The 57,671-nt window shown below is 43.9% G+C and carries 56 protein-coding genes (2 of these 56 cut by a window edge); 36 read left to right on the top strand and 20 right to left on the bottom strand.

The window, feature by feature from the left end:
* Nucleotides 1-371, bottom strand: the start of a protein-coding gene (locus C9J47_RS16340) for an AbgT family transporter (protein WP_107254467.1). 1,228 nt of this gene lie to the left of the window's left edge; 371 of the gene's 1,599 nt are visible here — the first part of the coding sequence; its start codon is at nt 369-371; its stop codon lies beyond the left edge, outside the window.
* 526 nt (nt 372-897) lie between these two features.
* Between C9J47_RS16340 and C9J47_RS16345 the strand changes: the two genes are divergently transcribed.
* Together C9J47_RS16345 and C9J47_RS16350 are read left to right on the top strand one after the other, a co-directional pair.
* Nucleotides 898-1,620, top strand: coding sequence for an SDR family oxidoreductase (locus C9J47_RS16345; RefSeq protein ID WP_107254468.1), 723 nt, complete (start codon nt 898-900; stop codon nt 1,618-1,620).
* A gap of 156 nt (nt 1,621-1,776) precedes the next feature.
* A complete protein-coding gene (locus C9J47_RS16350; protein ID WP_107254469.1) occupies nt 1,777-2,781 on the top strand; it encodes an acyltransferase in 1,005 nt (334 codons plus the stop codon).
* Between the two features lie 81 nt (nt 2,782-2,862).
* Here the strand turns inward: C9J47_RS16350 and C9J47_RS16355 are convergent, their stop codons facing one another.
* Nucleotides 2,863-3,195, bottom strand: coding sequence for a DUF2500 domain-containing protein (locus tag C9J47_RS16355; RefSeq protein WP_107254470.1), 333 nt, complete (start codon nt 3,193-3,195; stop codon nt 2,863-2,865).
* A 355-nt stretch (nt 3,196-3,550) separates the two neighbouring features.
* Between C9J47_RS16355 and C9J47_RS16360 the strand changes: the two genes are divergently transcribed.
* The 5 genes from C9J47_RS16360 to C9J47_RS16385 all read left to right on the top strand — a co-directional run bounded on the left by C9J47_RS16360 (nt 3,551) and on the right by C9J47_RS16385 (nt 7,396).
* A complete protein-coding gene (locus C9J47_RS16360) occupies nt 3,551-3,916 on the top strand; it encodes a DUF4145 domain-containing protein (RefSeq protein ID WP_107254471.1) in 366 nt (121 codons plus the stop codon).
* Between the two features lie 1,304 nt (nt 3,917-5,220).
* Nucleotides 5,221-5,844, top strand: a complete 624-nt coding sequence (locus C9J47_RS16370) for a lysoplasmalogenase (RefSeq protein WP_107254472.1) — start codon at nt 5,221-5,223, stop codon at nt 5,842-5,844.
* Between the two features lie 116 nt (nt 5,845-5,960).
* Complete coding sequence (locus C9J47_RS16375; RefSeq protein ID WP_107254473.1) at nt 5,961-6,272, top strand: putative signal transducing protein; 312 nt, start codon at nt 5,961-5,963, stop codon at nt 6,270-6,272.
* A 121-nt stretch (nt 6,273-6,393) separates the two neighbouring features.
* The gene (locus C9J47_RS16380) at nt 6,394-6,636 is read left to right on the top strand and encodes a YecH family metal-binding protein (RefSeq protein WP_011216966.1); all 243 of its coding nucleotides are present in this window, start codon (nt 6,394-6,396) and stop codon (nt 6,634-6,636) included.
* A gap of 166 nt (nt 6,637-6,802) precedes the next feature.
* Entirely contained in the window at nt 6,803-7,396 is a 594-nt protein-coding gene (locus tag C9J47_RS16385; protein ID WP_036804254.1) for a YhgN family NAAT transporter, read from the top strand.
* A 104-nt stretch (nt 7,397-7,500) separates the two neighbouring features.
* Here C9J47_RS16385 and C9J47_RS16390 read toward each other — a convergent pair whose 3' ends face one another.
* Both C9J47_RS16390 and rsmD read right to left on the bottom strand, forming a co-directional pair.
* Nucleotides 7,501-7,767: a DUF1145 domain-containing protein gene (locus tag C9J47_RS16390; protein WP_107254474.1), complete on the bottom strand. Its 267-nt coding sequence runs from the start codon at nt 7,765-7,767 to the stop codon at nt 7,501-7,503.
* Nucleotides 7,764-8,369, bottom strand: a complete 606-nt coding sequence (gene rsmD / locus C9J47_RS16395) for a 16S rRNA (guanine(966)-N(2))-methyltransferase RsmD (protein ID WP_107254475.1) — start codon at nt 8,367-8,369, stop codon at nt 7,764-7,766. Before rsmD ends, C9J47_RS16390 begins: the two co-directional genes overlap by 4 nt.
* A gap of 84 nt (nt 8,370-8,453) precedes the next feature.
* Between rsmD and ftsY the strand changes: the two genes are divergently transcribed.
* From ftsY to glpD, 9 genes are all read left to right on the top strand, one after another.
* Entirely contained in the window at nt 8,454-9,767 is a 1,314-nt protein-coding gene (gene ftsY, locus C9J47_RS16400; RefSeq protein ID WP_107254476.1) for a signal recognition particle-docking protein FtsY, read from the top strand.
* Nucleotides 9,768-9,770: 3 nt separating this feature from the next.
* Nucleotides 9,771-10,439, top strand: a complete 669-nt coding sequence (gene ftsE / locus C9J47_RS16405; protein WP_006233266.1) for a cell division ATP-binding protein FtsE — start codon at nt 9,771-9,773, stop codon at nt 10,437-10,439.
* The gene (gene ftsX, locus C9J47_RS16410) at nt 10,429-11,355 is read left to right on the top strand and encodes a permease-like cell division protein FtsX (RefSeq protein ID WP_107254477.1); all 927 of its coding nucleotides are present in this window, start codon (nt 10,429-10,431) and stop codon (nt 11,353-11,355) included. The genes ftsE and ftsX overlap by 11 nt, the downstream gene beginning before the upstream one ends.
* A 143-nt stretch (nt 11,356-11,498) precedes the next feature.
* Entirely contained in the window at nt 11,499-12,359 is an 861-nt protein-coding gene (rpoH, locus tag C9J47_RS16415; protein WP_107241985.1) for an RNA polymerase sigma factor RpoH, read from the top strand.
* 619 nt (nt 12,360-12,978) lie between these two features.
* Complete coding sequence (glpE, locus tag C9J47_RS16425) at nt 12,979-13,311, top strand: thiosulfate sulfurtransferase GlpE (RefSeq protein WP_107254479.1); 333 nt, start codon at nt 12,979-12,981, stop codon at nt 13,309-13,311.
* A 41-nt stretch (nt 13,312-13,352) separates the two neighbouring features.
* Entirely contained in the window at nt 13,353-14,192 is an 840-nt protein-coding gene (gene glpG, locus C9J47_RS16430; protein ID WP_107254480.1) for a rhomboid family intramembrane serine protease GlpG, read from the top strand.
* 347 nt (nt 14,193-14,539) lie between these two features.
* Complete coding sequence (gene glpT / locus C9J47_RS16435; protein WP_107254481.1) at nt 14,540-15,910, top strand: glycerol-3-phosphate transporter; 1,371 nt, start codon at nt 14,540-14,542, stop codon at nt 15,908-15,910.
* Nucleotides 15,911-16,007: 97 nt separating this feature from the next.
* Complete coding sequence (locus C9J47_RS16440; RefSeq protein ID WP_107254482.1) at nt 16,008-16,787, top strand: DeoR/GlpR family transcriptional regulator; 780 nt, start codon at nt 16,008-16,010, stop codon at nt 16,785-16,787.
* A 266-nt stretch (nt 16,788-17,053) separates the two neighbouring features.
* Entirely contained in the window at nt 17,054-18,592 is a 1,539-nt protein-coding gene (gene glpD / locus C9J47_RS16445) for a glycerol-3-phosphate dehydrogenase (protein ID WP_107254483.1), read from the top strand.
* A 110-nt stretch (nt 18,593-18,702) separates the two neighbouring features.
* On the opposite strand, the gene C9J47_RS16450 is transcribed toward glpD, so the two are convergent.
* Entirely contained in the window at nt 18,703-19,119 is a 417-nt protein-coding gene (locus C9J47_RS16450) for a flagellar basal body-associated protein FliL (RefSeq protein WP_107254484.1), read from the bottom strand.
* 168 nt (nt 19,120-19,287) lie between these two features.
* Between C9J47_RS16450 and C9J47_RS16455 the strand changes: the two genes are divergently transcribed.
* Together C9J47_RS16455 and ubiA are read left to right on the top strand one after the other, a co-directional pair.
* Nucleotides 19,288-19,830 (top strand): chorismate--pyruvate lyase family protein, encoded by a 543-nt coding sequence (locus C9J47_RS16455; protein ID WP_107254485.1) that lies wholly within the window; start codon nt 19,288-19,290, stop codon nt 19,828-19,830.
* The gene (gene ubiA / locus C9J47_RS16460) at nt 19,824-20,687 is read left to right on the top strand and encodes a 4-hydroxybenzoate octaprenyltransferase (RefSeq protein WP_107254486.1); all 864 of its coding nucleotides are present in this window, start codon (nt 19,824-19,826) and stop codon (nt 20,685-20,687) included. The genes C9J47_RS16455 and ubiA overlap by 7 nt, the downstream gene beginning before the upstream one ends.
* 482 nt (nt 20,688-21,169) lie before the next feature.
* Here the strand turns inward: ubiA and plsB are convergent, their stop codons facing one another.
* Complete coding sequence (gene plsB, locus C9J47_RS16465; protein ID WP_107254487.1) at nt 21,170-23,599, bottom strand: glycerol-3-phosphate 1-O-acyltransferase PlsB; 2,430 nt, start codon at nt 23,597-23,599, stop codon at nt 21,170-21,172.
* A gap of 323 nt (nt 23,600-23,922) precedes the next feature.
* On the opposite strand from plsB, the gene lexA reads away from it, so the two are divergent.
* The 6 genes from lexA to C9J47_RS16495 all read left to right on the top strand — a co-directional run bounded on the left by lexA (nt 23,923) and on the right by C9J47_RS16495 (nt 30,109).
* Nucleotides 23,923-24,540: a transcriptional repressor LexA gene (gene lexA / locus C9J47_RS16470; RefSeq protein WP_107254488.1), complete on the top strand. Its 618-nt coding sequence runs from the start codon at nt 23,923-23,925 to the stop codon at nt 24,538-24,540.
* Nucleotides 24,541-24,651: 111 nt separating this feature from the next.
* A complete protein-coding gene (locus C9J47_RS16475; protein ID WP_107254489.1) occupies nt 24,652-25,449 on the top strand; it encodes a class I SAM-dependent methyltransferase in 798 nt (265 codons plus the stop codon).
* Nucleotides 25,450-25,698: 249 nt separating this feature from the next.
* On the top strand, nt 25,699-26,847 hold the full coding sequence (gene coxB / locus C9J47_RS16480; protein WP_107254490.1) for a cytochrome c oxidase subunit II: 1,149 nt from the start codon (nt 25,699-25,701) through the stop codon (nt 26,845-26,847).
* 14 nt (nt 26,848-26,861) lie between these two features.
* Complete coding sequence (gene ctaD / locus C9J47_RS16485) at nt 26,862-28,526, top strand: cytochrome c oxidase subunit I (RefSeq protein WP_107254491.1); 1,665 nt, start codon at nt 26,862-26,864, stop codon at nt 28,524-28,526.
* Between the two features lie 55 nt (nt 28,527-28,581).
* Nucleotides 28,582-29,172, top strand: coding sequence for a cytochrome c oxidase assembly protein (locus C9J47_RS16490; RefSeq protein WP_107254492.1), 591 nt, complete (start codon nt 28,582-28,584; stop codon nt 29,170-29,172).
* Nucleotides 29,173-29,191: 19 nt separating this feature from the next.
* Nucleotides 29,192-30,109, top strand: a complete 918-nt coding sequence (locus C9J47_RS16495) for a cytochrome c oxidase subunit 3 (RefSeq protein WP_107254493.1) — start codon at nt 29,192-29,194, stop codon at nt 30,107-30,109.
* 104 nt (nt 30,110-30,213) lie between these two features.
* Here C9J47_RS16495 and C9J47_RS16500 read toward each other — a convergent pair whose 3' ends face one another.
* Nucleotides 30,214-30,435, bottom strand: coding sequence for a DUF2909 domain-containing protein (locus C9J47_RS16500; RefSeq protein WP_036804262.1), 222 nt, complete (start codon nt 30,433-30,435; stop codon nt 30,214-30,216).
* Between the two features lie 26 nt (nt 30,436-30,461).
* Between C9J47_RS16500 and C9J47_RS16505 the strand changes: the two genes are divergently transcribed.
* The 6 genes from C9J47_RS16505 to C9J47_RS16530 all read left to right on the top strand — a co-directional run bounded on the left by C9J47_RS16505 (nt 30,462) and on the right by C9J47_RS16530 (nt 35,748).
* Nucleotides 30,462-31,154 (top strand): SURF1 family protein, encoded by a 693-nt coding sequence (locus tag C9J47_RS16505; protein WP_107254494.1) that lies wholly within the window; start codon nt 30,462-30,464, stop codon nt 31,152-31,154.
* Nucleotides 31,155-31,187: 33 nt separating this feature from the next.
* A complete protein-coding gene (locus tag C9J47_RS16510; RefSeq protein ID WP_107254495.1) occupies nt 31,188-31,751 on the top strand; it encodes a cytochrome oxidase in 564 nt (187 codons plus the stop codon).
* 57 nt (nt 31,752-31,808) lie between these two features.
* Nucleotides 31,809-32,870: a COX15/CtaA family protein gene (locus C9J47_RS16515; protein WP_107254496.1), complete on the top strand. Its 1,062-nt coding sequence runs from the start codon at nt 31,809-31,811 to the stop codon at nt 32,868-32,870.
* The gene (cyoE, locus tag C9J47_RS16520) at nt 32,863-33,813 is read left to right on the top strand and encodes a heme o synthase (RefSeq protein ID WP_107254497.1); all 951 of its coding nucleotides are present in this window, start codon (nt 32,863-32,865) and stop codon (nt 33,811-33,813) included. Before C9J47_RS16515 ends, cyoE begins: the two co-directional genes overlap by 8 nt.
* A 97-nt stretch (nt 33,814-33,910) precedes the next feature.
* Nucleotides 33,911-35,260 carry an MATE family efflux transporter DinF gene (gene dinF / locus C9J47_RS16525; RefSeq protein WP_107254498.1) on the top strand — a complete coding sequence of 450 codons (1,350 nt, stop codon included), beginning with the start codon at nt 33,911-33,913 and terminating at the stop codon, nt 35,258-35,260.
* A gap of 140 nt (nt 35,261-35,400) precedes the next feature.
* On the top strand, nt 35,401-35,748 hold the full coding sequence (locus C9J47_RS16530; protein WP_425440604.1) for a 3D domain-containing protein: 348 nt from the start codon (nt 35,401-35,403) through the stop codon (nt 35,746-35,748).
* A 144-nt stretch (nt 35,749-35,892) separates the two neighbouring features.
* On the opposite strand, the gene nfuA is transcribed toward C9J47_RS16530, so the two are convergent.
* Nucleotides 35,893-36,477 (bottom strand): Fe-S biogenesis protein NfuA, encoded by a 585-nt coding sequence (gene nfuA, locus C9J47_RS16535; protein WP_107254500.1) that lies wholly within the window; start codon nt 36,475-36,477, stop codon nt 35,893-35,895.
* Between the two features lie 117 nt (nt 36,478-36,594).
* Nucleotides 36,595-37,308 carry a ComF family protein gene (locus tag C9J47_RS16540; protein ID WP_107254501.1) on the bottom strand — a complete coding sequence of 238 codons (714 nt, stop codon included), beginning with the start codon at nt 37,306-37,308 and terminating at the stop codon, nt 36,595-36,597.
* Between the two features lie 59 nt (nt 37,309-37,367).
* On the opposite strand from C9J47_RS16540, the gene bioH reads away from it, so the two are divergent.
* The 3 genes from bioH to C9J47_RS16555 all read left to right on the top strand — a co-directional run bounded on the left by bioH (nt 37,368) and on the right by C9J47_RS16555 (nt 39,160).
* Nucleotides 37,368-38,132, top strand: coding sequence for a pimeloyl-ACP methyl ester esterase BioH (bioH, locus tag C9J47_RS16545; RefSeq protein WP_107254502.1), 765 nt, complete (start codon nt 37,368-37,370; stop codon nt 38,130-38,132).
* Between the two features lie 106 nt (nt 38,133-38,238).
* Nucleotides 38,239-38,619, top strand: a complete 381-nt coding sequence (locus tag C9J47_RS16550; RefSeq protein ID WP_107254503.1) for a hypothetical protein — start codon at nt 38,239-38,241, stop codon at nt 38,617-38,619.
* A 76-nt stretch (nt 38,620-38,695) separates the two neighbouring features.
* Nucleotides 38,696-39,160, top strand: coding sequence for an ATP-dependent Lon protease (locus C9J47_RS16555; RefSeq protein ID WP_107242013.1), 465 nt, complete (start codon nt 38,696-38,698; stop codon nt 39,158-39,160).
* Between the two features lie 155 nt (nt 39,161-39,315).
* Here the strand turns inward: C9J47_RS16555 and C9J47_RS16560 are convergent, their stop codons facing one another.
* The 7 genes from C9J47_RS16560 to C9J47_RS16590 form a co-directional block, all read right to left on the bottom strand.
* On the bottom strand, nt 39,316-41,670 hold the full coding sequence (locus tag C9J47_RS16560) for a Tex family protein (protein WP_107254504.1): 2,355 nt from the start codon (nt 41,668-41,670) through the stop codon (nt 39,316-39,318).
* 197 nt (nt 41,671-41,867) lie between these two features.
* Entirely contained in the window at nt 41,868-42,602 is a 735-nt protein-coding gene (locus C9J47_RS16565) for a DUF3726 domain-containing protein (RefSeq protein WP_107254505.1), read from the bottom strand.
* Complete coding sequence (locus C9J47_RS16570; RefSeq protein ID WP_107254506.1) at nt 42,599-44,299, bottom strand: hypothetical protein; 1,701 nt, start codon at nt 44,297-44,299, stop codon at nt 42,599-42,601. The genes C9J47_RS16565 and C9J47_RS16570 overlap by 4 nt, the downstream gene beginning before the upstream one ends.
* Nucleotides 44,300-44,394: 95 nt before the next feature.
* Complete coding sequence (locus tag C9J47_RS16575; protein ID WP_107254507.1) at nt 44,395-45,957, bottom strand: BCCT family transporter; 1,563 nt, start codon at nt 45,955-45,957, stop codon at nt 44,395-44,397.
* A 95-nt stretch (nt 45,958-46,052) separates the two neighbouring features.
* Nucleotides 46,053-47,042: a membrane dipeptidase gene (locus C9J47_RS16580; protein ID WP_107254508.1), complete on the bottom strand. Its 990-nt coding sequence runs from the start codon at nt 47,040-47,042 to the stop codon at nt 46,053-46,055.
* A 9-nt stretch (nt 47,043-47,051) separates the two neighbouring features.
* Nucleotides 47,052-48,500 carry an aldehyde dehydrogenase family protein gene (locus tag C9J47_RS16585; RefSeq protein WP_107254509.1) on the bottom strand — a complete coding sequence of 483 codons (1,449 nt, stop codon included), beginning with the start codon at nt 48,498-48,500 and terminating at the stop codon, nt 47,052-47,054.
* A 94-nt stretch (nt 48,501-48,594) separates the two neighbouring features.
* Complete coding sequence (locus tag C9J47_RS16590) at nt 48,595-48,987, bottom strand: RidA family protein (protein ID WP_107254510.1); 393 nt, start codon at nt 48,985-48,987, stop codon at nt 48,595-48,597.
* Between the two features lie 168 nt (nt 48,988-49,155).
* Here C9J47_RS16590 and C9J47_RS16595 point away from each other — a divergent pair, with 168 nt between their 5' ends.
* The gene (locus tag C9J47_RS16595) at nt 49,156-50,058 is read left to right on the top strand and encodes a LysR family transcriptional regulator (protein ID WP_107254511.1); all 903 of its coding nucleotides are present in this window, start codon (nt 49,156-49,158) and stop codon (nt 50,056-50,058) included.
* 140 nt (nt 50,059-50,198) lie between these two features.
* Here the strand turns inward: C9J47_RS16595 and greB are convergent, their stop codons facing one another.
* On the bottom strand, nt 50,199-50,669 hold the full coding sequence (gene greB, locus C9J47_RS16600) for a transcription elongation factor GreB (RefSeq protein WP_011217000.1): 471 nt from the start codon (nt 50,667-50,669) through the stop codon (nt 50,199-50,201).
* A gap of 296 nt (nt 50,670-50,965) precedes the next feature.
* On the opposite strand from greB, the gene ompR reads away from it, so the two are divergent.
* Entirely contained in the window at nt 50,966-51,685 is a 720-nt protein-coding gene (gene ompR / locus C9J47_RS16605; protein ID WP_006233304.1) for an osmolarity response regulator transcription factor OmpR, read from the top strand.
* A 3-nt stretch (nt 51,686-51,688) separates the two neighbouring features.
* The gene (gene envZ / locus C9J47_RS16610; RefSeq protein WP_107254512.1) at nt 51,689-53,014 is read left to right on the top strand and encodes a two-component system sensor histidine kinase EnvZ; all 1,326 of its coding nucleotides are present in this window, start codon (nt 51,689-51,691) and stop codon (nt 53,012-53,014) included.
* 80 nt (nt 53,015-53,094) lie between these two features.
* Here the strand turns inward: envZ and C9J47_RS16615 are convergent, their stop codons facing one another.
* The 3 genes from C9J47_RS16615 to trmH form a co-directional block, all read right to left on the bottom strand.
* Nucleotides 53,095-54,474 (bottom strand): uracil-xanthine permease family protein, encoded by a 1,380-nt coding sequence (locus C9J47_RS16615; protein WP_107254513.1) that lies wholly within the window; start codon nt 54,472-54,474, stop codon nt 53,095-53,097.
* A gap of 435 nt (nt 54,475-54,909) precedes the next feature.
* Nucleotides 54,910-57,003, bottom strand: a complete 2,094-nt coding sequence (gene recG / locus C9J47_RS16620) for an ATP-dependent DNA helicase RecG (protein ID WP_107254514.1) — start codon at nt 57,001-57,003, stop codon at nt 54,910-54,912.
* Between the two features lie 23 nt (nt 57,004-57,026).
* Nucleotides 57,027-57,671: the 3' portion of a tRNA (guanosine(18)-2'-O)-methyltransferase TrmH gene (gene trmH / locus C9J47_RS16625; RefSeq protein WP_107254515.1), read on the bottom strand. It continues 60 nt past the right edge of the window; the window shows 645 of its 705 coding nt (coding positions 61-705); its start codon lies beyond the right edge, outside the window; the stop codon is at nt 57,027-57,029.

The raw sequence follows: 57,671 nt of genomic DNA on the forward strand, positions 1-57,671 counted from the left end.
AGCAGGCCAGAGTATTCAGCAATCGCAACACCTAGCATGGCGACGAGTACCGTACCTAATGGTGCGAAACCTGTGAAGTTACTAACAAGGTTAGCAACAATAAGTTGTAAGCCTTCTGCGTTAAATAAGCTAATGACATGAATCATACCATCAGCTGCACGTCCCGCTGCGCCTTCTGGACGAGGGTCGATAACAGAAACGCCAAAATAACCGGCAATGCCAGAAGCGACTAAAATCGCCACACAAAAAAGTGCAAAAAGAGTGATTGGGTGAGGTAAAAGGTTTCCGAGAAATTCTACGGTATCAAGAAATCGGGTAAAGACCGTTTTCTTCTGCTGTTGTGGTGTTTGCTGTGAAGCTGATGAGTGCATCACTCCCTCCGTTATCGTTTTAATCCCATCAATGGGTACTTCTTTTCTGAGGCGAAAGGTTACGTCATTGTTAACGATATAAACAAAGGTAGATTTGTTTCTAAATGTTTCAATTGTTTGGTTTTTGTCTGCTCAAGGTTAAATTTATAGTCAAATGTCGCGGTATTAATATTATTCCGCAGTAAGTTATTCGGTAGGCATATGCGTTTGAATGCCCCTCCTGTGCCAGTTAACTCTTTGTCCTATAACGGATGGCTCTGAATACAGATGGCTTAATTTTTGTGTGGGTATTTGATGTGACAAAATGCGATGTTAGTCATTAAAACAATGTTTCAAATGGCCTTTTCTATAGCGTCACCGAGCTGTGGATGTGTATTGAAGGTTCTATCCATAGTTTTTTTTTATGGTAATCAGAAGAAATGGATATTTTTCAGTTAGAGATAAAGCATCTATATTTACCTCCATCAACATCACCGAACAGTGATAGTGATGAAATATCTTCTTATGTTTATGAAAGGGTTTATCTATGTCTAAGTCTCTAATTGTTATTACTGGTGCAAGTTCTGGTATCGGTGAAGCAACCGCTCGTAAATTATCAGCAGAAGGTCATCCCTTATTACTGTTGGCACGCCGAGTTGAACGCCTTGAAGCTCTGAACCTGCCTAATGCAATGTGCCGTAAAGTGGATGTGACCGATGCAGCAGCATTTTCAGCTGCGGTAAAAGAAGCCGAAGCACAGTTTGGTCCTGTTGATTGTTTAATTAACAATGCAGGCATGATGTTACTGGGTTTAGCGCATGATCAAGATCCTGCTGAATGGAAAACCATGTTCGATGTGAACGTAATGGGTCTACTAAACGGTATCCATGTCGTATTAGCAGATATGAAAGCGCGCCAGCACGGTACTGTGATTAATATTAGCTCTGTTGCTGGCCGTAAAACATTCCCAAGCCATGCTGCATATTGCGGTACTAAGTTTGCGGTTCATGCGATCACCGAAAATATCCGTGAAGAAGTCGCAGATGACAACGTACGCTTTATCACAATTGCACCGGGTGCTGTAGAAACCGAGCTTCTGAGCCATACCACAAGCAACGATATCAAAGATGGCTATGAAGAATGGAAAGAAGGCATGGGAGGGGTGATTGCCCCTTCAGATATTGCCAATGCAATCAGCTATGCGTACCAACAGCCACAAAACCTATGTATCCGTGAAATTGTTCTAGCAGCAACCCGCCAACAGCCGTAATTTTCCTTTGTTAATTTTGTGTTAGCTGTACCAAATAGTAAGAGTAAGTTCAGGTACTTACTCTTACTGGCTGCTATATTCAAACAAGAAAGTCGAAACACGCCGCTTTTATTTTGCGTGTTTCGACTTTATCGCTGAATACAGGAGCAGGTAAGGGTGAGGCAAAAAGTTTGGTATTTCGATATATTGCGGTGCTTGGCCGCTGTCGCCGTTGTGGTTATCCATGTGCTGGGACCATATCGTGATCAGCTGGGTATTATCCCTAACAGCGAGTGGATTACAGCGACAACTTTTAATAGCTTTAGCCGTTGGGCTGTGCCTATTTTCATTATGATCACCGGTGCATTAATGCTGAGTGACAGGCGTGAATTCGATGCCAAATACTATGTGAAGCGTCGTTTAGGCAAAGTGCTCTTACCTTTTGTTGTATGGTCAATATTCTATGCGGGATTATCGGGTTTCACCCTCGCTGGATTTGATGGCACAGTAGCACTTGATACGCTGGTAGCTTTACCGGTTCACGAAACCTATTATCACCTCGGCTTTTTCTACTACTTTATTCCACTCTATTTTATTATCCCTCTGTTTCAAATATTTGTTCGTAAGTATGAACAAAGCACAGTGATTGGCATGACGTGCCTTTGGCTAACACTGACCACGTTATTCCTCTTTAAAATTGATGGTCCATGGAGTCAGGAGTTGGTGCTCTACAGTGGTTATCTATTGATGGGCTATTGTTTGTTTCAGTATCGCTGGCCACCATTGAAATGGTTATTTCCCTTGGGTATAGCGGCACTCTTACTTACCGATTATATGGTCGTGAGTAAGAGTTTAGTGCTGGATGAATACACGGTGGGTCGATGGATGTCGTATAAAACACTGAATACCGTGATCATAGCCGCGATGATTTTTGCTGTATGCCAGCGTTACGGTGAGAATCTGGGGAATTTCTGGCAGTCAAAATTTGCCTTTATCAGTAAATACAGCCTAGGGGTATATTTGCTGCACCCCATTTTTTTATGGCCTGTTCGGGCGTTTGATCTGTATTTTGCTCACCCAATAATCATGATTCCATTTTGGACGATTATTTGTGGCGGTTTGGCCCTAGTATCCAGCTGGAGGTTGGCAAAAAGCCCTAAAACGGCATGGTTGGTCCCGTAGTTATAAGCAAAGCATAATGATGATAACGCGAGAGTGATATGTACTGCGTTATCAGCATTGTATTAGTCGATAGATGATGAGCTAGCTTCGTTGTAAGGCGAAATGTAAAAAGTCTCTGCCTTTATACGTCATCGTGCCTTGATCGCCAGAGTTGAGTGCATGGTAGTAATGAATGCCTACCATGAATTCTCGTTTGGGGCCTCCAGCGGTTGGTTGAACATAAATCCAATATTCTTCGTTATCTTCTCCGACTCTTGCACTAATGATTGGAGTGCTTTGTTTCTCGAGAATCGTCACATTAAGGGTTTGTTCAACGGCATTTTCACCGATGATATGACGGCGATAAAAGCGAACATAATAAAGAACTGAAAAAACCAGTAGCGTGATAATGACGAAAACAATCCATATCGGCATAACTCACCTCCTTGATAGTCAAATAAATGTGTGGATATAGGTGATAGAGCCCCCATTATTGTTGAGTAGTACAACAGTAAATATCAGAAGACGAGGAAATAGTGATCTGAAAGCACTTTTTGATGTATGAACATCAGAAAATTGGATCCAGATATATATTTAGTGAGCTTTGTTTCACGGTGAGCTTTTATCAAGCTGACCAGTAACGGAAAATATTGAATAATCAGATGACTTTCTACTTAGTGAAATTAATTTTTTGAAGGCTAAGCTAAAATCTAATGTAAATCAGTGTCACGATGCTTTGAATGGATTTTAAGTCGCTGTAAGGTAGAGAGAACAGGAAGAGAGGCTGCTTATGGCTAATATTGAAATGGTGGTAACGCGAACTCGACGTATTGAGCATTTATTACGTCAGCATTATCACGCTGAAGGAAAAGGACTGCATCAGTTAATTAGCAGTAGTGAAGAACGTTTACCTCATGAAATTGTGCCTAAGTTACGCTTTATCGCATCGGTTCGTAATAAAACGGTTCATGAAGACGGTTATAAACTTGATGACAAAAAAGGGTTTTTAGCTGCATGCAAGTTATGTGAAAAAGAGCTTACTCCGCGAAGTGGACGTTTTATATGGGGGGTAGCAGTATTTCTCGTACTCGGTTTTACAGCCCTAGCGATATGGTTTTATTCAGTCCATTGGCATCATATTAAGCTAGCACTTTAGAGTACACCGATATCACGATCTCATTCTGAAGGCCTTGTTATTTAACAGGGCTTTTTTTTCGTCGTTATATTTAAGATTATTTCCACCTTATTATTCATTTTTCTTACGCAAAAATGCTGACCACGGACTTATCCAGAAGGGTATTACGTCAAGATGGAGTGTCAGTGAGAATTGATGGACTTGTAATTAAGGCGTTGATTTAACAATATCGTTGCTCTGCATCAAAAACAAACAGGTATCGATTTTAAGAATTAATCACCCTTCGTTTCGGCTTAAATAGCATCATTCAGAAGAGGAATGATTGGAATGGGATATAGATGAGCAGTAGAAACAAAAATGGCGCCGAAAGGCGCCATTTTTATGGAATTTTTTTGAACTTAATAGATTACAGGCAGTGTCATCAGGCCCATTACTATTGCGATCATCACAAGTCCTTGTTTTTGAGAAGAAGTGAACATAGTAAGTCTCCTTGGTTAGCTGCTGTATTCATCTTGATAAAGAGAATAGCATCTTTTTTGGTGCTTAGGCAAGCTCAGGTTGACTTTTTGTGTAAAAAAGTGGTTTTAACTGAGGTTAATTGTCCATTTTGGCTCCTATAAACTGTATTTTTTAGTGTGTTCTTAATTTGAACGATTTGTTTTTTTGTTGCTGAGTTATCGCGTAACCTGTTGATTTTAATTGCTAATGTGATGGCGATTAATATTGCTTTTCGTCATGATAAAATTAACTATTTATTTATTGGATCATTATTGGGCTGGGGGTTGCTAGGTATCTTTTAGGTGGGTCGGTATTTTTTAAAGATGACATAATGAGATTTGTATTATATAAAACATGCAATAAACCACTGTTTTATTTCAGATTGTTGAATTTAATAGCATGGTATAAAACGATGAGGCATGTTTGGTAGGTCTGGCTTTGGTTCGGGTGTTTATATTGGTCGTTATGATTTTAAGTGGTTGATTTTAATTGCTTATTGTTTTCGTTATTATCATTCATGTAAGGTGGTTTAAGGCTGGTTTTTCATTGGAAGTCATACTAAATGATGAGGATTTTCACGAGTGGGGATCACCAATGCTTATTTTGGTAGGTTATCCAATAAGCATGCGTGGTTTATGGGGTAGTTTACGCATTCGATGAGTATTTAGTGTCTGTTTAATGTCAGGGATATAAATATGCAGCTGGAGGTGGATATGGCTAAAATTCATGATGGTTTTTCTAGCGGGATCTAGTTATGAAGGTTTTAAGCTAGACAATTGCGGTTGGGTTTCTACACTGTCTCGGCTTATAACTATATCGGTGATGCTATGTGGGTTTGGTTAGCCATCTCTCTATCGGGTTTATTACATATTAATGCGGCTTATCATGGGCCCAAATGGCAGTTTTACTTATTCAAGCCATTTACCATGGTGTTGTTACTGATTGTTGCTTGGCAAACAGGGCTAGGCAGTTTCTATCAACAAGCCATTTTTGGTGGTTTGTTATTCTCTATCATTGGGGATGTGTTGCTAATGCAACCCCAAAAGCGTTTTGTTCAGGGGCTCATCAGCTTCTTATTGGCCCATATTGTTTATTCGGTGGCTTTCTGGAGTCAGCTTTCAGGTAGTATCGTGTGGTGGTTACCCGCCATGTTATTTGCCGGGGGGATTATTGTCTTTCTGTTATTGCTGCCGTCTTTAGGGCGTTTAATCCTACCTGTTGCGGTTTATATCGCGATGATCACTCAAATGGCGTGGGCGGCGGGTGAGTTTTGGTTAACGGCTCAATCGACCGTTGGGCTATTGGCACTTGTTGGTGCGCTGATTTTTGTGATATCTGATATTTTATTGGCAATAGAGCACTTCCGTGGCTCTTTCAAGCATTCTGTCAGTGCGATTATGAGTACATACTTTTTAGCACAATCACTGTTTGTTGCTTCATTACTGTTGTAAATTATCTAACTTTTATTAAACCGCTGTTATCAGCGGTTTTTTTATACCTAAAATAAAAGAAAGAAGAATACTCAATGCTCGGTCTATTGAGGTAACTTGGGTATAGAGGAGCAATCATGTCGAAGCAATGGATTCAAGTGTACAGTGCGGCCAATAACCTAGAAGCGCACAGTTTAAAAGGGATGCTAGAGAGTGCATGTATCGCTGTTAGGCTTACTGGTGAGAGTCTAGGTTCAGCAGTGGGGGAATTACCTACTAATGCCGTTGAAGTCGGCTTATGGGTTGAACCAGAGTACACTGCTCTGGCGGGTCGCCTACTGCAAGATTATGAGCAGGCTGAATACCGTGATTGGATCTGTACGCAGTGTAATGAGACAAATGAAGGTCAGTTTGAAATATGTTGGCAGTGTGGGTGTGAAAAGCCGTAATAGTATAGATAGAAGCCAAACCATAACATGTACTTTAAATGCACTTATTTGTTTTGCATCAAATCAAAAAAAAATCAGCATGGTTTAATGGTTTAATACCCATAACGTAAAGAGTGTAATCATGAACCAATCTATTCACGCCCATACGGTACTTAATTTGTTGCTTGCAGAAGATGCAGAATACACCCTTGCTTCACTTAAGCATGCTGTTGAAGCTGAGTATGGTGAAGGTGTACGCTTTTATACTTGTAGCCAACAAGACTTAACATTTGATGCGTTGCTGTCATTTTTGCTCGATCGTCAGAAAGTGGTACTTCAGGGTGACATGATTACAGCGAACCGTGAGCGCATGTGTAGCCATTAATGACGGCTCGAAAAATATAACGATTATATTGTAAATAAGGTGGTGGTTTCTATCGTCACCTTTTTGTTCATTTGTTATACTCCGCCTTTCTTAATTCAGCTGTTCAGCTGATTATGTATCTACTTCGAAATAATCTTACGATTTATCTCTGATTGAGGTTCACCCTGTGGAAATAATGTCTGCAGCGGTCATGTTATTTTTAATCATGGATCCGCTGGGTAATTTGCCGGTAATGTTGTCGATCCTGCGACATATCGAGCCGAAACGTCGCCGTATTATTATGGTACGTGAATTGTGCTTTGCACTGATCATTCTGTTGCTGTTTTTATTTGGCGGTAAACAGATGTTGGCATTTTTACATGTCTCGACAGAAACCGTTAGTATCTCTGGTGGTATCATACTGTTTTTGATTGCGATAAAAATGATCTTTCCACAACCTGGTGGAGTAACAGGGTTAGCAGCAGGTGAAGAACCATTTTTAGTGCCAATGGCGATCCCGATGATTGCTGGGCCTTCTGTTTTAGCTTCTTTATTGCTGTTGTCGAATCAAGATCCAACTCGAATGTGGGATTGGGTGCTAGCTGTCTTATTGGCTTGGGGGGGATCGTTTGTAATCTTGATGTTCCACGAAGTCTTTAATCGCTTATTGGGCGAGAAGGGCTTAAAAGCCGTTGAAAGGCTAATGGGGTTATTACTGGTGATGATTTCAGTGCAGATGTTCTTAGATGGTATACGCGCCTATTTATCTATTGGTTTGTAGTTATGGCGGGCTTGTAGCCATAGCGGGTTCGTATTGAATTGGAATTTGTAAAATCAGCTAATTGTGAAATGGGCAAGTATCGGTATTTGATACTTGCCCATTTTTTACATCATATGTTTACGACGGATATCGAGCAGTGCAAAAATCCCGAAAATTAAAATCGACCACATTTCCCATTTTGACATATTAATTTTATCGCCAAATGCGCCGATAAAAATGAGCATTTGCAAACCATGCATCATGAAGAGGAACCCTGCCATGATGTAGAGTGCCATCGCTGCAACACCCGGAAACGGGGAGAAAATATTGATAATTAGTATTAGCCAAACAAAACCGATAGCGGCTTTAGCTAATGCAATGAGTGCTTTCATACTTTCTCTCTTTCAAATAGACGATAACAGACTTGGCCTGCTATCTTTTCGCGATGTAAACGCCAGTGTGAAGGCGTTACTATCTCACCCAGTTCTTTCTCCGCTTCAATATAAATCATTGCATGGGGAGTGAGCCAGTTATTGGCTTCCAATAGATCGATAACATTTTGTATCAAATCTTTACGAAAGGGTGGATCGATAAACACTAAATCATGAGGCGTGCCTGTTTGCGCTAAATATTTTAGACTATCAGTGTTTAGAACGTTGGCATTGGTGGCACCAAGAGTTGTTAAATTCTGTTGGAGTTGATTTGCAGCTTTTTTGTCTAATTCAAGCATAGTGATGCTTTCGGCACCACGAGACAAAGCTTCAAAACTTAAACCACCACTACCAGTAAACAGATCAAGGCATTTAGCTTGATAAATGTCTTGAGCTAACCAGTTGAAAACAGTTTCCTTTACGCGATCAGTGGTGGGTCTTAAACCTTCAACGTCGTGGACCGGTAATTTACGTCCGCGCCACTGCCCACTGATGATTCTAACGAACCCATCTCGGCGATTATTTGGCATATTTCGGCCTGTTTGCTGCTTGTGTCTCGTCATAGATTTTTTTGACCGTTTAGAAAATGATAGTATACACCTGTTTTTAGACTGCAAATTGTACCAATCAAGGGCTAGGATTTGCCAATGGCAGAGAAAAAGAAACGCGGATTATTTTCGTGGCTGGGTTTTGGATCTGAAGAGAAGACCGAGCAAACCGAACAAACGATAGAAAATCAAACCAATGAGGTGGATGTTGATTCACTGCAATCAACAGACGATAAGGAGAATAAAGAGGCTGTAGTTCAGCAAGAAGCTGATGCGCTTGCACAAGCGAAAGCCGATGAAGAAGCTGAGGCACTCGCAATTGCCAAAGCCGCGGAAGAAGAAGCACTTGCTGTAGCGAAAGCGGCAGAAGAAGCAGAAGCTTTAGCGGTGATAAAAGCGGAAGAAGTAGAGGCGGCTGCTAAGGCAGAAGCTGAAGCGCAAGCAGCAAAAGCGGCTGAAGTGATCATTCACGAGCAAGAAAAGCCGCAATCTGATGGATTTTTTGCTCGCTTAATGCGTGGTCTAAAGAAAACCAAAATCAATTTTGGTTCAGGTTTCTTTGGTCTCTTCAGCGGTAAAAAAATCGATGATGAATTATTTGAAGAGCTAGAAGAGCAACTTCTTATTGCCGATGTAGGTATGGATACTACGTTAAAAATCATCGAGAACCTGACAGACAAAGCTAACCGTAAGGAACTTAAAGACGGTGAAGCACTCTATGGTTTACTCAAAGAAGAATTAGCCGACATGCTGTCAACGGTTGAGCAGCCGCTGATTGTTGATACCACCAAAAAGCCATTTGTTATTTTAATGGTGGGTGTCAATGGTGTGGGTAAAACCACAACAATAGGTAAGCTAGCGAAGCAATTTCAGAGTGAAGGTAAATCTGTCATGTTGGCGGCGGGCGATACATTCCGTGCAGCAGCTGTTGAGCAGCTTCAAGTCTGGGGTGAGCGTAATGGCGTCCCTGTTGTGGCTCAGCATACTGGTGCCGATAGTGCATCTGTGATTTTTGATGCGATAGAATCAGCAAAAGCACGTAACGTTGATGTGGTTATTGCCGATACTGCGGGTCGATTGCAGAACAAAGGTCACCTAATGGAAGAATTACGCAAAATTGTACGCGTAATGAAGAAGGTTGACCCGGCTGCACCGCATGAAATTATGCTTACCGTTGATGCTGGAACTGGTCAAAATGCGATCAGTCAGGCTAAATTGTTTAGTGAAGTGGCACCAGTATCAGGTATTACGATCTCTAAGCTTGATGGAACGGCAAAAGGTGGTGTGATCTTTGCCATTGCCGATCAATTCAATATCCCTATTCGCTATATCGGCATTGGTGAAGGTATTGATGATCTGCGTCCTTTTGTGGCAGATGAGTTTATTGAAGCACTATTTAGTGACGAGGAATAACGTGTGATTCGATTTCAGCAGGTAAGTAAAGCCTATCGTGGCGGTAGCCAAGCGCTACAAAAAGTAGATTTTCATCTGCGGTCCGCAGATATGGCTTTTTTAACTGGTCATTCTGGAGCAGGCAAAAGCACCCTGCTGAAATTGATTTGTGCCATAGAGCGACCAAGTGATGGTCATATCTTTTTTAATGGTCACGAAACAACACGTATCGACAATAAGCAGATACCATTTTTACGTCGTAATATTGGTATCATTTTTCAAGACCACAAATTATTGATGGACAGCAGTGTCTACGATAACGTTGCTTTACCTTTGCGGGTAGAGCAAGTGTCTGAAAATGATGTTAAACGCCGTGTATCAGCAGCCCTAGATAAAGTGGGGCTGCTTGATAAAGCGCGTTGTTTACCGATTCAATTATCCGGTGGTGAACAGCAACGAGTAGGCATTGCTCGGGCTGTGGTTAACAAGCCCATGTTGCTATTAGCAGATGAACCTACGGGTAATTTAGATGCCGAATTATCACAACAGGTAATGCGTTTATTTGAAGAATTTAATCGCGTTGGTGTGTGTGTATTGATGGCGACACACGATACGTCGTTATTATCGACACATAATTATCGTCGATTAGATTTACACCAAGGACATTTAAGGGAGCTTGCTCGTGGCGCGTAAACAAACTGGCTTTTTTGCGATTCATAAACAGCAGTGTTTTGAAGCTCTGAATGATCTTTTTAAGCGTCCGTTAGGTAATATCTTAACACTCGCGGTCTTAGCGTTTGCCTTAACGTTACCTTCAACGTTTTATTTATTAGCGAAAAACGTCACCTTGGTGGCACAGGCTTGGCAAAACCCGACACAACTTACGTTGTATTTAGATAATAATGCTTCAGAGCAAGTCGGCGCTGATTTTTCTGAGCAGTTACAATCGTGGCCTGAAATCGAAGCTGTGACGTATATTTCACCCGATAAAGGCCTTGAAGATTTCAGAGAGCATGCGGGTTTTGAGCAAGCACTCAGTTTGCTGGATGAAAATCCATTACCTGCGGTCATTATTGTGCGCCCAGCACCGGATTGGCAGAATAATGAACAAGCAGCACAACTCGCTACTAAAATTCGCACAGAGCCTACGGTTGATGAAGTGCGATTAGACAGTGACTGGCTACAACGGTTAGCTGCAATTCAGGATCTATCTGTTACCTTGGCGTTACTGATGTCTGGGTTAATGCTGTTTGCGGTCTTTTTAATTGTGGGTAACACCCTACGTCTTCAAGTGTTGAATCAGAAAGATAGAATTCAAGTGATGAAGATGGTGGGAGCGACAGATAGCTTTATTCTGCGACCTTACTTATATGTAGGTGTTTGGTACGGTTTAATTGGGGCCGTTATTGCGTGGGTGCTCACGACAATTGTGACTATACTTCTTGACAGTGCCGTTGAAAAACTCGCGATGTTATACGACAGTAATTTTCGTTTAGTGGGTTTAAGTTGGGATGAAAGCCTGATTTTAATGATGACTGCGGCCTTCCTTGGATTACTTGCAGCTCGCTTTTCTGCGGGGCGTCATTTGAAAGAAATTGAACCTATCTGACATTTTTTTGTTAGAAAATGGTGTAAATTACGCGGCTCGCTTGCAAAGCGACCTATTTTCTTGGCACTATTACAGGTTCAGATAACGTTATAGGTGTTCAGATAACGTTATATTGGTATAAAAAACACACGAGGTTTATTTGAATGGCAAAAGAGATGTCTTCAATGGCTCTAATTTCTGCTGGTAGCTTGGATAGTTATATCCAGACAGTCAATAGACACCCAATGCTTACCGCAGAGCAAGAAAAAGAGTTAGCTGAACGTCTGCATTATGATGGCGATATTGAAGCTGCGAAAGGCTTGGTAATGTCACATATGCGCTTTGTTGTACACGTTGCTCGTGGCTATTCCGGTTATGGCTTACCAATAGCTGACCTAATACAGGAAGGCAACATCGGCTTGATGAAAGCGGTAAAACGCTTTAACCCTGAAGTAGGGGTTCGCTTGGTGTCTTTCGCTGTACACTGGATTAAAGCTGAAATACATGAATATGTTTTACGCAATTGGCGCATCGTGAAAGTTGCGACAACCAAAGCGCAGCGTAAACTATTCTTTAATCTACGTAAGTCAAAAAAGCGTCTGGGTTGGTTTAATAACGCAGAAGTTGAAATGGTTGCAGAACAACTGGGTGTTAATCCATCTGAAGTACGCGAGATGGAATCACGTTTAGCAGCACAAGATCCCGCATTTGAACTGCCAAATGAAGATGATGATCGTGATGCCGGCTACACTGCTCCTGTCTATTTTCTTGAAGATAAAGCGTCTGATGTCGCTTTAAGTTATGAAGAAAATAACTGGGAAAATCATACTAACAACCGTCTATCTAATGCATTAGCAGGATTGGATGAGCGCAGTCAGCACATTGTGCGATCTCGTTGGTTAGATGATGAAAAGACGACTTTACAAGATTTAGCTAATCACTACGGTATATCTGCCGAAAGGGTTCGCCAGCTTGAGAAAAACGCCATGAAGAAGCTGAAAGAAGCAGTAGGCGATTTTTACTAGGATCGACGTGATAACGATGATCTAGATCGTTATAAGCTATCCACAAGCCGTAAAATAAAAACCGACTTATCATAGTCGGTTTTTTTGTGACTAAAATTCGGTGTGTAACTTTTTCTAACGCATTGAATTTACCGATCTGTTGGCGCTTTCACCTTGAAGTATCATCAAATTATGCTGATAAACGGTGTTTTTCCTGTTGGGATATCTCTGGGGATGTTTTTGCGATGTAACTCACGTTTGTGAATATACTTGTGGGCTATATGGCTAGTTATGCACAGCTTATGATCGGATCCTCACTACATGTAGTGGATCCTATTATCTAAAAACACATTATCAACGCAATCCACAGGCTTTTCCACAGCTGGTTGTTTTTTGCTCGCCTTGGTTGCAAGGTAACACTTCTGTTTTTTTAAAGCCCCGTGGCACCTATCGTAGCGGTAAACTTTATAGTGTGGATAAGCCCCTACATTCTGTACGAGGTTGTGAGTAACTGAGTAAGGTACAATACGTAACAACGATATTTTCTTATTCATGTTATCGGCGGGATCCTAAAACGGAGGATCGTCACACTTTGTGATGGGGAAGATCGATATCTACTATCAGAACCAAGAGGCAGGCAATGGAACAGTTCGAACATATTTCAGTTGATCAAGCATATAGCTTATTGCAACAAGAAGATTCACCGGCAGTGCTAGTGGATATTCGTGACCCTCAATCATTTGGGCTAGCACACCCTGAAAATGCTTATCATCTGACGAATGACACCATGGTTGAATTAATGAATCAGGTTGATTTTGAACAACCTGTGATTGTGATGTGTTATCACGGCATTAGTAGCCAAGGTGCTGCTCAATATTTGATTAACCAAGGGTTTGAAGCGGTGTATAGTTTGGATGGTGGTTTTGAAGCTTGGCGTCGTCAGGCTTTACCCATTGTTCAACAGATCGGTTAATGGTAACCAATTGCCGATCTGATACTTTGTCGGAGGAAAAGATGCATCGATTAGCTGGATTCCATAATCCTCGTCAGGCGCAAGCGTTTATCGATTATATGGCGTCGCGTGGTATTACATTGTCTTTAGCATCTGAACCAGAAGGTGTTTTTGCCATCTGGTTAGTTGATATCCAACATCAAGTTGAAGCAGAGTCTGAACTCAAGACTTTTTTAAGTAACCCGAATGAATCTAAGTACCAAGCCGCATCTTGGGATGTAGCTGAAAGCCGTACGGCAAAATTCAATTATCGTAGCCCGAGTTTAATGGGGATGATTAAATCACAGGCTGGGCCGTTTAGCTTATCGGTTATGGTGGTGGTTATTGCGATTTATGTATTGTGGTTCTTCGGCCTACAACAGCTGATTTTTGATCTATTCCATTTCCCATTTATGGATGGGGATCAGTGGCAAGTGTGGCGATTTTTCTCACACGCTTTGATTCATTTTTCTGCCTTACATATTATTTTTAACTGCTTGTGGTGGTGGATCCTCGGCGGGCAATTAGAGCGACATAGTGGCAGTGCAAAACTGGTTCAAGTCTTTTTGATATCAGCGTTGGTATCAGGGTTTGCTCAATTTTGGCTTCATGGTCCTAATTTTGGTGGTTTATCTGGGGTTGTTTATGCCTTAATGGGCTACATCTGGTGGATGGGTTGGTTAGCACCTAAACGGGGCCTTACCATGCCAAAAGCGTATGTCGGTTTTATGCTGGCATGGCTGGTGATTGGATTTGCTGAGCCGATGGGAATGTCGATAGCGAACATGGCACATTTATTTGGCTTGATCAGTGGCTGTTTAATCGCACTGGTTGATGCGAAATTTGGAAAATCAAACTATTAATAACTCCCCCCATCTCTAAGATTAATGTCATTCCATTTCCTCGTTGCGAGTGGCATTAGTCTCTGATTTCAAAAGCACTTCCCTATGTTTGTCTGCTTTTTAAGGCAAGATGTCTCATTTTTGAAAAATAAATCTTCGTTTATGATTGTTTTCACATCTTTATCTTTTCATTCGAGTGATAATCCGTGCCAATTGAGCGAAATCGATTGTTTTGCTCGTTTATGGCTTGCGTTCGCGCAAAAATCCATCGCTGAAACAACAAATTGTTAAAAGCAATATCGTAACAACAGTACTCTGTTTAGAAATCGTCCTTGCTAAAATAACAATAACTTTTAAAGGAACACCTTATGTTTGGCATCTTTAAACCCGCGGTTCATACTGCGCAACTGTCTGGTGGACAAATAGATCCTGTCTATAAACGTCTACGTTGGCAACTCTTTATGGGTATTTTCTTTGGCTATGCCGGGTATTATCTAGTCCGTAAAAACTTCAGTTTGGCTATGCCTTTCTTGATTGAAGAATATGGCTATAGCCGTGGTGACTTAGGTGTTGCTTTGGCCGCTGTTTCTATTGCCTATGGTTTATCCAAGTTCTTAATGGGTAGTGTGTCAGACCGTTCTAATCCGCGCTATTTCTTGGCGGCGGGTTTGACCATGTCGGCGTTGGTGATGCTGTGCTTTGGCTTTATGCCTTGGGCAACAAGCAGCATTACTGCCATGTTTATCTTATTGTTTTTGAACGGTTGGTTCCAGGGTATGGGATGGCCAGCTTGTGGCCGAACAATGGTGCACTGGTGGTCACGCAAAGAGCGTGGTGAACTGGTTTCTGTTTGGAACGTTGCGCATAACGTGGGCGGCGGTTTAATCGGTCCGATGTTCTTGTTGGGTTTATGGGCCTTCAATGATGACTGGCGTACAGCATTCTATGTACCTGCATTCTTCGCGTTGTTGGTTGCCGCTTTCACATTAATTGCAATGCGTGATACGCCGCAATCTTGTGGTTTGCCTGCCATTGAAGAATATAAAGACGATTACCCAGATAACTACGATGAATCACATGAAAAAGAGATGACCGGCAAGGAAATCTTCTTTAAGTATGTATTTAACAACAAATTATTGTGGTTTATCGCAATTGCGAACGCATTTGTTTACTTGATTCGTTATGGCGTACTTGATTGGGCTCCTGTGTATTTAAGTGAAGTGAAGGATTTCTCAGTAGATAAGTCATCTTGGGCATATTTCCTTTATGAGTGGGCGGGTATTCCTGGCACATTACTCTGTGGTTGGATGTCAGATAAATTCTTTAAAGGTCGTCGTGCACCTGCTGGCATCTTATTTATGTCACTTGTAACGATTGCGGTATTGGTTTACTGGTTTAACCCTCCGGGTAACCCAATTGTCGATATGACAGCACTGGTTGCTATCGGCTTCCTTATTTATGGTCCGGTAATGCTTATTGGTCTGTATGCGTTAGAACTAGCACCGAAGAAAGCGGCTGGTACGGCAGCTGGCCTTACAGGCTTGTTTGGCTACCTTGGTGGTGCGGTTGTGGCAAACATCGTACTAGGCTACACCGTTGACCACTTTGGTTGGGATGGTGGCTTCATGGTACTGACTTCTGCCTGTGGCTTGTCAATTTTCTTCCTTGTGTTAGCACTAATGGGTGAAAATAAGATCCATGAAAAACGTGCCCTTGAGCGTGCACAACAAAATGCGTGATTGAGATCGCCATCATTGGCATCTTTCTACCGCTGTAGGTAATATGATAAGGCTCCGCATTCGCGGAGCCTTGTTGTAACCAGGAGCAGCGTCAGCAGTGAAGCAAAGCAAACGACATCAAGAAATTATCGACATCGTTAAAACCCAGGGCTATGTCAGCACTGACGACCTGGTTGAACGTTTTAACGTGAGTCCTCAAACAATCCGACGAGATCTGAATGAACTCGCCGCCGAAAATAAAATTCGTCGTCATCACGGCGGAGCAACCATTCCATCCAGTTCTGTTAATACCTCTTACACTACGCGTAAAGTCATGCAGTTGGTTGAAAAAGACCGCATTGCAGAAGCCATGGCTGAGCATATTCCCGATGGGGCCACACTATTTATTGATATTGGTACAACGCCTGAAGCTGTAGCCCGTGCGCTGCTTAATCATAACGACTTGCGTATCGTGACGAATAACTTGAATGTTGCCAGCGTATTAACGGGAAAAGATGATTTTCGCGTTATCTTAGCGGGGGGTGAAGTACGTAACCGCGACGGCGGTATTGTGGGCGAAGCAACCCTCGATTTTATTTCCCAGTTCCGGTTAGATTTCGGCATCATGGGGATCAGTGGTATTGATCTTGATGGCTCGTTGCTTGATTTTGATTACCATGAAGTACGCGTGAAACAGGCGATTATCGAAAACAGTCGTTGCGTGATGCTGGGTGCCGATCATACTAAATTTGGTCGTAATGCGATGGTGAATTTGGGTGATATTAGCCAGATTGATATGCTGTTTACCGACGAACATCCGCCAGAAGCGTTAGCGAAGCTGATTACTGAACATGAAATCCATATGGAAGTTGTTGGTCAAAACAATGCTCCAGATTGATCATAAAGTGTGATAACAAAAAGAGATAACCGATACGAAAGTGTGTCGAACAGCTTTCCTAAGCGGACTGCCAGTAATGGCAGTCCGTTTTTTATGCGTGTTATTTGACGAATTGGTCATGTTTTTGTAACAAATCGCAAATAATAATGATGATCTTGAGTTAATTGTCAGTTATGATGCTCGTTATCGAATCAAAACGAACATTTTAATGTTCGCATTGGTTTCGAATTATCAAAACCAAGCATATTATGGGATAGGTGGATGGCATGACGGCAGAAAACACGCAGATTTTGGATCTAATTGTAGTAGGTGGTGGTATTAATGGCGCAGGTATTGCCGCGGATGCTGCTGGACGAGGTTTGACTGTCGGTTTATATGAAGCTGATGATTTTGCTTCTGCTACTTCTTCTGCGAGTTCGAAGCTTATCCATGGTGGTCTTCGTTATCTTGAGCACTATGAATTCCGTTTAGTTGGCGAAGCACTGGCAGAGCGTGAAGTGTTATTGAAAAAAATCCCTCATATTGCGCGTCCTATGCGTTTTCGCTTGCCTCACCGCCCACACCTTCGTCCGGCTTGGATGATCCGTGCTGGCTTATTTATGTATGATAACTTGGGTAAACGCACGACATTACCTGCAAGCCATGGTCTTAAATTTGGTCAAGATTCAGTATTAATTCCAGAAATAACTAAAGGGTTCGAATACTCAGATTGCTGGGTAGATGATGCGCGTTTGGTGATTTTAAATGCAATGGAAGTGGCTGAAAAAGGCGGTGATGTGCGTAATCGTTGCCGCGTTGAAAAAGCGGTACGTGACGGTGAATTTTGGCTTGTGACCATTCGCGATGTCCAAACGAACGAAATATTTGTACGTAAATCACGTGCGCTGGTGAATGCGGCTGGCCCTTGGGTGAAAGCGTTCTTCGATAACAGCATGGAAGAAGTCTCTCCTCGTAATATTCGCTTAATTAAAGGTTCACACATTGTCGTGCCACGTGCACACGATGAACCGCAAGCGTATATTTTGCAAAATGAAGATAATCGAATTGTTTTCGTTATTCCTTACTTAGACCGTTTTTCGATTATTGGTACGACAGATGTTGAATACAATGGTGATCCGCGTAATGTGGCAATTGATGACAACGAGATCGACTACTTATTAAAAGCTTACAACACCAATTTTGTGAAAAAGCTGGATCGTACTGATGTGGTATGGACTTACAGTGGCGTTCGTCCGCTATGTGATGACGAATCAGACTCACCACAAGCAATTACCCGAGATTACACCTTAGAGCTTGAACAGCAAGCGAATAAAGCCCCTTTACTATCGATTTTCGGGGGTAAGCTAACCACATATCGTAAGCTTGCTGAGGCAGCGATGACTAAGTTATCGCCTTTCTTCTCCAACATGGGCCCAAGTTGGACCGCTGATTCGTATTTGCCGGGTGGTGAAGCGAACTTTAGCATTCCACTGCTGGCCAAGACACTGCAACAGCAGCATGCATGGTTATCTGCCTTTACGTGTGAGCGTATGGCAACGAACTACGGTAACCGAGCGGTGAGATTGTTAGAGGGAGTCAATGGTGAGGCCGATATGGGGCAGCACTTTGGTGAAGGCCTTTATGCTCGCGAACTCGATTACATGATTGAGCAAGAATTTGCGCAAAATGAAATCGATGCATTGTGGCGTCGTAGTAAATTAGGTTTGTATCTAAATGATGAGCAAATCGCAGCGGTGGCGCAATACATTACGGATAAAGCACTCTCTATTGCGGCTAAAAAATCAGAAGCAAATGTTGCGGCATAAGCGATAGATGGGTTAAAGCAGGCTGTTTGATAAAAAATAGATATGTAAAAGGCGCTCATTGAGCGCCTTTTTTTATTGCCAGTCATAAATCTTATAACGACTATCAGCCATTATTGGTACAGATACTTCGTAAACAATAACTCTGTTACCAGTTTTTGTCGGGTCTCTGTGATCAGCAGTTCATTTACTTTGGCAAGGCAGGCTTGTCGAATTTCTTCACGCCCCGCCAATGATTTCACTTTCGCTTCTGGCTGTTGACCAATGATGTTGATAATAGCATCACGAATTAATGGCGTATGATGCTCCACCTGCTTGATTAAGCTGGGATCAGATACCATTAAATCGATCTGTAAGCGCAAATAGCCTAATTTTTTACCCTGCGTAACATAGTTGGTCGTTATGTCGGGGGTCAGGGTGTAATAAGAATATTCTGGTTGCGACAGTGGTGCATCTGCTGCTGCAACATGCTGGGTAGCTAGAATACTAGCCAAAAAAAGGGTGAAGCCAAAGATTGTCGATTTCATCATTACACTCATGGGTTTATCTGAATTTGTCGCAATGAATTGCTATCTTTCGACCGTAACGATATTCCTACTCGTTACGGCTTGCTACAATAGCAGATCATCATGGTAATAAATTAACCGCATTCTACCAAGCTATTTTAATCATAAGCTTGTAGCGTTCGAATTGGAAAGATGTCGAAATTCAAGCAGTTGTATAAACCATTATTGGATAATGTGCAGTGGGAAACACCCCTCTCACTCGCGATAGAAGGCACAGAGTTTGGGCATTGGTTGCTTGAGCCTGATTCATTATCACGTCGACTTCAACGTCATTGTGATGAATTTACCGTGTCGCTCATTGAGCAGAAGAAAATTGATAGTACGATGCTATCGGCTGATGAGCGTGAGTTGATCGGTGATGTTAATTGTCTATTACGTAAAGTTGTTTTGATGGGAGACGGACAACCGTGGGTATTTGCTCGTACTTTAATCCCGCTATCCACCCTTACTGGGCAAGAGAGCGACCTTGAACAATTGGGTGAGATGCCACTAGGCTTTCGGGTATTTACTGATAGTAGTGCGCGTCGTGATGCATTGGAAGTTGCGAATACAGGAACACAAGTACAGCCACTATGGGCTCGCCGTTCACGTTTATGGATAAATAATAAACCGTTGCTGGTTGCTGAATTATTTTTGGCACAAGCCCCAGTTTATTCAAAGGAGAGACAATGTTAGCAATGACTAAGGCGAAAGCATTTTGTCAGCTGGCACGATTTGATCGCCCTATTGGTAGTTTACTTTTATTATGGCCAACGTTGTGGGCACTGTTTTTAGCCGCAGATGGGTTACCCAGTGCGCATGTGCTGGTGGTTTTCGTGCTTGGCGTTATTTTTATGCGCGCGGCTGGCTGTGTAATTAATGATTTTGCTGACCGTAATTTTGATGGCCATGTAAAACGTACAGCTAAACGACCAATGCCATCAGGCAAGGTGTCGGAACGTGAAGCGCTCGGATTATTTGGTCTATTGGTATTAGTGTCGTTTTTATTAGTACTAACCATGAATACCTTAACGATTATGCTCTCTGTGGTTGGGCTGGCATTGGCAGCCGCTTATCCATTTATGAAGCGTTATACCCATTTACCGCAGCTGGTACTAGGGATGGCATTTGGTTGGTCAATTCCAATGGCATACGCCGCACAAGCGGGTGAGTTACCTGTTGTTGCATGGTTATTATTTATCGCCAATATATTGTGGACGATTGCTTACGATACTCAGTATGCCATGGTCGATCGTGATGATGATTTAAAAGTTGGCATCAAATCCGCTGCCATTTTATTTGGTCGTTTTGATAAGATTATTATTGGTGTATTGCAGTTAAGCACTTTAGTGCTCATGATTTTGATTGGACATAGTCTCGATTTACATCAAGTTTATTATTGGTTCTTATTAATGGCGTCAGGCTTGTTTGTGTATCAACAACGACTGATTGGAAGTCGTGAACGTGAACCGTGTTTTAAAGCATTTTTAAATAATAACTATGTTGGCATGCTGATATTTTTAGGTATCGCCATTGGTGTGATGATGCAATAAATAACGATATTGAACGGCCTACATCATAAAAAGCACCTATAGGGTGCTTTTTTATTATCTGCGATTTGTGTCAATCTTTCTTGTTATAACCGCTGTACAGCTTTTTAATTAAAAAACACCATCAAACTAAGAAACGTCTATTTCTTGTTATTAAACGGGCATTGCATTAATGAATCATTAACTTAGCTGAAGCCTATCAGCTCTGGGGTGTAGGTTAGTTTTTAGTGAGACGTCTAAAATTGTACAGCTTTAGAGGTTTTATATACCAGTAACCTCAAAGCTTGCGTTTTTAGACGTATCGTAATGAATACGGTGGTTGCCAGCTAGTCGCTAGTACGTCGTCAGGGTTGATGTACATGTTTAGGACGATTAGGAACCCCATAACCCAAAAGCTTATAAAATGATTAAGATAAATCGCAGGCAATAAAAAAGCTGGCAATGCCAGCTTTTCGTTTAAAGGTGTATCTCAGCGGTGAATTGAATTACGCTTTTTCATCGCGATTCATTACCGCTTGAATGGTTAATTTCACTTCCGGTGAAACCAATGCTGTTAATTGATCGGCAAGGTTTTCTACTTGGCGAGACACCGCATGACATTCATCATTGAGGTAGCCTTCGTTGCGCAGCGTTTTCACTAATATTGCGAATACACCTTTGTCGAAAAATTCTGGCGCATTAATCCCGTGTAAGCGACTTAAACGTTGTGCCATCATCTGGCTTTGCTGTTCTAAATCACTCTTCATCATTTGAGGATCTGCATGCAGTAGCGTTAATGTGATGGTATAGCGTTGCAACGTTTCAGTGATCGTACGGGCTAGCAACTGTAGCGGTCCAATACGGGCATTATTCATCGAGATAGTGTCACCATCACTTAATAGTAAACGCTGACGAACCAGCTCACTAATGATGGAGTCAATGACAGCATCTAGTTCATCCTTCTCAAAGCGTAAGAATAACTCAGCTTTTAAGAATGGATACAGTAACTGCACTTGTTCATAAAGCTTATCTTTGGATAAGCTCTGATGCTGAACGATGATGTGTGCAATTAAAGACGGTAACGCAAACAAGTGAATAATGTTATTACGGTAGTAAGTCATCAAAATAGATTGTTGACGATCAAGCGAAATAACCTCACCTAAACCATCACGCTCTACAATGAACTTATCCATTTCTAGTGCGTGTTCGACCAAGGTTTTTGCATCTTCGTCTGGCATCGTACATTGTGATGAATATGATGCGTTACGCAGAATTTGCAGGTAACTATCAATCTGCTGTTCGAGCTCTTCACGGCTAAGTGCACGCTGACGAGATGATAATAATGCTAACGCACATAATGTGAGAGCATTGGTCGCAGCGGCATCATTAATGTGTGTCATCATTTTAACGGCAAGATCGTTTACCACGGGATTTAGCCAGCTTGGCTTTTGTGGTTCGATTGGGTCAATGTCATCATGCCATGTTGGCACGTTATCATTGAGGTATTGATTCAACGGAATTGGCTCGCCGAAATTCACATAACCTTGCCCAAAATTACGCAATTTACGTAATGTACGCAAAATTTGACCCAGATTTTCTTTTTCTTTACGTTTACCTTGCAGCTCTTTTGCGTAAGTGCCCACTTCCATAACGTGTTCATAACCGATATAGACTGGCACCAATGTTACTGGGCGATTTAAGCCTCGTAACATCGCTTGAATTGTCATTGAAAGCATACCCGTTTTCGCGGGTAATAAACGCCCGGTACGTGAGCGTCCACCTTCACTGAAGTATTCGACGGAATAGCCTTTTGCAAAAAGCTCTGCCAGGTATTCACGAAAAACCGTTGAATATAGGCGGTTACCTTTAAAGCTACGGCGAATGAAGAAGCCACCACCACGGCGGAAAATCGGTCCCGCAGGGAAAAAGTTCAGGTTAATACCCGCTGCAATGTGCGGTGGTACTAAGCCTTCTTTATACAAAACATAAGATAAAAGTAGATAATCCATGTGACTACGGTGACACGGAACATACACGATCTCGTGACCATCTTGTGCCAGCTTGCGTACTCGCTGAGCGTTATGAATATTCAACCCTTGATAGAGCTTGTTCCACAACCAACCGAGAAAACGTTCGGCATTTTTAATCAGTGAATAAGAGAAATTAGCCGCAATTTCTTCCATCATGTCGATGGCTTCTTTACGGACTTTTTCTACCGGAACATCACGGCTTTCAGCTTCTTCTCGAACCACTTTTTCGATAGCTTTAGATGCCAGTAAGCGTTTGAATAAGGCTTGGCGATCGGGTAAGCGTGGGCCTGAAGCCGCAATTTGTTGGCGAGAGAAATGAATCTTTGCCACACGCGCTAATTTTTGCGCGATAGCGTCATCAGTGCCGTGATTTTCTGCCATATAACGCAATGATACTGGCGTGCTTAAACGCACTAAACAATCACGTCCGTGACCCAAAATAGCGGTAAATTTCTCAGGACCATTGAGTGGGCGCAGTACTGGCCCTCTGTGGCTTTCTTTACCAGGCTTTCGTCCCCATAAAATAGAGGCCGGAATGAGCTGAATATCAAGCTCAGAATCTTGCTTATGCTGCTCAAGTAAACTGGTGAATAACTGAAGTGATTCTTTCGGTAATTCTCGATCGGTACCAAAAATACTTGGACCGTTTGCTACGAAAACATACCGCGAGAATTTTTGACCACCAATTTCAAGTGGTGTCAGTGGGTCGGGTAGACCTAGTTCCTGGGTGCTGCTACGCAGTGTCATAAGATCCGTATTTGAACGGAAAGGTAAGATATAAACGATTGGTCGTTCGATATCTAATTCTAAATCTGTAACGGGATCGGATGGAATTGAATTGGTCTTAACCAACACGGAAAGCGGCAAATTCAATAATTTTTGATAGATTTTCTGCCAACTTGACATATCTTTTACTAGCCTCGAATTCTTAATGCGTGGCAAGGATAGCAGAAAATGGCTGCTTTCATGCAGCTAAAATGCGAGATATTGATATCAAATTATGATTTTGAATAATCTTTTATTCCATTTATCATCTTTGTTTGAGCACGGCTAGTTTTCACGTTCTAATCACAGTAATTAATCAAATGCTTATGTTAATTTTAAGGCTTTTGCTGCATTAAATCGTTGCGCTTTCTATACGGATTGGTCTTTTCGTGAACAATTGTCTTTTCAAGCCTGTAAACACTGGATATACTCACAGTAGACTGTATAAACAAACAGGGTGAATCATGAAGCCGTTAACGCCGCGCCAACAAGAAGTCTTTGATTTGATCAAAGCAAAAATCGAAGATAGTGGGATGCCGCCAACACGTGCTGAGATCGCTCGTGAATTGGGGTTCCGTTCAGCAAATGCTGCTGAAGAACATTTAAAAGCTTTGGCACGCAAAGAAGTGATAGAAATTGTGCCGGGTGCATCACGAGGCATTCGTGTGTTGCTCCATGATGAAGTTGAAGAAAAAGGCTTACCATTAATTGGTCGTGTTGCTGCTGGTGAACCTATTTTGGCTCAAGAGCATGTTGAAACGCATTATGAAGTTGATCCAACATTATTTAAGCCGCGCGCTGATTTTTTATTGCGTGTAAATGGCATGAGCATGAAAGACATCGGTATTATGGATGGCGATTTACTTGCTGTGCATAAAACCCAAGATGTTCATAATGGGCAAGTGGTTGTTGCTCGTGTTGATGATGATGTAACAGTAAAGCGTCTTGATAAACAAGGCTCGCAAGTTTTGTTGCATGCTGAAAATGAAGATTTTGCTCCGATCGTTGTTGATCTTACTCATCAGCAATTGACGATTGAAGGCATTGCTGTTGGTGTTATTCGTACTGCTGACTGGATGTAATCGATCCTTGTAAATGTTAATTAATCATTATGTTTTGCATTAGTATCGAGAATACTTTGCAAAACTTAATGATAGTCATTATCATCTATTCCATATCACATGGAGATGATAATGGTTAATTCCTCTCGATACCGCATACCTTCTGAATTGCTGCAGCCATTATGGTTAAGAAGCAGAGAAAGTTTGGCTGATGATGGACTTATTTATGATCCCATCGCCGCTGCTGCGTGTAGTCAGTGCCATCTTGTGCCTGATTGTCTGGCTGGCAATGTTTCTGAGCGCCAATTACTGCATGCCACGCTTACCTTACAGTGTGATAAACAAGTCTTGAAATTTCTTCGCCGTCATCCCAATGGTTTTATTATCAATGTTGGGGCGGGGCTTGATACTCGTTTTTATCGTTTAGATAACGGCCGTTGTCGTTGGTTTGAATTAGATACCGATGAGAATCTTCTATGGCGTGAGCGGCTTTTTCATCGCAGTGATCGCTATACCATGCAACGTGGCTCCGTTACCGATTTATCATGGCTAGCGTCACTACCGACGCAGAAAAATACCCCCGTTTTATTGTTGTGCGATCAAGCACTATTGAAATGTGAAAGCCAAGAGTTAGCCACTTTTATTCAGCGTATTGGCTGCCACTTTAGCCAAATTGAAGCCTGTTTAGTTCTGGCGGGTGATCGTTGTGATTCTGCATTAGCTAAAAAGATGGGGGCTGAACAATACAGTCACGGGTTTAAAGACCCAGCACAGCAAGTATTGAATTGGTTGCCATGGGCTGAATTACTTAGTCGCTATAGTCCGCTAGATAACGACTGCCCGCGTTGGCGAACTTGGCAGCGTTGGATCGCAAGAATGCCAAGTTTGAAATACCGAGTTACACCAGTATTGGTGCACATACGCTTCTAGATCGTAACTTTTCGCGTCATATTCCGTTTTTTACTGATTACGTATCTAGTTTTTCTACCTCCATGTCGGATTAATTTTTTATTAGTAATTCTTTGCTCATTTCTTCTGTTTTGTCCTAAGTTAAATGTAAACAAAGTGTTAATCAGCACCTGGCGCTACGCGTAAATGGACTGATTTCTGCTATAACTTCATGTTTTCATTGAACAGTTCTTGATGAATGTCAGGATGACAAAAGGAGAGGTCAGGAAGATGATTCGTCGGCTGATCAGCGTATTGTTGTTAAATATTTTTGCATTGCCTGTGGCTGCTGAAACAAAAAGTATGCCGTTAAATATGACCCAAGGGGTGACTCGGGTTAGTCAGCAGGTATACGATCTACACATGACCATTTTTTATATTTGTGTGGTTATCGGCATTATTGTTTTTGGTGTCATGTTTTGGGCCATTATCCATCATCGGAAATCACGTGGCGCGGTCGCTGCCTCGTTTCATGAAAGTACCAAAGTCGAAATTCTCTGGACTATCATCCCCTTCGTTATTCTCATTGCCATGGCGATTCCTGCGACAACCACTTTGTTAGCAATGGAAGACACGTCAGAGTCGGATATCACCATTCAAGTCACCGGCTCTCAATGGAAGTGGCATTACAGCTATTTCAATGAAAATGTCGACTTTTATTCACTGTTGGCTACCTCTTCGGCGCAAATTGGCAACGAACGCGATAAACGTGAAAACTACTTACTTGAAGTTGATCGCCCTCTAGTTGTGCCTGTTGGCAAAAAAATCCGCTTTCTGATTACCTCACAAGATGTGATCCATTCTTGGTGGGTACCTGCATTTGCAGTGAAAAAAGATGCTAACCCTGGTTTCATTAATGAAGCTTGGACGCGTATCGATAAGCCCGGTATTTACCGTGGGCAGTGTGCCGAGCTGTGTGGGAAAGACCACGGCTTTATGCCCATCGTGGTGATTGCCAAATCGCAGGGGGATTATGATTCCTGGCTAAAAACAACCAAAGCCACTCAGCAAGCAGCATATGAAGAAGAGCAACGTTTATTGTCAATGCAAATGCCGATGGAAGAGCTCATGGCGTTGGGTGAAAAAACCTATCTTGCGCGCTGTTCTGTGTGCCATCAACCAACGGGAGCTGGTATTCCTGGGGCATTCCCCGCGTTAGCTGGGCAGGGTGTCGCGATTGATCCAACTAAGAAATTAGAACATATCAGTATCGTTGTTCATGGCAAAAAAGGAACCGCGATGCAGGCATTTGGACCTCAGTTAAGCCTGAAAGAATTAGCCGCTGTTATTACTTATGAGCGCAATGCGTGGGGTAACGATACGGGCGAAACCGTACAAGCTGCAGAAGTGCAGGCTGTGCTCAACGGCAAAGAGCTTTAAGGGAGCAACAGATAATGACGGATATGTTACGAGAAGAAGTTAAAACTGACGTTGAAGACAGTGACTCAAACAGTAGTATCTTGAAAGACGACGCGTTAAAGAACCGTTTTTCAGATGATCAAAGTTCACACCATGATCATCAACCAACAGGCTTTAAACGTTGGCTCTTTACGACTAACCACAAAGATATTGGTTCGCTATATTTAATCTTTAGTTTTGCCATGTTTTTAACTGGCGGAGCAATGGCTATGGTGATTCGAGCTGAACTATTTCAGCCTGGATTGCAGTTAGTTGAACCTAATTTCTTTAATCAAATGACCACAGTTCATGGCTTGATTATGGTCTTTGGTGCAGTAATGCCGGCTTTTACTGGGTTGGCGAACTGGATGATTCCAATGATGATTGGTGCGCCAGATATGGCGTTACCAAGAATGAATAACTGGAGCTTCTGGATTCTACCGTTTGCGTTTACGTTGTTGCTATCGTCGCTGTTTATGGAGGGGGGCGGTCCTAATTTTGGCTGGACGTTCTACGCACCACTGTCGACTATGTATAGCCCTGCCAGTACGGGCTTATTTGTTTTTTCTATTCATATCATGGGGATCAGTTCGATTATGGGGGCAATCAATGTGATTGTGACCATTATTAACCTGCGTGCTCCGGGTATGACTTACATGAAAATGCCTTTGTTCGTATGGACCTGGCTGATCACCGCTTTCTTGTTAATTGCCGTTATGCCCGTGTTGGCAGGCGCCGTTACCATGATACTGACCGATAAATATTTCGGGACTAGCTTTTTTAATGCGGCGGGTGGCGGCGATCCGGTTATGTTCCAGCATATCTTCTGGTTCTTTGGTCATCCCGAAGTTTATATTATGATTTTGCCGAGTTTCGGTATTATTTCGGCCATTATCCCGGCATTTTCGCGCAAGAAACTCTTTGGTTATAGTTCGATGGTGTATGCAACCGCGTCGATTGCTGGGCTCAGTTTTCTGGTGTGGGCACATCACATGTTTACCACTGGTATGCCAGTAGCGGCTGAGCTGTTCTTTATGTATTGCACCATGTTGATCTCGGTGCCTACTGGGGTGAAAGTCTTTAATTGGGTGGCGACAATGTGGCGAGGCTCGTTGACTTTTGAAGTACCGATGTTATTTGCTATTGCCTTTATTGTCTTGTTCACCATTGGCGGGTTTTCTGGGCTGATGTTGGCCATTACTCCCGCTGACTTTCAATATCATGATACCTACTTTGTGGTTGCTCATTTCCATTACGTTTTGGTGTCGGGTGCCATTTTCTCCATCATGGCTGCGGCATATTATTGGATGCCCAAATGGACTGGATATATGTTCGATGAACGACTGGCTAAATGGCACTTTTGGTGCTCTGTCGTATCGGTGAACATTCTATTCTTCCCTATGCATTTTCTGGGACTGGCGGGTATGCCACGTCGAATCCCTGATTATGCCCTGCAATTCGCCGATGTGAATGCAGTCGTCAGTATTGGCGGTTTCATGTTTGGTTTATCTCAACTGATTTTCTTAGCTGTAGTGATCAAGTGTATTCGCGGTGGTGAGCCAGCAGCAGCGAAACCTTGGGAAGGGGCTGAAGGCTTGGAGTGGACGGTTGCTTCACCTGCTCCTCATCATACATTTTCAACACCCCCGAAAATTGATTAGCCCTTTTATTTGCTTCATTAATTTAATCTGTCGGTGACCTTCGCAGGGATACGTTATGAGTAGCTCAGAAAAGAAAGCAGAGCATAAAACGGATATTGAACAAAATATAAAGCGGCAAGGTAAACAACGGTCTTTTTGGTCTTTGGTCGTGATGTCTGTCGCCATGTTTGGATTCGCTTTTGCTTTAGTGCCGCTCTATGACGTGTTTTGTGATCTTACGGGGATCAACGGTAAAACGGCGAATACGCCAACGGAACAGAGCGAGCGTATCGTCAGTGATCGTAAGGTGACCGTGGAGTTTGTGGCTTATATCAACCCGGGGATGCAGTGGACTTTTGAACCGCAAGTTACCCGTATTGTGGTTAATCCGGGTGAAACGAAAACCATTAAATACGCAGCCCGTAACCTGATGGCGACGGCATCAATAGGTCAAGCTGTGCCGTCGGTTTCTCCGGGTTTAGCTGCTCGTTATTTTAATAAAATCGAATGCTTTTGCTTTAACCGTCAGCCTTTAGAGGCGGGTGAATCAGCAGAATTACCCTTAGTGTTTTATATCGACCCAGACCTACCTGAAGATATAAATACATTGACCTTAGCTTATACCTTATATGACGCCCAGCCTGCGGGATCGGCGCTAACGCAATGAAAACAACGAGGTTGTAAAGATGTCTAATCCTTACAGTGAACATGAATCGTCTCTTCCTGAGCAATCAGCGAATAAACCCCATGAACATTATTATGTGCCTGATGCCAGCATATGGCCGATTGTCGGGGCTATTGCTTTATTTCTGATAGCGTTAGGGGCTGGCGCAACGGTTGGTGATTTGTTTAATGGACAAGGACCGTGGATTTTACTGACAGGTGTCGGTTTAATTCTTTTTATGCTTACGGGTTGGTTTCGAGATGTGATCCAAGAATCGATGGGGGGCTTGTATAGCTCACAGATGGATCGTTCATTTCGCCAAGGCATGAGTTGGTTTATTTTCTCTGAAGTGATGTTCTTCTTTGCCTTTTTTGGGGCGTTATTTTATGCCCGCATGATTTCAGTACCTTGGTTGGGTGGAGCGGGTAATAATGAGATGACAAATTTGGTGCTTTGGCCAGAATTTGTCGCGCAATGGCCACTGATTAAAACCCCCGATGGCAGTGAAACCCAAGCCATGGGACCTATCGGCTTACCTTTATACAACACCATGATTCTATTGGTCTCATCTGTCACGGTTCATATTGCGCATACCGCGTTAGAACAAAACAACCGTAAACGCTTGACCTTATTTTTACTGCTAACTGTTTTGCTCGGCAGCTTATTCGTTTACTTGCAAGGCGTGGAATATATCCATGCTTATCAAGAAATGGATCTAACCCTCGATTCTGGGGTGTATGGCAATACATTCTTCTTGCTCACCGGTTTTCACGGTCTACATGTCACCTTAGGTACGATCATGCTATTCGTGGTGTGGTGCCGTATTTTAAAAGGGCATTTTACACCCCATCAGCATTTTGCTTTCCAGGCCGGCGCTTGGTATTGGCACTTTGTTGATGTGGTTTGGCTGTGCCTGTTTGTTTTCGTCTATATTTTATAGCAGGCGTGGCTGCTAAAGACTTGCTGGTTGGCAGTTAAGGTTTACTCGTTAGTTAATTAGTTAATTAGTTAATTAGTTAATTAGTTAATTAGTTAATTAGTTAATTAATAGGGGCGAGGGTTCGGTTCAATAATCCCCGTGGTTATTGCCAGTAATAATAGGGCGAAGATAAAAACGGACAGAAGAAGACGGCGGCCAAGAAAGTGCGACATCGGTTTATTGGATGATAACGGATCCGTCTTGCTCTTAAGCATCATTGGTAATGCTCGAAATAGGTTCAGCACAATAAATATTAATAGGCAGACGATGGTGGCTTTAATGAGCATGGCGTCTCCAAAGGTGAAAGGTAAGTATGCGAAGGATTGGTTTCATACTTTTTACTTTGGCGGTAATGACGACATTGGTCAAGTTGGGGCTGTGGCAAATGTCGCGTGCGCAAGAAAAAGAAGCATTGAATATTGCCTTAGAACGTCGCAGCGAACAGGTTTACTACAGCCTTGCTAGCTTACCTTCTGATCCCCGTTGGTATGGGTTAACCCTTCATGGCAAGTTTGAACATAGCAAAGCCGTGTTACTTGATAATCAACTGTATCGAGGGCGCCCTGGTTATCACTTGCTCTATCCTTTTGCGGTGGATGATGGCTGGTTCTTAGTCAACCTTGGTTGGATAGCAGCTCCGCAATATCGTGAGCAATTACCGGTACTGCCTGAACACCATGGCGAGCTTAAAATTACAGGCATTATTGATCAACCGTCACAGCTTATTGAGCTGTCCGCTGAGTCACTGGATTTTGATTGGCCGTTAAGGGTTCAAAATCTACATATGGATGAATTATCAACGGTTATGAATCTGCCACTTCAGCCGTGGATATTACAAATTGAGCCTGACAGCCCTGTCGCTTTACAGCAAACATGGATCCCTGTGGTAATGGGGCCGCAAAAACATTACGCCTATGCATTGCAATGGTTTTTGTTAGCTGTTGCGGTGTCGGGTTTAGCATTCTGGTGGTTAAAACCACCAAGCACGGGTCACCGTCAGGAGTGACATTATCGAGATACCGCTATAAAGGGATGTTAAATGAAAAAAAATAGGATGTTGCTGTTATTACTCGGTGTCTTTGTCTTGCCGTTTTTATTGGCAAAAACCGTACTAGACTTAAACTGGTATCAAGGTGGTGTGACGAATCGCGGGCAGCTATTAGCGTCGCCACTCACCGCAGAATGGTTAAGTGAGCCAGAAACGTGGCAATTGGTGTATTTGTTACCTGAATCGTGTGATGAAAAATGTGAGGGCGCATTATTTAATTTACGCCAAGTACCACAAGCGATAGGGGCTTATCAAGATCGCGTAAACAGTGTGGTGTTGATTACTGATGGTTTGCAACGTGATGGTAAAGTTGTTGATGAAAAAATAATGAATGAAGAGCAAATGAATGGGTTGGAACTCATCGCTATTTCTCAGCAGGTTGTTTCACAAATAAAAACACTGGAATTTGGTATGAATGCGATTTATATCGCCGACCCATTGGGTAACGTCATGATGGCGTATCCTTTAGTGACAGGACAGGAAGAGATTTTAGCGCAGGGAAAAGATGTTTTACGTGATCTTAAACGGCTATTAAAACTCTCGAGAATTGGTTAAATCCCAGTATATAGATATCAAAACAGGTCGATTTGATAGGCACAAGGAATGGAGCCGATGCGATTATTTAGCTTTAAATCTCTTATCTATTTTACTTTTCTTCTTTCTCTTTGTGTTATCGCCTTAGGCGCTTATACCCGTTTGACTGAAGCGGGCTTAGGCTGTCCAGATTGGCCTGGCTGTTACGGTTTTATTTCGGTCCCCCAAAGCACTGAGCAGCAATTGGTCGCACAACAAATTTTCCCCACTGCGCCGCTAGAGGTTGAAAAAGCATGGAATGAAATGGTGCACCGTTACTTTGCAGGTAGTTTAGGCATCTTAATTTTACTGATTAATGTGCTGTCTTGGCGACGCAAATACGCCCCCAAATTATTGCCTGCTTTATTATTAGTCACTGTTATTCTTCAGGCCTTGCTTGGTATGTGGACGGTCACCATGGCACTGATGCCTATTGTGGTGATGGGGCATTTATTAGGGGGCTTTACCACTGCTTCTTTATTATTTCTCTTGGTACTGAGAGTCCGGCAACAAGAGCGTAAATCTACCGCTATTTTTTCTTCAATGTTGCATTCACCGCGGTCATCTTCACGTTATTTGAAAGTATTCGCACTGAGTGCGTTATTTGTGGTGGTGGGGCAAATTGCGTTAGGCGGGTGGACAGCATCTAACTATGCCGCAGTCGCGTGTACTCAACTACCTGTGTGCGAAGGTGATTGGCAAGGTAATTTTGACCCAACGGCATTTGAACCGATTCAGCCTGTTCATGATAGCTATCAATATGGGGTACTTAACTATCATCAACGTGTATCGATTCATGTTGCTCATCGAATAGGAGCGATGGTGACCACGGCAATATTAATATTATTGATTGGTTTTTTGCTACGTACCGCTGGGTTAAGAAGATATGGATTTATCCTCACTGCTGCATTAATTGTGCAAGTGAGTTTAGGGATTACGAATATCGTGGCGAGCTTACCTTTGCTGGTGGCTGTGGGGCATAACGTAATGGGTGTCGTTTTATTATTAAGTATTGTTGCAACCAATTATCGTATCTATTGCGGGCAACAAACTCTGCAAGGATCGCATCTATTTGCACGGGAGGGCAGAAATCATGGCTAAATCACAAGTATTGGGTAATGCACCGCGAACATCAACGGTAGCAGAAACAGCGAAAACAAGAAGTGCTTCCAAACCAAATGTATGGCGCGATTATCTCACGATGACGAAGCCCAAAGTGGTGGCCATGTTGTTGCTGACCGCACTGGTTGGTATGTGTTTAGCGGTGCCGGGTATTCCCCCAGCAAAAGCAGTTATCTTGGGTTTGATCGGTATTGGTTTTCAATCGGCGGCCGCGGCCGTTTTTAATCATGTTTTAGATCGCCGCTTTGATACTCAGATGGCGCGAACCTATAACCGACCATTAGCGAAAGGGCGCATTGAAACGTGGAAAGCCGTCGTGTTTGCTTCTACGTTAATGGTGATGGGTTTTATTATTTTACTTGAATTGAATGCACTAACGGCTTGGTTAACCATGGCCAGCTTAGTGGGGTATGCGGTGGTTTATACCGTGTGGTTAAAGCATGCGACACCGCAAAATATTGTCATCGGCGGTATTGCTGGTGCAGCGCCACCATTGCTCGGTTGGACAGCGGTAACTGGGCAGTTAGATCCTCACGCCTTGTTATTGGTCATGTTGGTTTTTACCTGGACGCCACCTCATTTTTGGGCGCTTGCTATCCATCGTCGTGATGACTATGCCAAAGCGGGTATTCCTATGTTACCTGTTACCCATGGCATTGAATTTACGAAAACCATGGTGCTGTTATACACCGTTATGTTGTTTATTGTTGGTCTATTACCTTGGCTAACGGGAATGAGCGGTGGTGTCTATTTAGTGGGGAGTAGTTTATTGAATCTAGGGTTTATCGGCTATGCATTGAAGCTGAAGTTTGCGGATTCAAAGGGGCATGCCTGGGCCACCTTTAAGTATTCAATTTGGCATTTGTTAGCCCTGTTTGTGGTCTTACTGGGCGATCATTGGATAAGGTCTTTGATGTTCTGATTTATTTGCTGCTGATGGCTGTTGTCATTGGCAGCAACTCGCTACACTGTGCTGCTATTTTAAGCAAATCCCTACCGTTATCCGTTTGAGGTTCAAAGTGCTAGCAGCATTAAGAGACAAGTCGCTCCATTTCCAAGTTTTTGCGTTAGCCATTCCTATGGTGCTGTCCAACATTACCGTGCCTTTGCTTGGGCTGGTTGATGCTGCTGTGATTGGTCATCTCGATCATGCTTGGTATTTAGGGGGTGTTGCTGTGGGCGGCACCATGATTAACATGACGTTTTGGTTGCTTGGCTTTTTGCGGATGGCAACAACGGGTATTTGTGCGCAAGCATACGGTGCCCATGATAAAGAAGCACAAGCCGGTACATTTGTGCAGGGAATGGCATTAGCTTGGTTGTTGGCATTGTTACTTATTGTGTTTCATCAGCCAGTTGCCACCTTGATTTTCCATTTCAGCACTGCCAGTGCAGAAGTGAAAATGTACGCAGAGCAGTATTTTTCAATCCGTATTTGGGGGGCGCCAGCTGCTTTGGCAAACTTTGTGATTATGGGCTGGTTGCTCGGGACTCAAAACGCTAGATCACCCATGTGGTTATTGATTGTGACAAATCTAGTCAATATCGGCTTGGATGTTTTGTTTGTGCTTGGTTTTGGTTGGAAAGTGCAAGGGGCCGCTGTTGCTTCTGTTATTGCCGATTACAGTGGCATGTTACTGGGCTTATGGTTTGTATCTCGTCAGTGGATTGCCCATTCGTTACCTGCCATACGTGAAAAATTAGGCTGTGTACGTCATGGCATGGGACGTTTATTGAAGTTAAACCGCGATATCTTTTTACGCAGCTTATGTTTACAGCTGACCTTTGTGTTTATGACTTTTCAAGGGGCGACGTTAGGCGACAACGTGGTGGCGGCGAATGCCGTATTAATGAGCTTTTTGATGTTGGTCTCTTACGCAATGGATGGCTTTGCCTATGCGATGGAAGCACTGGTTGGTAAAGCAATTGGGGCGAAAAATCGTGAAGAACTTAGCCGTTATTTAGTGGGAACAACGTTTTGGAGTGTGATAATTTCCTTGGTGCTAACATTTACATTCAGTGTCTTTGGTCGAGAAATTATTGGGCTAATTTCTAATATTCCAACTGTTCAGCAAGAAGCGATGCGTTATTTACCTTGGTTAGCAGCATTCCCTTTAGTGGCGATGTGGTGTTTTTTACTGGATGGTATATTTATAGGCGCAACACGCGGCAAAGAAATGCGAAACAGTATGTTTATTGCGATGTGTTTTTTCTTTGCCATTTGGTGGATGCTTAATAGTTACGGTAATCATGCCCTGTGGGCTGCCATGTTAGGGTTTATGGCAATGCGTGGAATTGGGTTGGCTGTAATATTTTCTTACCAATGGCAAAAAAATATTTTTCTGTCTCCGGCGTGTGCAAACAATTAGTTAGAAATATTCAACTGATATTGATTATTTTTACGACAAAAAATGCTATTCATTTGGTTATTGATCTGTTTAAAATGTGCACAATTGTTAAACAGGTGATATCAATGAAACGAACGATCTGGGTGTTTTTACTGGTAGTAATGTCATTAGGCTGGGGAACAAATGCACTGGCAAGTAGTGTAAAGAACCTTAAAGTAACAGCGACGGCATATAACTCAGTAAGAGCACAAACCAACGCTAATCCGACCATTGCGGCTTGGGGCGATAGATTAAAGCCTGGGATGAAGGTGATTGCAGTATCGCGTGATCTTCTAGGTATGGGGCTGACTCACGGCGCTAAAGTGAAGATTTCAGGCTTGCCGGGTGAATATACCGTTATGGATAAAATGAATAAGCGCTGGACGCGTAAAATTGATATCTATATGGGTAAAGATATTCAAGCAGCCAAGAATTGGGGACGTCGTAGTGTCACCATCACTTTAATCTAACTAATGATTTTGGGTTGCAGTATAGCCGACTGAATTTACTGCACGCTGAAGAATAAAAAAAGCCGCTAAATGCGGCTTTTTTTGTAGCTGGAATAAGGACTGTTTGTCGTTATTCTCTCGCGACTAAGGTGAAGGAAGCTTAACTTAGTAGTACGAGTGCTCGCCACGTGCGTGTTCTGTGATATCACGAACACCTGTCAGTTCACCTGCGAACTGAGCAAGAAGTTCTTTTTCGATACCTTCTTTCAACGTCACATCAACCATTGAACAACCGTTACAACCACCACCAAACTGGAGGATTGCAATGCCATCTTCAGTGATTTCAGCTAGAGATACATTACCGCCATGACCCGCTAACTGTGGGTTAACTTGAGTCTGGATTGCGTAATCAACGCGCTCCATTAGCGTTGCGTCGTTAGACACTTTACGTACTTTAGCGTTAGGCGCTTTAAGGGTTAGCTGTGAGCCCATTTTGTCGGTAACAAAATCGATTTCAGCATCATCCAAGAAAGGAAGACTTAGTTCATCAAGGTAAGCATCAAATAGCTCTAACTCGATTTTAGTATCGCTCGCTTCAACCGCTTCTGGTGGGCAATAAGACACACCACACTCAGCATTTTGAGTACCTGGATTTACCACGAAGACACGAATGTTTGTACCCTCAGGCTGCTGGGCAAGAAGCTTGCCGAAGTGCTGCTGAGCGCTTTCAGTAATAGTGATCATAGACACGACGTAATACCTGACCTATTTAGTAAGATTTAATCTATTCTACTCTTAGACGCACTTTCTATCACCCCTTAATCTTCGCAACCATGATTTCGTCACTAATTTCGATGATTTTCACGATCATTCGATTGAGGGCGTATAGCAAATACAGTAGACATCAACCCGTTCAACACCGTTATTCAGTAGCAAACGGGTGAGTTCGGCAACAGTGCTACCCGTTGTCACAACATCATCGACAATCGCGACATGCTTGGGTAACGACTTTATCTTAAGTATAAAGGCTTGGTGAACATTTTTCTTCCGTTCGTTTTTAGTCAGTTGTTTTTGCACCTTGGTATAACGCTGGCGTTTGAAGCCATTCGCGATACATTGGCTATTTGTTGCCTCGGCGATTGCCCACGCTAAATGTGTACTTTGATTGAAACCACGATTAAAGCGCCGTGTTGCATGTAACGGCACGGGTAAAATCAAAGGGGCTGGCTGGTCGAGAGATAATACGAATTGATCCGCCAGCGGTTTGGCTAACCAAAACTTACCGTTGAATTTAAGTTGATGGATAATCTGTTTGAGTGGGAAATCGTACTCACCTAATCGATAGAGACGATGCCACGGCGGGGGGGAGCGTAAACACTGTCCGCATTGTTCAACTGGGTTGACGGTAGTGGTGCCACACCTTGCGCAGTGAGGTGGTTGAGGGAAATGGGCGATGCAATGCCGGCACCATATCGACTCATTGTACGGCAGTGGTAATTGGCATAGCTGACATTGTGAGTTGGTCCATCGACGTTGATTGAGTTGTAGAATCATTGATTTTAGCGATGAAAGGGATAACATCCTTGCCATCCTTATAAGGTGAATGTTTTCGACAATGTGATTTTAAAAAGGAAGTGTAAATGACAACGGCGCTACATTGGCAAACTGAAGGGCAAGGTTCGGATCTGGTTCTCATTCATGGTTGGGGAATGAATGGTGCGGTGTGGCAGCAATTATTGCCATTACTGACTCCTTTTTATCGCGTGCACTGGGTTGATATGCCGGGTTACGGTCATAGTCATGATATCTCTGCCGATAGTATTGAAGAGATGGCACAACTGTTGCTTGATAAATCACCAATGTCTGCAACGTGGTTAGGTTGGTCCTTGGGCGGTTTAGTGGCAACACAAGCGGCTTTACTGGCACCAGAGCGTGTTACTCGTTTAGTTACAGTAGCAAGCTCACCACGTTTTGCAGCTGAAGGCACATGGCGAGGCATTCAGCCTCAGGTCTTGGATGATTTTCGACGTCAACTCGGTGATGACTTTCAATTAACCGTTGAGCGCTTTCTCGCACTACAAGCGATGGGAAGCCCTACTGCAAGGCAAGACATCAAATTGCTAAAGCAAGCGGTGTTATCACGGCCACAGCCTAATCCTGAAGCTTTATCAATAGGACTCAGGTTACTGGCTGATGTTGATTTACGCGCACAGTTAGGTGGTATAACCCAACCATGGTTACGCTTATATGGGCGGTTAGATGGTTTGGTTCCCGCTAAAGTGGCGAAAGATATGGACCAATTAGCGCCTCTGTCTTGTCGGCAGATCTTTGCCGCCGCGTCGCATGCACCCTTTATTTCTCACCCAGAGGAATTCGTGCAAACGCTGAAAGATTTCATCAAATAAGGCTGATTATGTCGTGTGTATAGGGAATTGGTGATTAAAAGTTAAACTTTTTGATTGTTTTGCCGATAGGGATTTTAATGGAGTTACTCTATTTACGAGAGGCCATATGACAATAGGAAGTGTAGGGAATAGTTCAACGTATTCTCCAGCAACATTACAAACCTCAACTGCGGGGGGGGTAAAAACGGATGCCGAAAAATCACAGGCTGATAATGCCAGTGTGAGTAAAGCTGCGGGTACAACAGTGAGTATCTCTGATGATGCAAAACGTAAGTTGGCCGCTGAAGCGGATACACAAACACAAGCTAAAAAAAATGCAGATGGCACGGTAGAAGAAGACAGCAGTGTCGCAGAATCTTTTGCTTATGGTGCATTGGGGATGGATCATCCTGATGAAGTAAAAACCAACTCCGATGATTTTTATACTGCGGGACAAGTACTTTCGGCGATAGGAACTGTAGCAACGGTATTACTTGCCATCGCCTAAACCGTTCGCTTAGGTATATACTCATGATCTTGATATATAGCGATCGCGTTTTATAAGGATATGGTAATACCACAGTATGATTTTTTCGCCAGCCAATGCTGGAGCGCCGATTGTTGCTCCCTCAGTTAATCCGCCAACCGAACAGGCTGCGCGGGATAACCGTGTGCGTGAAAAAATTGTTCCTCCTACTCAAGCGGCAGAGTCTCCTCGTGAAAAGCCGTTAAGCAGCGAAGAAAAACAGTTTAAAAAGCCAGCATGGGATCCGAGTGAGCACCCAGATTACAGTGAGCTGCCTGAGACCATTGAAAAACAGTACGGCTATCAAGATGAATTTGAACTGTTAGTAAAAGCCCTATCTGCCGATAGCTACATGGCGCCAGTGACCGAACTCGGTTATTCAATGCACATTAAACTGCCGCGAGAAATACTGGATCAACTTGAGCAAATCAGTAATAACGAACGGACAAAAGGGGTAGTGGCTCACCGTTATGCACAAGCGACGGTACCTAATCCGCCCACTGAATATTTAGTGGTGCTGTAAGCCGCTGCATCTTGATTACCCAATAAAAAAAGCCAGTATTTTCATACTGACTCTCTTCTTATTATTCAGGCTTATACCAACCTAAATAGGTATCTGATCATTCTTGTTACGCAAATTTATGACCATTTACTTATCCAGATTGGTATTAAACTAGTTTACTTCTTCGCTTTGGCAAATGCCGCGGCAAACGCACCACCCATAGCGCCGCCTGCTGAGTTATTACCTTGGTTACTCTTTGGGTTATTACTACTACCGCGATTATTACTCTGTGCATTATGGTTTGCAGTGCTGCGTGCTTGGTTTTGCTGTGGCTTACGAGCGGGTTTTTCTTGTCCCGGTTCGTCGCTCATGCGCATCGACATGGCAATACGTTTACGTTGCAAATCCACTTCCATTACCTTTACTTTCACCACATCACCGGCTTTAACAACTTCACGTGGGTCAGAGATGAATTTATCTGATAGTGCTGAAATATGTACCAAACCATCTTGGTGAACACCGACATCAACGAAGGCACCAAAGTTAGTCACGTTGGTGATAACACCTTCCAAAATCATGCCTGGTATTAAGTCTTTTACTTCGTTAACACCTTCAGCAAACGTGGCGGTTTTGAATTCAGGACGGGGATCGCGACCGGGCTTATCAAGTTCGCTGATAATATCGGTAACCGTTGGTAGGCCAAACTTTTCATCAGTATAGTCAGCAGCATTTAGGCTGCGTAAAAATTCCGTGTTACCAATGATGGCATCCATTGCTTTGCTGTTATTCGTGGCAATGGTTTTTACTACAGCATACGATTCGGGGTGAACCGCCGAGCTATCGAGTGGGTTTTTACCGTTCATGATCCGTAAGAACCCCGCACATTGTTCAAAAGCTTTTGGCCCCAAACGTGCGACTTTTTTCAAGGTAGTACGGCTTTCGAAACGGCCGTGCTCATCACGATAATCAACCACATTCTGCGCCATGGTTTTGGTTAAGCCAGCGACTCGTGTGAGTAGGGCTGCTGATGCGGTATTTACATCCACCCCCACGCCGTTTACACAGTCTTCCACGACAGCATCAAGACGTTTAGCCAACATGCTTTGGCTTACATCATGCTGATATTGACCGACACCAATCGCTTTAGGATCAATTTTCACCAGTTCTGCCAACGGATCTTGTAGGCGGCGACCAATTGAGACGGCACCACGGATCGTTACATCCAGATCAGGGAATTCATTAGCTGCAAGTTCAGAAGCCGAGTAAACAGATGCACCTGCTTCGCTGACCATCACGCTTTGAATTTTGAGGTTGTTGTCTTTTAAGATCTTGGCAACAAAGGCATCTGTTTCACGTGAAGCAGTTCCGTTTCCGATAGCAATTAAGTTTACTTGGTGTTTGTTTAATAATGCTAAAACCGCGGCTTCAGATTGTGCCACTTGACGCTGTGGCTGATGCGGGTAAATGGTGGCGATATCGACTAATTTACCCGTAGTATCAATTACTGCGACTTTACAGCCAGTGCGTAAACCTGGGTCGAGTGCCAATGTGGTACGCGGGCCTGCTGGTGCCGCCATCAGTAAATCACTCAGGTTGTCAGCAAATACCTGCATAGCACCGTCTTCGGCTTTTTCACGCAATGCACTCATTAGTTCGGTTTCCATGTGCATTAATATTTTAATGCGCCATGCCCAGCTAATGACTTGCTTACGCCATGCATCGGCAGGTTGTGTACCGATTTTGACGCCATAATGATCAGCAATAATGATTTCACAGTAAGAGCCGCGTACGCCTTCTTCTTGATTAGGATCCGCGTTTAATGATAGTTGCAAGAAGCCTTCATTACGGCCACGGAACATGGCGAGCGCACGGTGCGACGGTACATTTTTGAGTCGTTCATTATGCTCGAAATAATCTTTAAACTTCGCGCCTTCTTGTTCTTTGCCTGCCACTACGCAAGAGGTAAATTCGGCATTGGTTTGAAGTTGACTGCGGATTTTATGCAGCAGTGCGGCATCTTCGGCAAAGCGTTCCATCAAGATAGCGCGAGCGCCATCAAGTGCCGCTTTGGTGTCGGCAATGCTTTTGTCTGCATTGATATATTGAGCTGCTGTTGCTTCTGGCTCGTTAGTGGGTTGCTGCCACAATGTATCGGCAAGCGGTTCTAATCCGGCTTCTATAGCGATCTGTCCTTTGGTGCGACGCTTTTGTTTATAAGGCAGGTACAGATCTTCTAAGCGTGTTTTACTGCCAGCTGAATTAATTTCAGCTTCCAATTGTGAGGTTAGTTTTCCTTGCTCGGTAATTGCTTTAAGGATGGTTTTGCGGCGATCATCCAATTCACGCAAGTACCCTAGGCGGGATTCCAGGTTACGTAGCTGAGTATCATCCAGCCCGTTGGTGACTTCTTTACGGTAACGCGAAATAAAAGGAACCGTATTACCGTCATCTAGCAGAGTGACTGCGGCTGTAACTTGCTCAAGGCGAACATTCAGTTCGCTGGCAATCATCTGATTGATAGAGTTGCTCATCCGTTGGTATCTCTTGGTTGCCATAAACTATGCACTGTATTCTACGGAGGATTCCGTTGGTGACAAGGTATGGCATGTTAAGAGTGTGTCAGTGCCCAGCTTCTCGGTAATAAAAAACCAGCAAACGATTACTCTTGCTTGCTGGAAGGCTGGTTTTTTTGTACTCGTTAGGCTTTTAAATCGACAGTAGTGCGGCGTTATACGTAGGGCAGAGATTCACCAGCACCTAAACGTGACGCATCACTGGATTCAACTAATATTCCCCCCGCCGTTTGCTTGATTTTGAGCCAGTCAGATTTATTGACCGTCACACCATGTTGCCAAGCATGCTGTTTTGCAGCAGCAAGGCTGGCAGATGAAATGTGCTGATGGTGCTCTGTTACTGTCGGTTGTGGAATAGGTGTTTTGCTGATCTCTATCGTCAAAGAATGCGTATTCATTGTTGATTCAGCCGTGGAGAGGTAAATATCAGGCAAGATGTATCCCGCATTCAGTACATACACGATATGTTTAGGAGCACTGCCGTTATACCACTGCGCTTTTACCGATAAGCCTTTACCCGCCAGTTTGACCAGTTCACCAAAGGCTAGCCAGCGGTTATGGCATTGCTCAATGTGTAAGGTAATTGTGGGTTGGTTGACCAACTTTTCAATGGTGTAATCCAACAAGGTCGGTAAGTGACATAAGATACTGCAACCGTGTAGATTCGCCGTTAGCTGTGAGCCTGTAAAAGCATCGACCTGTACAGGGCCATCGTTTTCATTTTTCATGAAGGCGAGGGCATTCACAAAATGTTGGACACCATTTAATCCGGCCATTTCTAAATCAGCCACCATATTGGCGATCATGTCTGATTCACCACAATGTCGGTGCAATCCATCGAAGGCTTTGGCACTGAGTACGACCAATTCGTTGTGTGATACTTGCATCATGCTTGTGCCTCCGGTGTTGATTCAGTGTTTGTGGGTAATAGTGGAAATAACCACTCTTGGTCGTGAATTTCGTCTGTTAAAGGAGCCCCTTGGAAGAAGGTGACTCGCACCCAACGATCTGAGCGAGGGTCAAACTTTGTGGCGCCAAACATGGCTAACTTGCAACGTAATAAGTGCATTGGTAAGGCATGTTGGTTTAAGACATTCATTTGAATATCACCCATTGGGCAATGCCCGAGAGTCCATGCACGACGTGCAATAGAACGATATTGTGGTTGATGTAGTAGAAACTCAGCCAAGGTTTGCGACGGTTCTACGGCAGCCAATGCAGCATGTAAGCGATAAACCTGACGCGCTATATCGAGGGCCAACTCACGATCATCACCAGGTTCTTCACCACGAATCCCCATTCTTGGTTCTTCTTTGTCTTCAGAACGGTACCAAAACCAATAGCTATTTTCGGCAGAGAAAAAGTCGATATCCAGTGCCCAGCGGTAGCGCTCTTTCAATACTTCTGTCAGTTTTTGAACGGTGATTCCGGGTGCCAATGCTAGTGTTTCATCGGCATTCATGCTGTTTTCGTGGCTATCCACTAATTCTGGATACAGCTCCATGATGCACGAAATCGTTATTTCTTGGGCTTCGTTACAATATTGCTGGTTATCTTCAATTAACTGTTTCCATTGCCACTGTTTTTGTTGAGCAGTAGTGATTTTAGCCATGATGTTGTGAATGTTACTGATCGCTTCAGCGTTCAATTTTTGTTGATGTTCGTTAATGGTGACAACTTGCGTAAGGTGCGCAATGGCGCGGTCTAATAACGGGTAAATAGCCTGACTGGCAGCTGGTGTAATGATGCATACTGATACCGCTGCAAGGGCTTTTTCGCGTTCTGACAACCATTGGTCGACAATACGCGGATGACGAATTAGGTAGGGTGCCATCCCTAGTCCTGTTGCATTCCCTACCCCTAAATAACGCTGCAATGGACGAGCCAGCAGAGCGGCTTTAGTGCCACCTTGTTGTTTAGCTAAGAAATGCACCCAATCAAGACTGAATTGGCGCAACATATAGACTGCACACATTTGAGCACTGAAAGAGAGATTGAAGTCTGGGTTATCATCTAAAATTTCAAAATCTGCAATGCCAAATTTACCGTTACCATACACCGCAGTGGTACGTAAGATATAGCCAACATCTGCTAAGACTTGTGAGTCAGGTTGTTGCCCTTCAGCCAGTGAAGTGACTAAATGTTCGAATACCCGCACACTTTTATTGGCGCGAGCAAGCACCAATACTTGGCTCGAGTTACGGCCCGCTTCTTGGAGTGGCACATTGTTTTGTAACTGGTTTAAAAATGCTTTATCAATATCACCTTGTACCAGTGCAAACGTTACATCCCACTTTTCAGCGATCACGCGGTCGTTACGTTCTTCATCGGCAATCGCATCAGAAAAGACCACCAAGTGGTAGTGATGGTTTGGCGTCTCTAAGCGGTATACTGCCACCCCAAACCCTTGTTCGGAAATATCCCACTGAGCTAGAGATACAGCCCACTTCTGATTAGCCATACGACGGATCAAGCTACGTACAAAACTGATACGACTTTGATGCATTGCGCCCAATCGCTCTGGTGCCATTACCGTATCTGGGTGGCGTAATTGTGATTGGGTTCCAGTACAACGATGTGCATCCATATTGCTCACCATGATTCTATTCTTTGAGTTTTAGTCACTCATTATTGATAAAGGCAGCAAGGTTCACTGCCCGACCTAAGTAGATAAGTTGCGCGTTATAAACCTTGTTCCTTTGCCATTTCCCTTGCCATTTTTGGGGCATTCCACAGTGATGGCAACAAGATAAGAGAAACGGGGACTGCAGTGATGACGATAAAAGACTGCAACGCCGAGACACCACCTGAACCTAAGGAGATGAGGATGAGTGCTGTTACTCCCATCATTACTCCCCAAAATATGCGAATAGCAGCATTTGGCTCGGTGTCGCCACTGACCACCACACTAATGGTGTAGGTCATTGAGTCGCCGGTTGTGACAATGAAGATCGTTGTCAGAATAAGAAACAGAATCGAGACAATGAGTGGAAACGGCAGCTGTTGAGTAATGGCGAGTAGGGCGGCAGGAAGGTTGAAACCTTCGAAAGCTTTACTGACGGAACCTGGATCGGCCATTTCAAATGCAACGCCGGAACCGCCGACGACAGTAAACCAGAAGCAAGTAATAATCGGTGCGATGATACTCACCGCCATCACTAATTGACGGATAGTACGACCACGCGAAATACGGGCAATAAAGATCGCCATCATAGGGCCATAACCGATGAACCAGCCCCAGAAGAATACTGTCCACCAGCTTAGCCAACCTTCATCACCGCGGTAGGTTGCCATCGGAATGAAGTTGTCGATCATGCTGCCGACACCTTGAATGTAGCTATTTACAATGAAATTTGTAGGGCCAACAATCATGATGTAGGCCATTAAGCCAACCGCTAAAATGATGTTATAGCGACTCAGAATTTGAATCCCGCGATTCAGGCCGCTTAAGGCTGATAAGGTATAAATAGCAATCGCACAAAGGATCACGATAAATTGGGTGGTAAAGCCGTCAGGAATATCAAATAACGCATTTAATGCAAAGCTGATTTGTAGCCCTAGGAATCCGATTGGGCCGATTGTTCCCGCGGCGACAGCAATAATGCAACAAGCATCAATCATTGCACCGGTTAAGCCTGTTAATGCGCGTTTACCAAGAATGGGGTAGAGCAAAGTACGCGGCTGCAGTGGTAATCCTTTATCGTAGTGCAGATGCATTAATACAATTGAAGTTAAGCTGCCAAGAATAGCCCATGCGAGGAATCCCCAGTGCATAAATGATTGTGATAAGGCATTAATTGCATTTTGTTGAGGGCTTTCTTGTGCCCCGAACAATGGTGGCGGGCTCATATAGTGAGCGATAGGCTCGGCGGCAGCCCAAAATACTCCGCCTCCCGCAAGCAGGGTACATAGGATGATCGCCATCCAACGGAAACCGTCTATTTCAGGCTTATCAAGCGCGCCTAAGCGAACGTGTCCGGTATGGCCTACGGCTAAAACGAGGCTGATCAAAAAAGTAAGTAATAATAATACTTGCCAATAAGGACCAAAAATTGTCACCGACCAAGAAAAGCCAGCATTGACTAAATCTGAGAGTAAAGCATTGTCGTACAATGCAAGCATGACAAAAAGGGCAATAAATCCACCACTCATCCATAAGGCGGGGTTATCGAGCCCGAGCTTTTCGGCTGTCGATTGTGGTGTTGGAATATGTTCAGCTTTTACAGCATTGGTGAAGTCGGACATTGTGTATCTCCAGGCGTCGTTATTGGTATTGCTTGGACAAAATGTTTGCTATCGGCCCGCTTAAGGTAATTATTATGCGCAGGCCTTGATTGAGTTTAGCTGACTGGTGTTAAGCCATCCTGTAAGAAGTTGAACCAGTTTTCTCCCATGACTTGGCTGCTTTCTGTTTCGCTGAAGCCTTGCCTTATCAAGCCGTGGTAAATGTTTTCCATTCCTTTGCTGTCACAAAACCACGGAAGTGCATCAGGCCAGCCTGAATTACTTGACGACCCCTCACCGTAGTCCATGGCTTTCGACCAACGACCATTTCGCATCCACTCCAGCACTTCCTGTGGTTGGTTCAGGCACAAATCACTGCCAATGGCGAGGTGCTCAACGCCAACTAGCTCGGCGCTATCTGCGACCATTTGGCAGAATGCTTCTAAGGTACATTGGCTGCTATTCGGCAAGTGGAACGGATATAAACTGAATCCAATCAAACCGCCGCGATTGGCTAATGATTCAATGACTTCATTCGATTTATTTCGTAACGCTGGGTGCGCAAAATTCGGGTTTGCATGGCTGATACAAATAGGGCGAGAAGAAATATCAATAGCTTCTAGCGTTGAACGCTCAGCACTGTGAGACATATCCACAATCATTCCCACTCGATTCATCTCGGCAATGGCTTGCTTGCCAAAGCGGGTTACGCCGGCATCTTCTTGCTCATAACATCCTGTCGCTAATAGACTTTGGTTGTTATAAGTCAGCTGCATGATCAGTAACCCTTGTTGGCGCATCACACTGATCAGGCCGATCTCATCCTCAATCGGTGAGCAATTTTGCGCACCTAGGAAGATACCGACACGCCCAGTTGCTTTGGCTGTAGTGACATCTTCCATGCTCATTATCGGCATAATGAGATCACTGTTGTGCTCAAAATGAAGATTCCATTGTGCAAAGCGTGTTAGGGTTTCGCGTGCTGTTTCGTGGTAAACCACGGTGGCATGAACAGCGGTAATACCGCTCGCTTTCAGTGTTTCAAAATACGCGCGATCCCAATTGCAGTACTGCAAACCATCAATAATGATACGGTCCTGATACATAGACGTTCCTTAGTAAGGGCGCTGGTAAGCGGTTTTTACAATGGTATAGAACTCTTTCGCGTACTGGCCTTGCTCCCGGGGCCCAAAGCTCGATTGTTTACGGCCACCAAATGGCACGTGATAATCGGTACCTGCTGTTGGTAGGTTAACCATGACACAGCCTGTTTGCGCTTGTTGCTTGAACAATGCGCTGGTGCGCAGGCTTTGCGTGATGATGCCGCCCGTTAAGCCAAAACGTGTATCGTTGGCTGTTGCAATTGCTTCCTCAAGATCGTTGACGCGAATAACACTCGCCATCGGAGCGAAGACTTCTTCTTGGTTTACATCCCAACCGTTTTTCGTATTCAAGAACAAGGTCGGCGACATGTAATAACCTTCATGTTCTAGGTTAAGTTGCTCGCCACCAAAGGCTAATTCAGCACCATGCCCACGAGCTTTATCTATCCATGACATGTTTGATGCGAGTTGCTTGTCATCTACCACTGGCCCCATGAACACACCATCTTGTAGCGCGTGACCAATTTTTAATGTGCTCATACGTTTGATTAGGGCATCAACGTACGCATCGTGAATGCTATCGAGTACGACCAATCGCGAAGAGGCGGTACATTTCTGACCTGCACCCGAGAACGAGCCCATAATGGTGGCTTCAACGGCAGTGTGAATATCGGCATCATCAGCGATGACCAGGGCGTTTTTACTGCCCATTTCTAACTGACAACGAACAAAATTAGGGGCAGTGGCTGTTGCGACTTTTCGACCTGTATCGACAGAGCCAGTGAAGCTAACGGCATTGATTTGGTCTGAATTAATAAGGGTGTTACCGACTTCAGAGCCGCTGCCGAGTACCAAGTTGAAAGTACCGGCAGGCAAGCCTTGACGATGAATGATTTCTGTTAATGCCACGGCACTGGCTGGGGTAAGGTTGGCAGGTTTCCAGATAACACTGTTACCAAAGGCCAGCGCGGGGGCAATTTTCCATGCCGCTGTTGCGGTTGGGAAGTTCCAAGGAGAGATGATCGCGACAACACCAACGGCTTCTCGACTCACTTCGACTGATACGCCAGGACGAGTCGATTGCGCTAGGTCGCCCATTTGGCGCAGAACTTCTGCCGCATAGTATTGAAAGAATTGACCAGCACGGAAGATTTCACCACGGCCTTCTGCAAAAGGTTTACCTTCTTCGCTAGAGAGCAATGTGCCCAACTCATCGCAACGAGCAATAAGCTCATCACCGATAGCTTGCAATACTTTTTGCTTGTGCTCTAACGGGGTTTTTTCCCATTCAGGCTGCGCTGTATTAGCTGCATCAATTGCTTGTTGCACTTGCTGTTGGCTTGCTTGTGCAAAATTACCTAATTGCTGAGAGATATCTGAAGGGTTGATGTTGGCTACAGTAGAGATGCCTGATTGCCATTCACCAGCAATGTAGAGGGCTTTTTCTGCTTCAAATGTCATGAGAAATCCTTGTTATGTGACGTAATTGAATTAGGGCTATTTTTACGTTTTGCGTAGTCTTTTAATGCTTCGGCACTAATGCTTAGAGCGCTGTTTATGAGTCGACGGCAGCGTAAACCACAAGCTCAACCAGCATTTCTTCACGCGCTAAACCTGCTACAACAACGGCTGCACGGTTAGGGTAAGGGGCGTTGAAGTATTCTGCGTAGACTTGGTTGACGGTAGCAAGGTAGCTGCGATCGGTAACATAGATCAGTACTTGTAATACCGCATCGGTAGAAACGCCTGCGCATTCAAGGGTATGAACTAGGTTATTCATGGTTTGGCGTGTTTGCGCTTCGATACCACCCTCAACAACGACACCTTGCTGATCAATTGGGATTTGTGCTGTATACAATGTGCCGTTATTCACGACAGCCCACTCTAAGGGTGCTTTAGATGCGAAGAGCTCTGTTTTTACAGGTGTTTTGGCTAGTTGGGCTGGCATAGATTATCTCATTATGTTGCATATATGTTTCAGCGTGGTTAAATCATGCATAAAAAATAGTGATAAATCTAACGCTTTATTTTTGACAATTGATAAGTTTTATTTATCAATAGAGGAGGATTGAAGTTCGGTTGCTCACAAACGAGTAAAAAAAGGATGCGTTGATAAATGGATATTAAGCTGCAGCAGTTAAAATATTTTGTACTGGTAGTGGATGAAGGGGGATTTCGTGCTGCATCCAGTAAGGCAAACCGATCCCAAGCTGCTTTGTCGACGGCAGTGAAAGAACTCGAGAAAATTCTGGGGCAGACCTTGTTTGAAGCGGGGCATAAAGTGAAGCTCACCCCGTTTGGCGAAATATGTTTGCCTAAGATCCGGCAGTTCTTAAATCATTATCAGAGTTTGACGTGTGATCTGAGTGCTGCAGCGGTTGGGCAATTAGGACAAGTGCGTATTGGCAGTGTTCCTTCCGTTGCGGCCAAGCTGATCCCGAAAGTATTAGCGGCTTTTACGGCATGTCACCCACAGGTGGAAGTGTCGTTAATTGATGATAATGCGGCTGGTGTTGAGCTGCGGTTGCTAGCGGGCGAGGTTGACCTTGCACTGGGGAACTGTTTGCATATTAATGATAGCCGTATTGATTTTACGCCTTTAATTTCAGACCCATTAGGTGTGGTGTGTTTATCTGACCATCCGCTAGCTGCGTTTAAAAATGGACTGGCGTGGCAGCAGCTTGAAGCCTATCCGTTTATAACAAATGGCACCTGCACTTTATTGGCGCCGACCCCCGCACGGGTATTGGCTGAAAGTGCCTTGTATTCCGTCGAAAATATTACTTCATTATTTTCAGTACTAGAGTTGGGTATCGGTATAACCACCTTGCCTAAACTCGCTTTTCCGACCGATGTGAAAACATTAGTGTGGATCCCATTGATTGACCCCGTTGTTGAGCGGGAAATTGGCATTTTTCGATTGTTGGATCGCCATATTTCACCCCAAGCACATGCCTTTTTTACCCTGTGTCAGCAAGAGCTAATGTGCCGGCAAGAATTAAAGAGTGAAGGGAAGTAAAGTGGTGTGATGTGACATCAAGAAAAACCTCATACTGTGCTAACTATCAGCCTGCTCAATGATTACATCAGGCTGTGCTGTTCTGGTGGTTTCGATAATGTTGGTTTTTGTGAGGTTTATCCGATTGCGATTGGTTCTAATTACGCATAGCGAATCGTATTTACAAACCACAGCTTCTTGCCCTGGGGGGTTACCACTTCAAACTCTTCATCAACCTCTTTCTTTAATAACGCGCGTGCCATTGGGGAATCAATCGAAATGTAATCATTCCTGCCATAGATTTCATCTGGGCCAACGATACGGAATGCTTTCTGCTCGGCTTCTTCATTTTCAATTTCAACAAATGCGCCAAAAAATACTTTGCCATCTTGCTGAGGGGAATAATCGACGACTTTGACGATTTCAAGCCGTTTTCGTAAATAACGTACTCGGCGGTCGATTTCCCGCAGGCGCTTTTTATTGTATTGATAGTCAGCGTTTTCACTGCGATCACCTAGGCTTGCAGCCCACGTGACTTTTTTGGTTATTTCAGGGCGTTCTTCTCGCCAAAGGAAATCGAGCTCTTTTTTGAGTTTGTCATAACCTTCACGGGTAATTAAATTGGTTTTCATTGTTCGCCCTATACCGTCATTGAGTATTTCGCAGATTGATTTAGATAATTTTTACATTCTGGTTCATAGTATGAGTAGTGATTTAGAAAATTTCTATCCTTTAAGGTAACTTAGGTGCTGTTTCATTGGTGGCCATATGTGCTAAACGTATGTAAAAAGCATTGATGAGTAATAAACAGACATACCCAGTTACAATTTACGGTTACATTTAGCGGCGAAATTAAGCTTCTGTCAGGTTGACTCGAGTAAGATACGCACACAACTCGATAACACGATCGATGCAGGTAAGGTGAGATATGCAGGAAAATTATAAAATTCTGGTTGTTGATGACGACATGCGTTTACGCGCATTATTAGAACGTTACTTGTCGGAACAAGGTTTCCAAGTACGTAGCGTCGCAAACGGCGAGCAAATGGACCGCTTGTTATCCCGTGAAACATTTCACTTAATGGTGCTAGATTTAATGCTACCAGGTGAAGATGGCTTATCTATTTGTCGTCGCTTACGTAATGCCAATAGTGTGCTACCGATTTTAATGCTAACCGCAAAAGGCGATGAAGTTGATCGCATAGTGGGGTTAGAAGTTGGCGCAGATGATTATTTGCCAAAACCGTTTAACCCGCGTGAACTACTGGCTCGTATTCGTGCCGTGCTACGTCGCCAGACCATTGAAGCACCTGGTGCTCCAAGCATTGATAGTAAAATCGTTGAGTTTGGTGAATTCCGTTTGAATCTAGGTACGCGCGAGATGTTCCGTGGGGAAGAGCCTATGCCGCTAACCTCTGGCGAATTTGCGGTATTAAAAGCGTTAGTGACCAATTCGCGTGAACCTATGTCGCGTGATAAATTAATGAATATGGCGCGTGGTCGTGAATATTCTGCAATGGAACGTTCTATCGATGTGCAGATTTCTCGTTTACGCAGAATGGTTGAAGAAGACCCAAGTCGCCCTCGTTACATTCAAACAGTATGGGGTTTAGGTTACGTTTTCGTGCCCGATGGTAACGAGAAGTAAGCCATGCGAATGTCTCCCCGCAGTACATTTACCCGTACGCTTGTTCTATTATCTGGCTTGCTTATAGCAAGTCAGATTTTTTCGTATTTGACTGTTCTTAATTACGCGCTCCTTCCCAGCTTGCAGCAATTTAATCGCATTATTGCGTATGAAGTACGCTTGATGTTGCAAGAGGATCTGGATCTCGATGATGGTGAAACTTTTCACCTAGATCAGCCAGTGCGTCGCCAGTTGCTTGCTCAACTTGGCGTGACATTGCATTCAATCGATGACCCTGATCTAAAAGAATATAACAGTGCCACAGAAATAGAGTATCTCAGTGACGAAATGACGGATGAACTTGATGTTAAAACGGAAGTTCGTTTAGTGCTGGGGGCTGAGAGTTATGTACTGTGGATGAAATGTGATGCGATGCCCGGCTACCTTATGCGGATCCCATTATCAGAATTGCAAGAAGACGATTTCTCACCGCTGTTTCGCTACAGCCTGATCATTGCCTTTATGGTGATAGCGGGGGGGTGGTTATTTATTCGGATGCAAAACAGACCGTTGGTCGAGTTAGAGCAGGCCGCATTATTAGTTGCTCGTGGTGAGATCCCCCCCGTTTTACCTGAGCAGGGGGCGTCAGAGGTTCGTGCGGTAACCAAGGCCTTTAACCAGATGGCAGAAGGGATTAAACAGCTTGAAGATGATCGTGCTTTATTATTAGCGGGCGTTAGTCATGATTTACGCACACCGTTAACTCGTATTCGCTTAGCCACTGAAATGATGTCACCAGAAGACAGCTATTTAGCCGATGGCATGACCAAAGACACAGAAGAGTGTAATGAGATCATTAGTCAGTTTATGGACTATCTTAAATCAACCAAAAAGCCAGCAATGGAAGTTATCGATCTGAATGACTTGCTACAAGAAGTCGCAGAGAGTGAAGGCGGGTACGAGAACGAAGTTGAACTCGGGTTGAGTGATACTCCGGGACGTATTGAGGCGAATGCTGTCGCGATGAAACGCTGTGTTGCTAATTTAGTGGTGAATGCCCTTCGCTATGGCAATGGCTGGGTTAAAATTTCAAGTGGTACATCCGCAGATCGAAAATTAGCATGGTATTGTGTGGAAGATAATGGGCCTGGGATCCAAGAAGATCAGGTCTCTCGTATGTTCCAACCTTTAACCCGTGGTGATTCTGCTCGTGGAAGTGATGCTGAAGGTACGGGGTTAGGTTTAGCCATCGTGAAACGGATTATTGACCAACACGATGGGGAGATTAGCGTGACTAATCGCCGTGACGGTGGTTTGAAAGTCCAGATTACCTTGCCTTTGGTTAAGTAAAATTAAAGGTAAGTAGAATAAAAAAACGCGCATTATGCGCGTTTTTTTATATGTGGATAGCCAGTACCAGTATATAAAGCTTAGTCTGTGTTTTTCTTCTCTTCGGGAAGCACAAGATTCAGGATAATGGCAGTGATACCACCAGCAGCCATACCTGACGATAAAATACCTTTCACCCAATCAGGCATAAATTGCAAAATTTCAGGCTTCTGTGCAATGCCCAGCCCCATAGAGAAAGACAGCGCCATGATAAGAATGGCACGACGGTCTAGCTCGCAGCGCGAGATAATGCGAATACCTGAAGCGGCGATTGTACCGAACATCACAATTGTCGCACCGCCTAATACAGGCTCTGGAATTAACTGAACAAGGTTCGCGACCCCAGGGAATAAACCAAGTAGCACCAGCATGCCAGCAACGAAATATCCGATATAACGACTAGCCACACCCGTTAACTGAATGATGCCGTTATTTTGGCTGAACGTTGAATTAGGGAAGCTATTCAATACTGAAGCGATGGCAGAATTAATGCCATCGGCTAATACGCCACCTTTAATACGTTTCAGATAAATCGGGCCAGCAACAGGTTGTTCCGAGGTCTCTGATGTCGCGGTAATATCACCAATTGCTTCAAGTGATGTAATCGCAAAAACGATCACTAGCGGAATAAGCAGTCCCCAATCAAAGCTCAGCCCATATTGCATCGGCATTGGAATCGCAATGAAGGCATTTTGTGTTTCTTGAGGGGCATTTAGCATACCAGTGAACCAAGCTAATACCGTACCTGCTGCCATTGCTATTACAATCGAAGAGACGCGTAGGTAAGGATTTTTGACGCGGTTTAGTAACACTATTAGGCCTAATACTGTGCCCGCAAGCATTAAGTTTTCAAGGCTACCAAAGCTACCGTCGTTAATCGCGGCATAACCACCACCCACCGATGTTAGACCGATCTGGATAAGAGTTAGACCGATCAGGGTGACAACGATACCTGATACTAGCGGTGTAATAATACGTTGTGCGTGTTGCAGTACGCGAGAGATGAACACTTCAGTCAATGAAGCCACAAGAATGGTACCGAAGATCGCAGCCATCATCGTTGGAACATCTGCGCCGCCGGCTTTTAATGCTAAACCGGCACCTATGATAGGGCCTAAGAAGTTGAAACTGGTACCTTGAATAGACAGTAAGCCCGAGCCAATAGGGCCAAATGTACGAATTTGGATAAATGAAGCAATACCTGAAGCGAATAAAGACATGCTAACGATGGTGTTGGTATCGCTTGCAGGTAAACCTAGTGCCTGACAGATAATCAACGACGGTGTGATCACTGCAACAAACATAGCCAGTAAATGCTGAGTGGCCGCAAACAGTGTTTGTGGTAGCGGCGGTCGATCTTCTAAACGGTAAATAAGATCTGAATTTCGTGGTATTTCAATGTCGCTATGCTGGCGGGTCATGGCCGTTTTATTCCTTAAGCTGACTTCTTAATCCCGATCGAATGCGCTGAATGGGCATTGATACGTGAATGCTGGATATATCTGTGATTGCTGTTACTCAGATCCAAACGAACACAAGGAGAAGTGAAAGTGGGTGAAATTTGTGCGCTATTGTAATTATCTTGCCGCAAATAGCAAACGTTTGCTTTGTTTGTTGATGATTTATTTTCCTTTCATGATAAAACAGCATCAGTAAGCTAAAAAAATAGCTAATAGGCTAGAGGCGAGATTTTTACAGGTGTGCCGAGATCACAGTGAGAAATAGAAAGGCAGTAAGAGGCATAAAGCCAGCGGAATAACATAATGTTTACATGCTTTCGTGATGATTTTTCAACAAGGCTGCGTTAATTGATTAGAACGCTGCCTTGTATGAGTGAGAGAAATGACTTGGGTGCATTAGGCGTTTGAGTAATTTTCTCGTTGTCCTAACCAGCGCTGTACAATGGCTTTGGCATTGTTGGGATATTGCTGGTGAATGTAGTGTGCCAGTTTCTGTACCTGTGGGATCAAGTGTTGGTCCCGTACTAGATCGGCAATTTTAAAGTCAGCAATACCGGTTTGCTTGGTGCCAAGCAGTTCTCCTGGTCCTCGGATTTCGAGGTCGCGCTGAGCGATAACAAAGCCATCACTACTATCGCGTAATACGCCCAGCCGTTTCTGCGCGGTTTTGGATAATGGCGCGTGGTACAGCAAAACACAGTGGCTCGCCACTTTACCACGACCTACCCGACCACGTAGCTGGTGGAGCTGTGCTAACCCTAAGCGTTCAGGGTTTTCAATCACCATTAAGCTAGCGTTCGGTACATCTACCCCGACTTCAATCACCGTTGTTGCGACCAATAGCTGTAACTCTCCGGCTTTAAAACGGCGCATAATCTCTTGTTTTTCGGCTGCTTTCATTCGACCGTGCACTAATCCCACGTTTAATTCGGGAAGTTGGGCGGTCAGCTCATCGGCGGTATCAGATGCCGCTTGGGCTTCTAATACTTCAGACTCATCGATAAGGGTGCATACCCAATAGGCTTGACGCCCTTCATTTTGACAAGCTGAACGAATACGCTCTACGATGGCAGCGCGGCGAGTATCGGGTAGTGCGACGGTTTGAATGGGTGTACGGCCTGGTGGTAATTCATCAATGACCGAGGTTTCAAGATCGGCATAAGCCGTCATCGCGAGTGTGCGTGGAATCGGGGTTGCGGTCATGATGAGCTGATGTGGATAACGTCCTTCATTTGCCCCTTTTTCTCGTAGCTCTAAACGTTGATGCACCCCAAAGCGGTGTTGTTCATCAATAATGACTAACGCTAAATTTTTGAAGGTGACATGATCTTGAAATAAGGCGTGTGTGCCGACCACCATTTTCGCTTCGCCACTTTCAATGCGTGCTAATTCTGTTTCGCGGGCTTTACCTTTGAGTTTTCCTGCCATCCAGCCGACTTGAATGTTCATTGGATTGAACCATTGAGCAAAGTTTTGTGCATGTTGCTCTGCCAGCAGCTCTGTTGGTGCCATCAGGGCGACTTGGAAGCCATGCTGGATTGCCCGCAAGGCAGCAAGTGCTGCGACCAAGGTTTTACCTGAGCCTACATCACCTTGTATCAAGCGCATCATTGGTATGGGCTTTATAAGGTCGGCTTCAATGTCTGCCACCACCCGTTTCTGGGCGTTGGTGGGGCTGAACGGTAAACTTGCCAGTAACTTTTCTGTCAGGCTATCCGTTGGGTTGCTACATGCGGCTAATGGCCACGCACTATGTTGTTGGCTTTTGCTGCGAACGGCCAGCATGGATAAGTTTTGGGCTAATAATTCTTCGAGAATTAATCGGTGTTGTGCTGGGTGTTTACCGGCTTCGAGTTGATCCAGTGAAACATCAGGTGTGGGCCGATGCATTACATGCAACGCCTGCGCCATGGTCATTTGTCGGTCGTATAAACCTTCAGGCAGTAATTCAGTGACGGCGGCTTTGTCGAGTAAGCTCAATGCTTGATCGGTCAGGTTTCGCAGTGTGAGCTGGCGTAGCCCTTCCGTGGTTGGGTAAACCGGTGTCAGTGTTTCTTCACCAGTGAGTGATGCTGATTCTGCAAAAACAGAGTAATCGGGGTGGATGATTTCCAGTCCAAATTTACCGCGTTTAATTTCGCCAAACGCTTTAACTTGCTTACCTTCAGCCAAGCTATTTTGCATTGCCGCATTGAAATTGAAGAAGCGTAATGTTGCAGAACCACTATCGTCGGCAATGCGGACTGTTAGCATACGACGCTTACCAAACGTAATGCTGTTATTGAGCACTTCGCCTTGAACAGCAATGTGTTGACCGGGCATCGCCTGAGCAATTGGCCAGATACGTGTACGGTCTTCATAGCGGAGGGGCAGGTGAAAAAGCAGATCTTGAACCGATGTAAGACCGACTTTTTCGAGCTTCTCTGCCATTTTAGCGCCAACACCAGACAGCTCTGTCAGGGCGATGGTTTCTAATAATTGTCCGCTCATTGCTTATGTTGATCCTTTTTCTTTTATTTGTGCTTTTTAGGTTCGATAGCCTGCATGGTTGCCCACCAATCATCGCCAGCCACAATCTGACCTTCATCATCAAGCGGTGGATAAGGTAGCCCTTTTCGGCGAGCAACTTTTGCTAATACAGGATGACCGCGTTCAAATAGAATGCGATGAACCACCTCATCTGGCAATAAGGTTTTTTCGCGCTCGTACATCCCGGCATTTTGACGCTGACGCTGTGCTTCATACAAGATTAAGGCACTCGCTACCGATACATTTAAAGACTGTACCATGCCAACCATAGGGATGATGATATCTTGATCGGCCATCGCCAATGCTTCAGCGGTGATCCCATTTTTTTCACCGCCTAAGATAATCGCTGTTGGCTTGGTGTAGTCCACATCACGAAAATCAATAGCTGTATCAGACAAGTTGGTTGCTAATACCTGCATACCTTGTGCTTTCAGCTGGGTAATGGCATCGACCATATTGTCGTGGGTATCGAGTTCAACCCAGTTACGTGCGCCAGCTGACGTATGGCTGAGCACCCGCATATTTTCTTTTGGCCAAACAGCATGCACTTTATGAATACCCACAGCATCAGCGGTGCGGATAATGGCGGAAACATTATTAGGCTTATGTACTTCTTCCATGCAAACCGT

The sequence above is a fragment of the Photobacterium indicum genome, from assembly GCF_003026215.1.
Lineage (GTDB): Bacteria > Pseudomonadota > Gammaproteobacteria > Enterobacterales > Vibrionaceae > Photobacterium > Photobacterium indicum.

Bases quoted from the DNA above. Each gene is read 5' to 3' on its own strand.
- C9J47_RS16345 (WP_107254468.1), top strand. From the start codon at position 898: ATGTCTAAGTCTCTAATTGTTATTACTGGTGCAAGTTCTGGTATCGGT.
- C9J47_RS16355 (WP_107254470.1), bottom strand. From the start codon at position 3,195: ATGCCGATATGGATTGTTTTCGTCATTATCACGCTACTGGTTTTTTCA.
- C9J47_RS16360 (WP_107254471.1), top strand. From the start codon at position 3,551: ATGGCTAATATTGAAATGGTGGTAACGCGAACTCGACGTATTGAGCAT.
- C9J47_RS16370 (WP_107254472.1), top strand. From the start codon at position 5,221: ATGTGGGTTTGGTTAGCCATCTCTCTATCGGGTTTATTACATATTAAT.
- C9J47_RS16375 (WP_107254473.1), top strand. From the start codon at position 5,961: ATGTCGAAGCAATGGATTCAAGTGTACAGTGCGGCCAATAACCTAGAA.
- C9J47_RS16380 (WP_011216966.1), top strand. From the start codon at position 6,394: ATGAACCAATCTATTCACGCCCATACGGTACTTAATTTGTTGCTTGCA.
- C9J47_RS16390 (WP_107254474.1), bottom strand. From the start codon at position 7,767: ATGAAAGCACTCATTGCATTAGCTAAAGCCGCTATCGGTTTTGTTTGG.
- rsmD (WP_107254475.1), bottom strand. From the start codon at position 8,369: ATGACGAGACACAAGCAGCAAACAGGCCGAAATATGCCAAATAATCGC.
- ftsY (WP_107254476.1), top strand. From the start codon at position 8,454: ATGGCAGAGAAAAAGAAACGCGGATTATTTTCGTGGCTGGGTTTTGGA.
- rpoH (WP_107241985.1), top strand. From the start codon at position 11,499: ATGGCAAAAGAGATGTCTTCAATGGCTCTAATTTCTGCTGGTAGCTTG.
- glpE (WP_107254479.1), top strand. From the start codon at position 12,979: ATGGAACAGTTCGAACATATTTCAGTTGATCAAGCATATAGCTTATTG.
- glpG (WP_107254480.1), top strand. From the start codon at position 13,353: ATGCATCGATTAGCTGGATTCCATAATCCTCGTCAGGCGCAAGCGTTT.
- glpT (WP_107254481.1), top strand. From the start codon at position 14,540: ATGTTTGGCATCTTTAAACCCGCGGTTCATACTGCGCAACTGTCTGGT.
- glpD (WP_107254483.1), top strand. From the start codon at position 17,054: ATGACGGCAGAAAACACGCAGATTTTGGATCTAATTGTAGTAGGTGGT.
- C9J47_RS16450 (WP_107254484.1), bottom strand. From the start codon at position 19,119: ATGATGAAATCGACAATCTTTGGCTTCACCCTTTTTTTGGCTAGTATT.
- C9J47_RS16455 (WP_107254485.1), top strand. From the start codon at position 19,288: ATGTCGAAATTCAAGCAGTTGTATAAACCATTATTGGATAATGTGCAG.
- ubiA (WP_107254486.1), top strand. From the start codon at position 19,824: ATGTTAGCAATGACTAAGGCGAAAGCATTTTGTCAGCTGGCACGATTT.
- plsB (WP_107254487.1), bottom strand. From the start codon at position 23,599: ATGTCAAGTTGGCAGAAAATCTATCAAAAATTATTGAATTTGCCGCTT.
- lexA (WP_107254488.1), top strand. From the start codon at position 23,923: ATGAAGCCGTTAACGCCGCGCCAACAAGAAGTCTTTGATTTGATCAAA.
- C9J47_RS16475 (WP_107254489.1), top strand. From the start codon at position 24,652: ATGGTTAATTCCTCTCGATACCGCATACCTTCTGAATTGCTGCAGCCA.
- coxB (WP_107254490.1), top strand. From the start codon at position 25,699: ATGATTCGTCGGCTGATCAGCGTATTGTTGTTAAATATTTTTGCATTG.
- ctaD (WP_107254491.1), top strand. From the start codon at position 26,862: ATGACGGATATGTTACGAGAAGAAGTTAAAACTGACGTTGAAGACAGT.
- C9J47_RS16490 (WP_107254492.1), top strand. From the start codon at position 28,582: ATGAGTAGCTCAGAAAAGAAAGCAGAGCATAAAACGGATATTGAACAA.
- C9J47_RS16495 (WP_107254493.1), top strand. From the start codon at position 29,192: ATGTCTAATCCTTACAGTGAACATGAATCGTCTCTTCCTGAGCAATCA.
- C9J47_RS16500 (WP_036804262.1), bottom strand. From the start codon at position 30,435: ATGCTCATTAAAGCCACCATCGTCTGCCTATTAATATTTATTGTGCTG.
- C9J47_RS16505 (WP_107254494.1), top strand. From the start codon at position 30,462: ATGCGAAGGATTGGTTTCATACTTTTTACTTTGGCGGTAATGACGACA.
- C9J47_RS16510 (WP_107254495.1), top strand. From the start codon at position 31,188: ATGAAAAAAAATAGGATGTTGCTGTTATTACTCGGTGTCTTTGTCTTG.
- C9J47_RS16515 (WP_107254496.1), top strand. From the start codon at position 31,809: ATGCGATTATTTAGCTTTAAATCTCTTATCTATTTTACTTTTCTTCTT.
- cyoE (WP_107254497.1), top strand. From the start codon at position 32,863: ATGGCTAAATCACAAGTATTGGGTAATGCACCGCGAACATCAACGGTA.
- C9J47_RS16530 (WP_425440604.1), top strand. From the start codon at position 35,401: ATGTCATTAGGCTGGGGAACAAATGCACTGGCAAGTAGTGTAAAGAAC.
- C9J47_RS16540 (WP_107254501.1), bottom strand. From the start codon at position 37,308: ATGTTATCCCTTTCATCGCTAAAATCAATGATTCTACAACTCAATCAA.
- bioH (WP_107254502.1), top strand. From the start codon at position 37,368: ATGACAACGGCGCTACATTGGCAAACTGAAGGGCAAGGTTCGGATCTG.
- C9J47_RS16550 (WP_107254503.1), top strand. From the start codon at position 38,239: ATGACAATAGGAAGTGTAGGGAATAGTTCAACGTATTCTCCAGCAACA.
- C9J47_RS16555 (WP_107242013.1), top strand. From the start codon at position 38,696: ATGATTTTTTCGCCAGCCAATGCTGGAGCGCCGATTGTTGCTCCCTCA.
- C9J47_RS16560 (WP_107254504.1), bottom strand. From the start codon at position 41,670: ATGAGCAACTCTATCAATCAGATGATTGCCAGCGAACTGAATGTTCGC.
- C9J47_RS16565 (WP_107254505.1), bottom strand. From the start codon at position 42,602: ATGATGCAAGTATCACACAACGAATTGGTCGTACTCAGTGCCAAAGCC.
- C9J47_RS16570 (WP_107254506.1), bottom strand. From the start codon at position 44,299: ATGGATGCACATCGTTGTACTGGAACCCAATCACAATTACGCCACCCA.
- C9J47_RS16575 (WP_107254507.1), bottom strand. From the start codon at position 45,957: ATGTCCGACTTCACCAATGCTGTAAAAGCTGAACATATTCCAACACCA.
- C9J47_RS16580 (WP_107254508.1), bottom strand. From the start codon at position 47,042: ATGTATCAGGACCGTATCATTATTGATGGTTTGCAGTACTGCAATTGG.
- C9J47_RS16585 (WP_107254509.1), bottom strand. From the start codon at position 48,500: ATGACATTTGAAGCAGAAAAAGCCCTCTACATTGCTGGTGAATGGCAA.
- C9J47_RS16590 (WP_107254510.1), bottom strand. From the start codon at position 48,987: ATGCCAGCCCAACTAGCCAAAACACCTGTAAAAACAGAGCTCTTCGCA.
- C9J47_RS16595 (WP_107254511.1), top strand. From the start codon at position 49,156: ATGGATATTAAGCTGCAGCAGTTAAAATATTTTGTACTGGTAGTGGAT.
- greB (WP_011217000.1), bottom strand. From the start codon at position 50,669: ATGAAAACCAATTTAATTACCCGTGAAGGTTATGACAAACTCAAAAAA.
- ompR (WP_006233304.1), top strand. From the start codon at position 50,966: ATGCAGGAAAATTATAAAATTCTGGTTGTTGATGACGACATGCGTTTA.
- envZ (WP_107254512.1), top strand. From the start codon at position 51,689: ATGCGAATGTCTCCCCGCAGTACATTTACCCGTACGCTTGTTCTATTA.
- C9J47_RS16615 (WP_107254513.1), bottom strand. From the start codon at position 54,474: ATGACCCGCCAGCATAGCGACATTGAAATACCACGAAATTCAGATCTT.
- recG (WP_107254514.1), bottom strand. From the start codon at position 57,003: ATGAGCGGACAATTATTAGAAACCATCGCCCTGACAGAGCTGTCTGGT.